The following is a 56,433-nucleotide window of genomic DNA, read 5'->3' on the forward strand; positions in this document are numbered from 1 at the left end:
TGGTTTCCGCGATCAGTTTCGGTACCGCGGCCGTGGTCTGGGGGTGGTTGGGCTGCTGGAGCATCTTCACGGCCGCGATCCTGGTGCCTGTGAAGGTCACCTGTATCTGCACAGGCCCCTTGTCGGTCTGCACGGTCGAGCCCTTGACCACGGTGCTGCCGGATGCCCCCGCGGAGGCCGACGCCGAGGGCGTCGAGGCCGGCGACGCGGTCTCCGTGGTCGTTGTCCCGAGGGACGGCTCGTAGCGCCACACCGGGATCAGGCCCGCGATGCTGAGGACCAGGACAGGTATTGCTCGCTTCACGATGTCTTCCCCGTCCCTCTCAGCCGGCCAGGCTGAAACGCTCGAAGTGGACCTGCTCCTTGGGCACGCCCACCTCGCGCAGGCTGCCGATCACCGCGTTCATCATCGGCGGCGGGCCGCACAGGAAGACGTCCCGGTCGGTGATGTCCGGCACCAGCCGGGTCAGCTCGGCCGGGGCCAGCTTGTCCGGCGTGGCCGGGCCGGTCACCAGGTGCAGCTCGGAGCCCTTGGCGTGGGCGAGCTCGACCAGTTCGCCGTACAGGACCGCGTCCTGGTCCGAGGCGACCCGGTAGATGACGACGGCGTGGCCGTGCAGCTCCTCCAGCAGCGCCCGGATGGGGGTGACACCGACGCCGCCGGCGATGAGCACCGCCTCCGGCCGGGTGCGGTGCAGCGCGGTGAAGGCGCCGTAGGGGCCCTCGGCGAAGACGCGCGTGCCGGCCTTGAGATGCCTGAGCGCCGCCGAGCCGTCGCCGGCCGCCTTCGCGGTCAGCCGCAGCCGGCTGCCGTCGGGCGCGGCCGACAGGGAGAACGGGTTGGCCTGCCACCAGCGGTCCTTCGTCAGGAACCGCCACAGGAAGAACTGGCCGGCCCGCGCGGGCAGCTTGTCCAGGTCGCGGCCGGTGATGTAGATCGAGACCACGTTGTGGGACTCGGGGACGACGGCCTCGACCCGGAACTGGTGGCGCCAGTTCCGCCACAGCGGCAGGACGAGACGGCCGACGAACACCGAGGCGAGGGCGGCGCCCCACACGCCGTACCAGTACGCCGTGGCGGCGGAGGAGGAGGTGAAGGACGTACCGACCGCGACCTGGTGGGTGAACGCCAGGACCACCGCGACGTAGGTGTACAGGTGGATGAAGTGCCACGTCTCGTACGCCAGCTTGCGCCGCGCGAACCGGGCCGACACCGCGCCGATCACGATGATGATCCCCAGCGCGACGACGGCGCGCAGCACGCCCTCGACCGTCTCGGCGAGGTCGACGAGCTGGTTCACCGGGTCCAGCGACGACGACTCGGCGTAGCCGAGGGTGATGAACACGGCGTGCGCGAGGAGGGCCCACAGGACGCTGAAGCCGGTCCAGCGGTGCCAGGACGTCAGCCGGTCCATGCCGATACGGCGGTCCAGCCACGGCAGCCGGGCCACCAGCAGCAACTGGAAGGCCATGAGCAGCGCGCCGGTCAGGCCGGTGAGGCGGCCGATCACGATGAGGGCGTTCGTGGCGAAACCGGCGGCGAAGAAGAAGTAGAGCACCACGGCCACGTTCGCGGCCAGCACGGCGTACAGACCCGTGCGGGCGACGACCCTGGGGCGTATCGCCGTGGGCGGCGCAGGGGGCGATTGGACGGTCGTCACGTGCGACAGCTCCTTGATCTCGTCTGTGGATACCGAGCTTGTCCGGCGGGAGCTGTCGAAAGGCTGTCGTACGTCTGTCAGCTCATTATCGATGTCGTCGCCATCGCATACCCGCCCCCGAGGACCGGCGCCGGGTACCGCACTATGAACGGGTGGAGAAAGTACGCCTGCTGGTCGTGGACGACGACCCGCCCATCGCCGACCTCGTCGCGACCGTCGCCCGCTACGAGGGCTGGGAGGCGGTCACCGCGAACTCCGGCGAGGAGGCGCTGCGGCTGGCCGCCGAGTTCCACCCGGACATCGTGGTGCTGGACCTGATGCTGCCCGACCTGGACGGCTTCGGCGTCCTGGACAGACTGCGCGCCGCCGGGACGATGGTGCCCGTGGTGTTCCTCACCGCCCGGGACGGGGTCGCCGACCGGGTGGCCGGGCTGACCCGCGGCGGGGACGACTACCTGGTCAAACCGTTCGCGGTGGAGGAGCTGATGGCCCGGCTGCGCACCGTGCTGCGGCGCAGCGCAGGACCCGGCTTCCAGCGTTCCGTCCTTCGGGTGGCCGACCTGACGATGGACGAGGACACCCGCGAGGTCCGCCGCGGCGAGAAGCTGCTCACGCTGACCCCGACCGAGTACGAGGTGCTGCGGTATCTGATGCGCAAGTCGCCGACCGTGCTCACCAAGGCGCAGATCCTCGACCATGTGTGGGAGTACGGCTTCGGCGGCCGCTCCAACGTCGTCGAGCTGGTCGTCAGCAGGCTGCGCCGCAAGCTCGACGACACCGGCACACCGCTGATCCACACCGTACGCGGCTTCGGGTACGTGATCCGGCAGGCGGCCGAGTGAGCGGGCGGCTGCGGCGGGCGTATCGCGGGATGCGGCTCGGTACCCGGCTGGCGCTGGGTCTGGGCGTGCTGTCCCTGGTGGTGTTCGCGGTCGTCGGCACGGCCCTGACGACGTACATGCGCGACTATCTGTCGGCCCAGCTCGACACCACGCTCGCGCAGGGCCAGGTCGCCCAGTCCAAGTCCATCGCGGACTACGGCACGCTCTCCGGCAAGAAGTACTACCGCTGGTACTACGCCGTGTACGACGTCTCGGGCGGCGAGCCCGTGCTGCGCAGGCCGGAGGACCCCGCCGACGTCCCGGCGGACGTCGACGACTTCACCTCCGTGGCCCGTGCGCAGACCACCGCGGACACCGAGGTCCTGCGCACCGAGCACCTGAAGGGCGAGGGCGAGTACCGGCTGCGCGCCTGCGAGGTCGAGCCCGGTGTGGTGCTGGTCAGCGCGGCGCCCATGGAGGACATCGAGGACACCGTCGGCCAGCTCGTCACCATCCAGGCCGTCACCTTCGGGCTCGCGCTGGCGGCCCTAGTGGTGCTCGGGCGGGGGATGCTGCGCCGCGGCCTGAAGCCGCTGAGCGACATGGCACACACCGCGCGCGGCATCACCTCGCACGACCTGACCGACTCGGGGCGACTGTCGGTGCGGCACGACGGACGCGGCGGCGGGCCCGAGGTGGAGGAGCTGCGCACCGCGTTCAACACGATGCTGGAGCACATCGACGACTCGCTGGCGGTGCGTGCGGAGGCCGAACAGCGCCTGCGCCGCTTCGTGGCGGACGCCTCGCACGAGCTGCGCACCCCGCTGATGTCGGTGCGCGGCTACGCCGACCTGTTCCAGTACGCGGCGGCCAACGCCCCCGAGGAGCGGGACCGGCACCTCGCGCGACTGCGGGCGGAGGCCGCCCGGATGGGCTTCCTCCTCGACGACCTGCTGCTGCTCGCCCGCCTCGACGCCGCGGAGGTCGAAACGCCGCTGCGGCCGCAGGAGGCCGACCTGGTGGACCTGGTCGAGCAGGCGGCGGACGCCTTCCGGGTCACCCACGCCGACCATCCGCTGACCATGGCTCCGGGGCCGGGCACCCTCACGCTGCGCCTCGACCCCCAGCGCATCCGCCAGGTCCTGGACAACCTGCTCACCAACGCGGCGGTGCACACACCGGCCGGCACCGAGGTGTCCGTGGCGGTCTCGCTGATCGACCGCGCCGCACAGGTCCGTATCGCCGACGCCGGCCCCGGCATCCCGCCCGCCGACCGGCAGCGGGTCTTCGACCGCTTCTACCGTGTCGACAAGGCCCGCAGCCGCGACCGCGGCGGCAGCGGACTGGGACTCGCGGTCGCCCAGTCACTGGTACGGGCCCACGGCGGCCGCATCGACCTGACGAGCGAGCCGGGGGCGACGGTGTTCACGGTGACGATCCCGCTGACGGTCGGAGCCCTTACGAAGTCGTGACGTGGCGGGCGCGCGGGACCCGCCGGCACGGTTCCCGGTCCTAGCGTGGCCGTATGCGCGTACTTGTCACCGGCGGTGCCGGGTTCATCGGGTCCCATGTCGTCGAGGCGCTCGCGGCGCGCGGGCACGAGCCCGTCGTGTACGACGTCCGTTGCGACCCCGCGTCGGACGTACGGGACGCCGAAGCCGTCCGCCGCGCTCTGACCGGCGTCGACGCCGTGTGCCACCAGGCCGCGATGGTCGGCCTCGGGACAGGGTTCGCCGACGCCACGGAGTACGTCTCCCGCAACGACCTCGGCACGGCCGCACTGCTCACCGCCATGGCCGACGCGGGCGTACGGCGGCTGGTGCTGGCCGGTTCGATGGTGGTGTACGGGGAGGGGCGCTACGCGTGCGAGCGGCACGGCGTCGTACGGCCCGGCCCGCGTGCCGTCGCCGATCTGGAGGCGGGCCGGTTCGAGCCGCCGTGCCCGGTGTGCGGCGCCGACCTCGTGCCCGGCCTGGTCGGCGAGGATGCCCCTGCCGATCCGCGCAACGTGTACGCGACGACCAAGCTCGCCCAGGAACACCTGGCGGCGGCGTGGGCGCGCGCGACGGGCGGCACGGCGGTGTCCCTGCGCTACCACAACGTCTACGGCCCCGGAATGCCCCGCGACACCCCCTACGCCGGAGTCGCCTCCTTCTTCCGCTCCTCCCTCGCGCGCGGCGAGGCACCGCGGGTCTTCGAGGACGGTCGCCAGCGGCGTGACTTCGTCCACGTACGGGACGTCGCCGCCGCCAACACGGCCGCGCTGGAGGCGAGTTCGGCGGAGGGCGCGCTCACGGCGTACAACACCGGCAGCGGGGACCCGCACACCGTCGGCGAGATGGCCCAGGCGCTCGCGGCGGCGTACGGCGGGCCCGAACCGGTCGTGACGGGGGAGTACCGGCTCGGCGACGTACGGCACATCACCGCGGACTCCGCGCGCCTGCGGGCCGAGTCGGGGTGGAAGGCGGAGGTGGCCTTCGAGGACGGAATGAGGGAGTTCGCCGAAGCGGGGATGCGAACGGCGTAGCCTGCCCAGGACCGGTGGTGCTGCCCGCGTTCAGGAAGCGGCGGCGGGCAGCACCACCTCGAAACGGCAGCCACCGGGGACGTTGCGTACGGTGGCCCGCCCCTGATGCGCCTCCACGATGCCCCGCACGATGGCGAGGCCGAGTCCGGCGCCCGCCGGGGGCGTACGGGCGTGCGTACCGCGCCAGCCCGTGTCGAAGACCCGCGGCAGGTCCTCCTCGGGGATGCCGCCGCAGCCGTCGGTCACGGACAGCACCACACCGTCGGGGGAGCGTTCGGCGGCGACGGCGACCGTGCCGTCGGCCGGAGTGCGCCGGATGGCGTTGACCAGCAGATTGCCCAGGACGCGACTCATCTCCTTGCCGTCCACCTCCACCGGCACGCCCTCGACCCCTTCGCCGACCAGCCGGACACCGCGCTCGCGGGCCAGCGCGTCCGCACCCGAGATGGCGTCGCCGACCAGGTCGTACAGGGACATCCGGGCGAGCGAGAGAGTCAGGGTGCCGGCGTGTATGCGGGAGAGCTCGAACAGGTCGCCGACCATGCCGTTGAGGCGCTCGACCTCCATACGGATCTGCTTGAGATAGCGGTCGGGGTCGGCGGCCACCCCGTCCTCCAGTGCCTCCGCCATCGCGCGCAGACCGGCCAGTGGAGTGCGCAGATCGTGGGAGATCCAGGCGACGAGCTCGCGCCGGGAGGTCTCCAGGGCGCGTTCGCGTTCGCGGGACTCGGCGAGCTTCGCGCTGGTGGCCTCCAACTCCCGGCTCACCGCGGCGAGTTCGGCGGTGGCGGGGCCGTCGGGGGAGGTGAAGTCGCCGCCCTCGCCGAAGGAGCGGGCGGCGAGCGCGAGGGCGTGACTGCGGGCGGCGACCCAGCGGCCGAGCAGCAGGGCGGTGGCCAGGGAGACCACGGCGGCCATGGCGACGACGGTGGTGACGACGCTCAGGTCGTGCCCGGACAGGAACATCGCCTGGGCCACCGCGAGGGTGCCCGCGAGCATCGCGGTGACGCCGACGCCCGCGACCACGGTCAGATGGGCGATCAGTGAGCGGCGCCGGATCAGCAGCAGCAAACACGCGCCGAGCACGCCGGCCGCGGCGGCGCCGAGGAAGGCGAAGAGGGCGATGAGGAGGGTGTCGCGCACGGTCAGGCCTCCGGGGCTTCGGGGCCGGGAGTGCTGGTGGTGTCGGACGCGTCGGTGACGCCGTCGGTGTCGCTCGCGTCGAATCGGTAGCCCACGCCCCACACGGTCTGGATCAGCCGTGGCCTGGCCGGGTCGTCCTCGACCTTGCTGCGCAGCCGCCGTACATGGACCGTGACGGTCGACAGGTCGCCGAAGTCCCAGCCCCACACCTCGCGCATCAGGTCCTCCCGGCTGTAGACCCGGCCGGGGTGCCGCAGGAAGAAGACGAGGAGGTCGAACTCACGGGTGGTGAGGGCGAGTTCGGTGCCTTCCTTGGCAGCGCGGCGGGCCGCCGGGTCGGCCGAGAGCCCGCCCGCGCGCAGCACGCCCGACGGCTGCGCCGGTCCCGTGCGGCGCAGCACCGACTGGACACGCAGAACGAGTTCACGGGGGCTGAAGGGCTTGGTGACATAGTCGTCGGCGCCGACCTCCAGGCCGAGGATGCGGTCGTCCTCGTCGCCGCGCGCGGTGAGCATGATGACCGGCACGGGGCCGCGACCGCGTATCCGGCGGCACACCTCCAGGCCGTCCATGCCGGGCAGCATCAGGTCCAGGACGACGAGGTCCGGCCGGTGCGCGGCGGCCCGGGCGAGGGCCTCGGGGCCGTCACCGGCGCGGTCCACGACGTAGCCGGCGCGGTCGAGGTACCCGGTGACGATCTCGGCGACGGTGGGATCGTCGTCGACGACCAGGACGCGGGTTCCCGCCCTGCTCTCTTCCCCTGCCCCGGCCTGCGGGTACGGCGGTTGCTGCTCCATGCCGCCAAGCCTCGCACCCCACGTGCGCGAGCGCGGCCGCCGGCGCCCGACGTCCTTGTTTCGTAAGGAGCCATGGCCCGAAATGCCCGTTTCCCGCTCGTAGGGTGAAAGCCGTGACGACTCCTTCCTCTGCACCGAACCCGCCCCGCGCGGCGTCCGTCGACGTCGTGCTTCCCTGTCTCGACGAGGCCGAGGCGCTGCCCTGGGTCCTGAAGCGCATCCCGCCCGGATGGCGGGCGCTGGTCGTGGACAACGGCTCCACCGACGGCTCGGCCGATGTCGCGAGGGCACTCGGGGCGAGGGTCGTAACGGAAGGGCGGCGCGGGTTCGGCGCCGCCTGCCACGCGGGGCTGACCGCGGCCACGGCCGACATCGTCTGCTTCTGCGACTGCGACGCCACGCTCGACCCGGGCGACCTGGTTCCCTTCGTCCGGCGGATCGCGGCGGGCGAGGCCGACCTGGTCATGGGCCGGCGCCGCCCCGAGACGCGCGGTGCCTGGCCGCTGCGGGCGCGGACCGGCAACCTCGCCGTCACCCGCCTCCTGCACCGCCGCACCGGCCTGCGCCTGCACGACCTGGGCCCGCTGCGTGCGGCCCGGCGCGAGTCCCTGCTCGCCCTCGCCCTGACGGACCGGCGCAGCGGCTACCCGCTCCAGATGGTCGTCCGCGCCGCCGACGCGGGCTGGCGGATCGCCGAGTACGACGTGCCGTACCGCCCGCGAACGGGCGCGTCGAAGGTGACCGGCACCTGGCGCGGGACGTGGCAGGCGGTGCGGGACATGAGCCGGGTGCTGGCCGACGGGAGTGGAGGCGAGGGGGAGTCACTCGCACACGAGGAGCGCGAGCCGGCATCCGCCGACGGTCTCGGCCGCAGCGCCGGAGCCGACGCCCCCGTACGGAAGGGAACCCGCCCGTGACCACGCTCCTCGTCATCGCCAAGGAGCCCCGCCCGGGGCGGGTGAAGACCAGGCTGACGCCGCCCTTCACGCCCGAGGAGGCCGCCGCGCTCGCCGAGGCGTCCCTCGCGGACACGCTCCACGCCGTCGCGCGCACGCCCGCACGGCGCCGGGTGCTGGTACTGGAGGGAACGCCGGGCCCCTGGCTGCCGGACGGCTTCGAGGTCGTACCGCAGTGCGCGGGCGGCCTCGACGAACGGCTGGCCGCCGCCTTCGCGGGCTGCGACGGTCCGGCGCTGCTCATCGGCATGGACACCCCGCAGGTGACGCCGGAGTTGCTGACGGTGGACTGGTCGGGCTGCGACGCGTACTTCGGCCCCGCCGCCGACGGCGGCTTCTGGGCGCTGGGCCTCGCCGAACCGGACCCGGCACGCCTGCGCGGTGTCCCGATGTCGACGCCGCACACGGGCGCCGCACAGCGGGCCCGCCTCGCGGACCTGCGGGTGCGTGATCTGCCGCGGCTGCGGGACGTCGACACGGCGTACGACGCCGAGGTGGTCGCCAAGAGGGCGCCGGGCGGGCTGTTCGCCACCGCGCTCGCACGTCTCGCCCCGGCTGCCGGCCGATGACCGGCCTGCGCCAACTGGCGACGGCGTGGATCGCCCGCCGGGCGGACCCGCCCACGATCCCCCGCCCGGCCGCCATCACCGGCACGAGCGCCATCACGGACAGCGCGCCACGACGGCCCCGGGCCGAGCCCGGCACGGCCACGACCGGGGCCGGTTCGTCACCGGCCGTGGCCATGCCGGACCCGGCCGGTGACGAACCGGCCCCGGCGCAGGCCGGCGACCGTGCTGCGCGGGCTGCGGCCCCGATCTGCACCATCGGCGCCGAGGCCCACGCCCCGGACAGGCACGCCCCCGCACATCCGGACGCCGACGGTGCCTGGTCCGCCGACCCTTACTCGCTGGCCCTCCGCAGCGGCCGCGGCCCCCTCTTCCTGCGCCGCACCGACGGCTGGCTGCTGCCGTTGGACGTGGAGCGCTGGTGTGCGGATGCCGACGCGGCGGACCTGGAGGTGCTGCGACGCTGCGAGGGCGCGGTGCTCGACGTCGGATGCGGACCCGGGAGGCTGGTCGCGGCGCTGAGCCGGCAGGGGCGGCGTGTGCTCGGCGTCGACGTCAGCGAGGCGGCCGTTGCGCGCACGCAGCGGCTCGGCGCTCCGGCGTTGCACCGCTCGGTGTTCGAACCGCTGCCGGGCGAGGGCCGCTGGGGCACGGCCCTGCTCATCGACGGCAACATCGGCATCGGCGGCGACCCGGCGGCCCTGCTCGACCGGGCCGGCCGACTCCTTGCCCCCGGCGGCCTGTTGATCGCCGAGACCGTGCCGGACCTGGACCTCGACGAGCGCGTCCAGGTCCATGTCACCGACGCCCGGGGCGCCACCGGCACCGCCTTCCCCTGGGCCCGCCTCGGCACGCCCGCCCTGCTGCGGTACGCGGAGCGTGCAAGCTGGCGTGCCGTCGCCCAGTGGACGGCGAGCGGCCGTTCCTTCGTCGCCCTGCGCAGCGAGCGGCCGGCTTCGAGCCGGACCCGCACTCAATCCGACAGTGCCGGTCCGGCCGTTCGAATTTCTGCAACGCAAGCGGTCTAGACTCGACCAGCGACGGCCGCGTGCATGGCCGGAACGAAACGGTCAGCTTCCGCCAATCCCGAAGGATATTCGGCGTTTTGATACGGATAGATTCAGTCACCAAGCGCTACCCGGACGGCACGGTGGCGGTCGACCGGCTCTCGTTGGAGATACCCGACCGCTCGATCACCGTTCTCGTGGGGCCGTCGGGCTGTGGCAAGACGACCACCCTGCGGATGATCAACCGGATGGTCGAGCCCAGCGAGGGCACCATCTTCCTCGACGGCGTGGACAGTCGGCAGCAACCGGTCAACACCCTGCGCCGGTCCATGGGATACGTCATCCAGAACGCCGGTCTCTTCCAGCACCGCACGATCCTCGACAACATCGCCACCGTGCCGCGCACGCTGGGCTGGGGCAAGGAGAAGTCCCGGGCGCGGGCACGCGAGCTGATGGAGCGGGTGGGCCTGGACGGCGCCCTCGCCAAGCGGTACCCGTACCAGCTCTCCGGCGGCCAGCAGCAGCGCGTCGGCGTGGCACGGGCGCTCGCGGCGGATCCGCCGGTGCTGCTCATGGACGAGCCGTTCTCGGCCGTCGACCCCGTGGTGCGCAAGGGACTCCAGGACGAACTCCTGCGTATCCAGGAGGAGTTGGGCAAGACCATCGTCTTCGTCACCCACGACATCGACGAGGCCGTCAAGCTCGGCACGATGGTCGCCGTGATGCGCGTCGGCGGCAAGCTCGCCCAGTTCGCCCCGCCCGCCGAACTGCTCTCCCACCCCGCCGACGCGTTCGTCGAGGACTTCCTCGGCGCCGACCGCGGCATCCGGCGGCTGTCCTTCTTCCCCGCCGCCGGGCTGGAGCTGCTGACCGGGCCCGTCGTGGCCGTCGACGCCACGGCCGAGCGGATCGCCGCGCACGACACGACCGACGTTCCCTATCTCCTGGTCACGGATCCCGACGGCAAGCCGCTCGGCTGGAGCGAGCCGCGGGAGCTGACCGCCGGGGACATCAAGGCGGAGGAACTCCTGCCGTACGGGCGGCCGTTCGTGCCCGGCACGGACTCGCTGCGCGCCGCTCTGGACTGCGCCGTGCTCTCGCCCACCGGCTGGGCCGTCGCCGTGGACGCCGACGGCCGGGTCACCGGGGTCGTCTCGCAGCAGACCATCGCCGAGGCCATCCGAGGCGCCCATGCGGAGGGACGCGACGAGGGCGGCCGTACGAACGCGAAGGTCGCCGGATGAACTGGGACCGCTTCTTCGACATCCCCAGCGACCTCCAGCACAGTTGGCTCGGACTGGTCGGGCTGCATCTGCGCGAGGCCCTGCTGCCGGTGCTGGCCGGACTGGTGGTCTCGCTGCCGCTCGCCCAGTTGTGCGTGCGGTTCCGCTGGCTGTACCCGCCGGTGCTGTGGGTGACGACCGTGCTGTACGCCATCCCGTCGCTGGCCTTCTTCGTCCTTCTCATCGACTACACCGGCCAGACCGAGCTCACGGTGATGATCCCGCTCACCGTCTACAGCCTCGTCGTCCTGGTCCCGGCGATCGTCGACGGCGTCCGCTCCGTCCCCCAGGAGACCCTCGCCGCGGCCACGGCCATGGGCTTCGGTCCGGTACGCCGGTACGTCCAGGTGCAGTTGCCGATCGCGGTGCCGGCGATCATCGCCGGGCTGCGCGTGGCGACGGTGTCCAGCATCAGCCTCGTCAGCGTCGGCGCCCTCATCGGCAACCAGGGCGCGCTCGGCAACATGATCAACGACGCGAACATCTACAACCGGCCCGAACTCGCGCTGAACGCCGTGCTCAGCATGGCGGCCCTGGCGATCCTCGCCGACGCTCTGCTGGTCGTCGTACGCACGCTGCTGACGCCGTGGATGCCGCGCCGCTCGCGCACGACACCGAAGGCCGACCGGCCCGAACCGGCCGCCGCAGCCCTGGAGGACGCAGCCCGGTGAACCTGTTCCACTTCATCAGCGACTTCTTCAACGACAGCGCCCACTGGCAGGGCTACGACGGCATCCCCACGCGCGTGGGCGAGCACATCCAGTACACCCTCCAGGCGCTCGGCATCGCCGCCCTGATCGCGCTGCCCGTCGGCCTGGTCACCGGTCACTACGGACGCGGCGGCAACGCCCTCGCGCTGATCGCCGTCGCCGGCCGGGCCCTGCCCACCTTCGGCCTGCTGGTGCTGATGACCCTCCTGGTGGGCTTCGGCATGGTCAACGTGATGACCCCGCTGGTCATCCTCGCCGTCCCGCCGATCCTCGTCACCACCTACGAGGCGATGCGCTCCGTCGACCCGTCGCCGGTGGACGCCGCGCGCGGCATGGGCATGGGCGAGTTCGGGGTCCTCTTCCAGGTCGAGGTCCCGGCCGCGCTTCCGCTGATCCTCAGCGGCCTGCGCTCCGCGGCCATCCAGATCGTCTCGACGGCCACCATCGCCGCGTACGTCGCCCTGGGCGGCCTCGGCCGCTACATCGTCGACGGCCTCTACCAGCGCGACTACGAGAAGGTCGTGGGCGGCGCCACCCTGGTGGCGGGGCTGGCACTGGTGACGCTGGCGGTCTTCTGGGCGGCGGGCCGCTTCGCGGTGTCTCCGGGGGTGCGCAGGCGGGGGTGAGGGTCCCTGCCGTCAGGCCCCCGTGCGGGCCAGCGCCAACTCCAGTACGACCAGCAGGGCGTCGCGGACCGAGCCGCGCTCGCGGGCGTCGAAGACGACGACCGGAACGCCCTCGGTGACATCCAGGGCCCAGCGGATCTCCTCCAGTGTGTGCTCGACCGTGCCGTCGAAGGCGTTGGCGGCCACCGCGAAAGGGATGCCCTTGTGCTCGAAGTAGTCGACGGCGGCGTAGCAGTCGTCCAGGCGCCGGGTGTCGACGATGACCAGCCCGCCCACCGCGCCCTCGACGATGTCGTCCCACATGAACCCGAACCGCTCCTGGCCGGGCGTGCCGAACAGGTACAGCTTCAGGGTCGGGTCGATGGTGAGGCAGCCGAAGTCCATGGCCACGGTGGTCGTGGTCTTGTGCGGAGTGTGCGTGAGGTCGTCCACGCCCGCCGCGACCTCCGTGATGGCGGCCTCGGTGGTCAGCGGCTCGATCTCGGAGATCGAGCCGACGGCGGTGGTCTTGCCCACGCCGAAACCGCCCGAGATCACCATCTTGACCGGCAACGGCGGTCGTACGGTCGCCGGTTCAGTCGCTGTCACGGAGTGCACCTCGTGCGTCGGGGATGGCGCGCAGGCCGTCGATGACCCTGCGCAGTACGGATGCGTCGTGGACGACGCCGGAGTCGGGCACGTGCACCGTCAACTGACCCGCCGCCCGCAGGTCCTCGGCGAGGACGCGCACCACGTTCAGGTGCAGCCGCAGCCGGGCCGCGATCTCCGCGAGGGACTGCGGCAGCCGGCACACGGCGACGATGTCGTGCTGCTCGAAGGAGAGCCGGTCGAGCGCGTCGAGCCCCTCGGCGGTGGCCACCACCTGGGTCTCCACGGGCAGCGACGGTCCGTCGTCGCCGTCCGCCACCCGGCCGGCGGTGAGCAGGAACGGCCGTACGGCGGAGGCGTAGCCGACCGGGTCCGGGCCGCTCGGGTCCGCTGGTGGAGTGCCGTCCGCCATGGCGTTGTCCGTTCCCGGGTCAGCGACCCGACGCGGCGCCGACGCTGTTCTTCAGCTCCAGCACGAGCTGCGGGCTGAGAGCGGCACCGGCGCGGTTGGCGAACACGGTCATCTCGTAGGCGATGTTGCCCAGCTTGGCCTCCTTGTCGGCGACCACGCCGAGCACGGCGCCGCTGCCGATCGCGGAGACCAGGACGTGGCCGCCCTCAAGGTCGATGATGACCTTGTTCAGGCCGCCGAGGCCGTAGTTGCCGGAGGCTCCGGCGGCGAGGCTCGTGATGCCGGAGACGATCGCGGCGAGCCGCTCGGAGTCGGCCTGCTCACGCAGTTCGGACACGGCGATGAGCAGCCCGTCGGACGACACGGCGATGGCGTCCACGACGCCGGCCGTCTCCTTCGCGAAGCGGTTCAGCAGCCAGGTGAAGTCGGCTGCGGCGGCCTTGAGTTCGGCCGTCGTGGCGCCTTCCGCCGGGGTGCCACCTGTCGACGTGCTCACTGCTGCGCTCCTTCCGGGAGGCCGTTCTGGTTGTGCGTGTGGGGGGTTGTGCGTGGGGCGGCCTGTTCTCCAGGCCCGCCGTTGTCGCTGCTGTGGTCCCTGCCGTCGGTGTCGGCGTCACCGCGGCTGTCGCGGTGCGCTCGCTCCACGGCCGCCTCGAACTCCTCCATGGCGGCCCGCACCTCTTCCGCGTCCACGGTCCGCGCGGCCTGCCGCGACACCGCGGGCCGCTCGGCGGTGTCGACGCCCGTCGTGCGCAGGGTCGCACCTCGCACGCGGCGCCGCAGGGGGCGGGCCTCGCCGTTCACCGGCGTCCCGTTCGGCGCGGGCTCGCTCTCGCGCTGGGAGACCCGGCGAGGCAGAGGCCGCGGCCCGTCGGAATCCCCGTCGTCGTCGTCCCGTACGGCGTCCTCCCGCGCGGCGGGCGAGGGCACCGGCCCGGTGGCCGCGGTGGCAGGGGCGGCAGCGGCGTCGTCCGCCTCCGGCGCCTTCGCGGCCGCGGCGACCGCCGTCAGCGCCGCCGTGGCCGTCGCCCCCGTCGTACTGCCCGTCACCAGCAGCGACGACGGCACCGTCACCTCGGCCGTCACACCACCGCCCGGTGTGCGTGACAGGGCGACCGTGATCTCCCAGCGGCGCGCCAGGGTACCGACCACGAACAGGCCGAGGACCTTCGTCGGTACGACGTCCAGCCGCTCGCGGCGGATCAGGCGCTGGTTCTCCTCGTCGAGGCGCTCGGGGCTCATGCCCAGGCCGTGGTCGGCGACGACGACGACCGCGTCGTCGCCCGCGGCCGACACCGCCACCTCGACCGGGCTGCCCTCCGGCGAGAACGACACCGCGTTCTCCAGGAGTTCGGCCATCATCAGCGTCAGGTCGCCGATGACCTCCGGCTCCACCCTGACCTCGGTCCGCGCGCGCAGCTCCACACGCTGGTAGCCCTCGATCTGGCCGAGCGAGGCGCGTACGACGTTGGTGAGGGAGGTGGGTCCCGAGTCGAGGACGGCCTCGTGGATGCCGGCGAGCAGCATCAGGCTGTCGGCGTTGCGGCGCAACCGGACCGCGATGTGGTCGATGGAGTAAAGCCGCTCCAGCAGCGCGGGGTCCGTCTCGCCCCGTTCCACCGCGTCGATCAGGGTGAGCTGCCGGGTCGTGAGGTTGCTGACCCGGCGGCCCACGTTGCCGAACATCTCGGCGACGTTGCGCCGGCTGAGCACCTGCCGCTCCAGCAGCGCGGCCGCCGTGGTCTGCACCTGGTTGAACGCCTCGGCGAGTTCGCCGATCTCGTCGCGGGCCGTCACCGGCATCTCGCGCAGCCGCGGCGGGCCGTCGTCCTCGGCGTCGTCGTCGGCCACCCGGGCGAGCTCCCGCTCGGCGACATCGGCGACCTGCCGCGCCGCGCCCGTGAGGGCCTGCACCGGGCGGACCACCGAGCGGTGCACCAGCGTCGCGAGGACCAGCCAGACGGCGAAGCCGAACACGGCGAACCCGAGCAGCAGCACCGCGCGCCAGGCGGCCGATTCGGAGGCGCTGTCCGCCTCGTCGGCGATCTGGTGGATGAGCGAGGTGGTGATGCCGAGGCGGGTCCTGGCCTGGTCGCGGTAGGCGCCGTAGGAGTCCAGCGCCGTCGCGAGCGAGCTGCGGATCTCGGCGGCCGAATCGCCCTGCAGGGAGCCGGGGTCGATCTGGAGGTCGGTGTACTGCCGGCTGATGATGCTCTGTGCCGCCGTGTACCTGATCCCGTCGAGCTGCGCGGCCTGCGAATCGGTCGCGAACCTGGCGAACCGTTCGGCCTGATGCGTGTACTCGTCGTAGGAGCCGATCGCGCCGATGAACTCGATCAGCGCGTTGGAGTCACCGGTCGACGCGGAGAACACGCCGGTCTCGAAGGCACCGTGGGCCGCACCGGCGCGCAGCAGCGAGTCGAGGACGTTGCCGGTGAACCCGGTGGCGAGATCGGGGTTGCGGTCCAGGCCCAGACCGTCGATGAGGCCGTCCGCGGCGTGCGTGTAGGCGGGGTCGATGTTGCTGGCGGGCAGATATCCCTGCTCGACGGTCTCACGCAGACTGCTCAGGCCCTGGACGCTCTTGAGAGCCTGCGCCTCGGTCTCGGGCAACCGGTCCCCGAAGGCGTCGCGCACCCGCTGGACCTGGGCGTCCACCATGGTCTGGGCGGTGTGGTAGGCGGCACTCGACGGCTGGTCGCCCTCGGTGGCCTCGTGCCGCACGGACAGCACGATCGCCTGCTGGTGCTCCGCGGCCAGCCGGTCCACGAGTGTGGCGACCTCGGCGCTCTCCCGCACCAGTTGGGCGGCGCCCGCCGCGTTCCGCGACTGCGCGGTCTGGTCCGCGATGAGGTAGGCCAGCAGGACGGCGACCACGGCCAGCGGCACCCGGACGAGGAGGTTCAGCTTACGTCTGAAGGGCCAGCGGTCGGCGAAGCCGCGTATACGACGCGGGCGGGATGCGCCCTCCTCGTTCGTGGACACCGAGTTGCCTCCTTCGTGGGCGTCGCACTGGGCGCGAGGTCTCACGTGACCGCTGTTGATCGAAGTGAACCGGCATTGTCCGGGGGACAGTACCGCCCTTTGAATGCCGTGACCGGAACTGTACGTCAAGAATCCGTTACAGCCCCCTGCACCCAAAGGGTCCCGCCTTCACATCACGGCACAACTGCCCGTTACCTTCCGTTTTTTGAGGCCAATCGGTGACCTGACCGGTCTTGACTGACCGAGAACAGGCTGGATTGGATCAGTGGAAGAGCTTTCCCAACGCCTGAATCCGGAACGGGAACCGTGACTTTCACCGCTTCACGCAGCAGGTCCCTCAGGAGCCATCCCGGCGCGGCCGCGGTCGCGCTCGCCGCCACGGCGGCGCTGCTGGCGGGATGCTCCTCCTCGGACGACAAGTCCGACCCTCTGGCCGGGGACGGGGCGGCGAGCGGCGACACCGTCGTCGTCGGCTCCAACAACTTCGCCGAGTCCATCCTGCTCGCCGACATCTACGGCGAGGCCCTCAAGGCCAAGGGCATCAAGGTCACCTACAAGCCCAACATCGGCAGCCGCGAGACGACGTACGGCCTGCTCAAGAACGGCTCCATCACCGTTCTGCCCGAGTACAACGGCTCGCTGCTCGCCTACCTCGACCCGAAGGCGCAGCAGGACTCGGCCGACGCCGTGAACGAGGCGGTGAAGGGCAAGCTGGACGCGAAGCTGACGCTGCTGGAGTCCTCGCCGGCCGAGGACAAGGACTCCGTCAGCATCAACGCGGAGACGGCGAAGGAGCACAAGCTCACCGCCGACTCCAGCCTCGAGGACCTCAAGGACATCGCCCCGGACCTGGTGATCGGCGGCTCGCCGGAGTTCCAGACCCGCCAGCAGGGCCTGAAGGGCCTGGAGTCCGAGTACGGCCTGAAGTTCAAGTCGTTCAAGGCGCTGGACGCGGGCGGCCCGCTGACCCAGGCGGCGCTGACGAAGAACACCGTGCAGGCCGCGGACATCTTCACGACCGACCCGACCATCACCAAGGAGGGCTTCGTCGTCCTGAAGGACCCGAAGAACCTCTTCGGCTTCGCGAACGTGACCCCGCTCGTCTACAAGAGCGGTCTGTCGAAGGAGGGCGTCGACGCCCTCAACGCGGTGTCGGCCAAGCTGGACACCAAGACGCTCCTGGACCTGGACTCCCAGGTCCAGCTCGAGAACAAGGACCCGCTCGACGTGGCCAAGGACTGGCTGAAGTCGGCCGGCCTCGGCTGACGCACGGCAGGCTCCCGCGGGGTTGTGACGGTCGCCCGTCACAACCCCGCTTTGCTGCCCGGTGGCCGACGTGGAAGGTGGCGTCCCGTCGGGTGGCTGTCGGTCACGCTTGGCGGACTCCCGCCACCCGGTCCGTCAAGGGCCCGAGTTCCGCACGCGCGCGTGCCGCCGCCCCGACCGCGACCGCGTCGGCGCCGAGCCCGGCCGGCAGCACGCGGACCAGATGGCCGCTGACGGGCGGCTCGGCGGTCAGCGCGCCATGGATCGAGCGCTCCAGCAGGGCCCAGGAGCGGCTCACGCCACCGCCGACGACCACCGTGGTGACGTCCAGCAACCCGGCCGTGACGAGCAGGGCACGGGCCACGGCGGCACCCGCCTCCTCAAATACGGCGACCGCGTCCCCGTCGCCCGAGGCCGCCGCCTTCGCGACCTCCCGGGCCGTGCGCGGGAGACCGGCGCGCTCGGCGTACCGGGCGGCGATCGCACGGCCGGAGGCCAGCGTCTCCAGGTGCCCGCGCCCGCCGCAGGTGCACGGCAGAGCGCCGAAGCCGGGCACGTGCCCGATCTCGCCCGCCGCACCGTGCGGGCCGTCGTACAGCCCGCCGTCCAGCCACAGTGCTCCGCCGACACCGGTGCCCAGCGTCATCCCGAGCACATGCGGCGCGCCCGCCACCGAACCGGCCGTCGCCTCGCCGCGCAGGAACGCGTTGACGTCGTTGTCCAGGAACGCCGGCACGCCCAGCGCCTTCTCGACCGCCGCCGTCACCGCGAACCCCGCCCAGCCCCGGAACGAGTCGCTCGCCACCAGCACCCGCCCGGCCCGCGCGTCCACCACGCCCGCCGCGCCCACCCCTACGCCGAGCAGCCGCCCGGGCGTACGGCCGAGCAGCAGTCGTACGGCATCCAGCGCGGCGCCGACCATCGCCGCGCCGCCGTCCGCCGCCGGGGTGGACACGCCGACGCGGTCCAGGACGCCGAGATCCGGGTCGCACAGCACCACCTGCGTCGTCGTACCGCCGATGTCGACACCGGCCAGCACCGCACGCGTCACGCGCCGGCCCCCGTCCCGAGAGTCGCCCGGCTTTCCCGGCGCCGCCGTTGCAGCACCGGATCCGGCACGGGTACGGCCGCGATGAGCCGGCGCGTGTACTCCTTCCCGGGGTTCAGCAGGGTCGCCATGGTCGGCCCCTGTTCCTCGATCCGCCCGTCCCGCAGGACGACGACCCGGCGCGCGAACTCCTGGACGACGGCCAGGTCGTGGGAGACGAGCAGACACGCGAACCCCAGCTCGCGCTGCAACTCGGCGATCACCTCCAGCACCGTCCGCTGCACACTCACATCCAGGGCGCTCGTCGGCTCGTCCGCGACCAGCAGCCGGGGCCGCAGCACCAGCGCCCGCGCGAGGCTCACCCGCTGCCGCTGACCGCCGGACAGCTCGCGCGGCCCACGGTTCGCCAACTCCGTCGGCAGGCGCACGAGTTCCAGCACCTCGGCGACCCTGGCCCGCCGCTCGGCGGCCGTCATGCCCCGCCGGTGCACCCTGAGCGGCTCGGCCACGCACTCCGCCACGCTCATCCGCGCATCCAGCGAGGCCACCGGATCCTGGAGCACCACACCGACGCCGGACAGCAGGGCACGACGCTTGCGCCCCCGGGCCCGCCCCAGATCCGTGCCGAACAGCGACACCGAGCCGGAGACGGGCGCGACGAGCCCGAGCGCGACCCTGGCCGCCGTCGACTTGCCCGACCCGGACTCGCCCACCAGGCCGACGGTTTCACCGGGACGGACATCGAGGGAGACACCGTCGAGGGCCTGGACCCGCCCGAACCGCACGGACACGTCCCGCAGTCGCACCACCGGTGCTTCGACCGTCGCGGGAGCGTCCTCGCCGCTGAGCCGCAGCCGGGGCACCGCGGCCAGCAGGCCACGCGTGTACTCGTGCCGCGGCCGCAGCAGTACGTCCTCCACGGTCCCCGTCTCCACGACCTCGCCCCGCAGCATCACGGCCACCCGGTCCGCGAAGTCGGCGACCACGCCCATGTTGTGCGTGACCAGCAGCACGCCGGTGCCCGAGTCGGCCGCCAACCGCCGTAGCAGATCAAGGATCTCGGCCTGCACGGTCACGTCGAGCGCGGTGGTCGGCTCGTCGGCGACGAGCAGGGCCGGAGAGTTGGCGATCGCCATGGCGATGACGACCCGCTGACGCTGCCCGCCCGACAACTGGAAGGGAAAGGCCGAAGCCCGCTTCCCGGGCTCGGGAATGCCGACGCGGCGCAGGAGCTCGACCGCCTCGCCGGCGGCCTGCGACCGTGAGACCTTCCGGTGGTTCCGTATGACCTCCGCGATCTGGGAGCCGACCCGGGTCAGCGGATCGAGGGCGGTCGCCGGCTCCTGGAAGACCATGGAGGCGGTACGGCCCCGCAGCCTGGCCAGCGCGGCCTCCGGCGCGCCCACCACGTCGGTGCCGTCGACCACCACCCGCCCCGAGGCCCGTGCGGTGCCCGGCAGCAGCCCCATCGCGGCGAGCGCCACGGTCGACTTGCCGGACCCCGACTCCCCGACCAGGGCCAGCGTCTCGCCCGGCCGCACGTGCAGCGACACCTGACGCACGGCCGGCACGTCACCCGTGCCGGTGGAGAAGGTCACGCCCAGATCGGCGATCTCCAGGATGTTCATCCGCGTCCCTTCACGTCGAAGGTGTCCCGCAGCCCGTCGCCGATCGCGTTGAACGCGCAGACGACGAGGATGATCGCAAGGCCCGGCGGAACGATCAGCCACCAGCGCCCGGAGTACGCCGCCGTCAGACCCGCCGACAGCATGCCGCCCCAGTCGGTCTTCGGCGGCTGGACACCCAGCCCGAGATACGACACATACGCGACCAGCAGGATCGCGTCCGCGACCTGGAAGGTGGCGGCGACGACGATCGTCGACACCGAGTTCGGCAGGATGTGCCGGCGGATGGCCCGCCCGTGCGTGCCGCCGGTCGCGCGCAGGGTCAGCACATAGTCCCGGTTCTTGAGCGTGAGCGTCTCCGCCCGCACCAGCCGGGACGGCACCAGCCAGGACACCAGACCGAGGATCACGATCAGCCCGAGCGTGCCCGGTGAGGTGATCGCGGAGACGACCAGCAGGATGAACAGCGCGGGGATCGCGATCCCGGCGTCCACGACCCGCATCATCACCGCGTCCACCCAGCCGCCCGCATACCCCGCCACCGCACCCCACAGCGTCCCGATGACGGTAGCGAGCACCCCGGCCGCGAGCCCGACCAGCAGCGAGACCTGGCCGCCGTACATGAGCCGCCCGAGCTGGTCGTGCCCGACGGCGTCGGTACCGAGCCAGTGCGCTCCGCTGGGCGGGAGGTTGACCTGGGTGAGGTCGGTGTGGGTCTGGTCGGTGGAGTGGAGGAGGGGACCGATGAAGCAGAAGAGGAGGAAGAGGCCCACGACCGATACGCCGGCCACCGCGAGTTTGTTGCGCGCGAAGCGCGCTCTTAGGGGCGCGGGGCTGTTTCGATTTACGGCTCCGCCGCGGGGCGCGCCCAGCCCCCACCGGCGCGCGGCTTCAACACGACCACTCACGCGCGCCCCTCCTTAACCCGAGGATCGACAACCCGCTGCACCACATCCGCAAGCAAGGTCCCCACAACCGTCGCGACGGAAATCACCAGGACACACCCCAAAAGCACCGGATAGTCGGACGACTGGGCCGCACTCCAGAACAACAGCCCCATCCCCGGATAGTTGAAGAGCTGCTCGACCACCAACGCCCCACCGAACAGCACCGGCACGTAGTACCCGAGCATCGCCACCACCGGCGTCAGGGAGTTGCGGAACACATGCCGGAACAGCACCGCGTACTGCCCGGCACCCCCGGCGCGAGCCGTCCGCACATAGTCCTCGGACAGGTTCTCCAGCGTCGCCGCCCTCATGTACCGACTGAACACGGCCACCATGGACGCGGCCCCAGTCACGACCGGCAGCACCAGCGCCGCCGGATCCGCGAGCACCTGTACCAGGGTGTCCCCTTGGGGCGCCAGCGAGGGGAACCAGCGCAGGGTCTGCGTGAACACCAGCACCAGGATCAGGCCCAGGAAGTACACCGGCGTCGAGTACGCCACGAAGCTCAGCGTGGTGATGACGTAGTCGGCCGGCTTGTTGCGCCGCACGGCCTGCCACATGCCGAGCGGAACGGCCAGCAGCAGCCCGACCAGCGCCGACAGCACGGTCAACACCAGTGTCTTCGGCAGCCGTTGCTCGATCAGCCGCGAAACCGCCTCGTTGAGCGTGTACGACGTCCCGAGGTCACCCTGCGCCAACTCACGCAAGTAGTAGACGTACTGGACGGGCATCGAACGATCGAGCCCCTGCTCGTGGTTGAACGCGGCGATCTGCTGGGCCGTCGCCTGCGGGCCGAGGATCCCGCGTGCGGGGCCGCCGGGCAGCGCGTGCAGCAGGCAGAACACCACGATCGTCACGATCAGGATCACGGCGAGGGCCTGGAGGAACCGGCGGGTGAGATACAACAGCGTGCCCATGCGTCAGCCGGTCCACTTCCACTGCGCCGGGTGGAAGTTGGCGAGTGAGTCCTGGGAGAAGCCGCCGAGTCCGCTCCTGACGACGGAGATCTGGTAGACGGGCTCCGGCAGCCAGATCACCGGCAGGTCCTTGGCGAGCGCGGCACTGTAGTCCTGTACGGCACTGGTCGAACTCGACGTGGTGGAGGCGGAGATGAGCTTGTCGACCGCCGGGTTGGTGTAGTTGCCGAAATTCGAGCCGCCGCCGGTCTGGAACAGCGAGTCACCGGTCGGGAAGGCGGGGAAGTACCAGCTTCCCGCCGTGCCGAAGAAGGACAACTGCCACTTGCAGATCGACTGGTCCGCCTCGCACTGCGGGGTCTGCGCCAGCACCGAGTTGACCGGCGCGGTCTTGATGGAGAACTTGATGCCGCTCTTCGCCAGCGAGGACTGGATCGCGCTCATCATGTTGTCGGTGACGGTCGAGCCGGACTGCGACAGCACCTGCATCTCGAACTCGGTGCCCTTGGCCACGCCATCACCGCACTGGGTGGCGCCGCTCCCGGGGTCCGTGCAGGTCATGACCCCGCCCTGCTCGGTCCAGCCGTGGCCGGTCAGCAGCTTTCGGGCGGCCGTCGTCGAGAACGGGTACGGGTTGTCCTTCTGCGCCTGGGAGACGAAGTCGGACGCCTGCCCCTGCGGGACCGGGCCGTAGCCGGCGACTGCCGTGCCGTTGAAGACGACCTTGGCGAGACTGGCCTGGTCGATGGAGCGCTGGACGGCCTGGCGGGCGTAGAGCTGCTTGAACACGGCGCCCATCGCAGGGTTGTTGAAGTTGTACGGCATGTAGGTGATCGCCCAGCCGGACCACGGCTTCACCTCGTACCCCTGCGCGGTGAAGCTGTCCTTCTGGTCCAGGTCGGTCGCCTCGATGTAGCCGTAGTCGACGCTGCCGGAGCGCAGGGCGTTCTTCTCGGCCTCCGCCGTGGTGAAGGGGAGCAGGTTCACCGTGGGGATGGCCGGCTTCTCACCGCCGTCGTACTTCTTGTTGGCGGTGAGGACCACCTTGCCGGCCGTCGAGTACGACTTGACCGCGTACGGGCCGCTGATGGTCTTCCACAGCGCGTTCTTGTCGTAACCGCCGATGTTCTTCGCGGCGTTGTTGAGGACGGTCCACACCTGCTTGGCGTCGCCGCCCTTGTCCCACACGTGCTGCGGGAGCGGGGTGATGGAGCTCAGCTCGTTCGCCAGCATCCACTGCGGGTTGTAGGCCTTGTCGAAGGCGATCGTGAAGTGGCGGTCGTCCTCGGCCTTGAAGGACGTCCAGTTGTCCGGCGCCTGGCCGGGGTTGTAGCCCGCCCACTCCTTCTTGTTCGCCTTGATCAGGTCGAACCAGAACCGCACGTCACGGGAGGTGATCGGCTTGCCGTCGCTCCAGTGCCGGTCGCCCAGCGTGATCCGCACGCTCTTGCCGTCCGGCGCGAAGTCGGCGGCGGTGGCGACCGAACCGGCTTTGTTCCAGGCGATCTCGCCGGTGGAGCCGTCGTAGGCGATGAGCGGCTCCCACAGCGTGTTCGCGATGGAGATGTTGTTGGTGTTCAGGTGCGCCGCGGTGCCGATCGGCAGGATCCAGTTCGGCGTGAAGTTCGCGGGCAGCGCGTAGTTGATGGAGTCGCGTGATCCGGACGAGGTGCCGCTGCTCCCGGAGCAGCTTGCGAGCAGCAGGGTGCCGGCGGACAGGGCGGCGGAACCGGCGAGGAGTCTCGTGCGAGCAGGGGACATGGCTCTCCTCAGGGGACAGAAGCGAGGTGCAGTCAGTGAACGCCGCGTCTGTTCGAAGAAACAGGAGTGCCGTTGTAAAAAGTCTGTTTCTGCTGTTCTGGAAATAGCCGGGAGTGGCTTCCGCGGGCCTACTCTCGCTGTCCCGGCCGCAGATGACGGAAGTAACTTCGTCCATGACTGAAAAAAGTGGGTCGTTGACCCGGCGCATCCTCGAACTCCTCGCCTCCGGGCAGGCGTCCACCCGCACGGAGTTGTCCGAACTGCTCGGCGCGGCGCCGTCGACGGTCTCGTTCGCGGTGGGCAAGCTGCTCGACTACGGCCTGGTCACCGAGGAGGGCACCCTGTCGTCCAACGGCGGACGGCCGCGCAAGGTCCTCCGGCTCGGCGGCGGCGACGGATACGCCGTGGCGGCCGAACTCGGCGGCAGACACGCCCACGTCGGCGTCGTCCACCCCGGCGGCGGCCTCACCGACGTCTCCACCGTGCCGTTCGCGACGGCCGACGGCCCCGAGGCATCCCTGCCCGCACTCGTGGAGACCCTTCAGGGCCTCGCCGACCGGCACGGGTCAGAACTCCTCAGGGGCGTCGGGCTCTGCCTGCCCGGACCGGTCGACGTCGAGCCGGGCCTGGTGACGCTGCCCGCGCGCATGCCCGGCTGGAACCGCTTCCCGGTACGGGACTGGCTCCAGGAGCGGTTCGGGGTCCCCGTGGCCATCGAGAACGACGCCAACTGCATGGCCGTCGGCGAGCACAGCGTCCGGCCCGCCGGCCAACGCCAGGCCATCATGGTGAAGGCGGGCACCGGCATCGGCGCCGGCGTCATCGCCGACGGCCGCCTCTACCGGGGCGGTTCGGGCGCCGCCGGCGAGATCACCCACGTCCGCGTCGAAGCAGCCCACGACATCCCCTGCTCCTGCGGCAACACCGGGTGCCTGGAGACGGTCGCCTCGGGCGCGGCGCTGGTCCGCATCCTGCGCGAGCGCGGTCTGGAGGTGACGTCCACCGAGGACGTCGTACGGCTCGCGGGCGACGCCGACCCCGAGGCCACACGCGCGGTCCGGCAGGCCGGCCGCTATCTGGGCATGGTGCTCGCCGCCAACGTCAACTTCTTCAACCCCGACGCGGTGTACCTCGGCGGCATCCTCTCCACGCTGGAGCCCTTCGTCGCCGCCGTCCGCAGCCAGTTGTACGAAGGCTGCCACCCTCTGGTCACCGAGCACCTGGTCATCGAGCGGGCCGGCCTCGGCGCCGACGCCGGCCTGGTCGGCGCGGGCCAGTTCGCGCTCCAGCGGGCCCTCGCCCACGCACTGCACTCCGTCACCGGCACCCACCCCTGAAACCCACGCCCCCACCCTGCCGGCCGCCCCCACCCTGACCCACGCCCCACCCCGCCCGCCGCCCCGCCAGACTCCGGAGGAGCCATGCCCCAGCCCCGTCCCGTTCTCGCGATCGCCGGCCTCGGCATCGAGTCGTCGACCTTCTCCCCGGCCCGCACCGAGGCCGCCGCCTTCCACCCGCTGCGCGGGCAGGACGTCCTCACCCGCTACCCGTTCCTGGCCCCGGGCGAGCCGCTCGGGGAAGCCGCCGACTGGCGCGGTGCGCTGGTCGGCAAGGCGCTGCCCGGGGGCACGGTCACGGCCGCCGCGTACGCCGAGCTGTCCACGGAACTCATCGACCGGCTCAGGGACTTGGGGACGGTCGACGGTCTCTGGTTCGACATCCACGGCGCGATGACCGTCGAGGGGCTCGACGACGCGGAGGCCGACCTGCTCACCCGTGTCCGCGAGGTGATCGGCCCGGACGTCCTCGTGTCGACGTCCATGGACCTGCACGGCAACGTCTCCCGCCCGCTCGTCCACCTCAGCGACCTGATCACCTGCTACCGCATGGCCCCGCACGAGGACGCCATGGAGACCAAGGAACGGGCGGCCCGCAACCTCGTGGACCTCCTGGCGAGCGGTGCGCCCCGCCCGGTCAAGGCGTGGGTCCCGGTGCCGGTGCTGCTGGCCGGGGAGCAGACCTCCACCCGTATCGAACCGGCGAGGAGCGTGTACGCGGCCGTGGCCGAGGTGGCGGCGGCCGACGGTGTGACCGACGCCGCGATCTGGGTCGGGTACGCCTGGGCGGACGAGCCCCGCAACCACGCCGCGGCCGTGGTCACCGGGCCCGAAGAGGCAGCCGTCGCCGCCGGTGCCGAGCGGCTCGCCCGCGGATTCTGGGACGCCCGGCACGACTTCGCCTTCGTCGCCCCCACCGGCGCCCTCGACGACTGTCTCGACGAGGCCCTCGCAGACGGCGCCCTCCGCCCCTTCTTCATCAGCGACACCGGCGACAATCCGACGGCGGGCGGCGCGGGAGACGTCACCTGGGGACTCCAACACGTGCTGAACCGGCCGGAGTTCAAGGACCCGTCCGGCCCGGCCGTCATCTACGCCTCCCTGCCGGGACCGTCCGCGGTCGACACGGCGGTGCGGGCGGGCGTCGGTGCGACGGTCACCGTCACCGCGGGCGCCGAGGTCGACGACCGGCACTCCGGGCCGCTCACGATGACCGGCGTGGTGCACTCGGTCCGGCACGGCGACCGGGACGCCGGGACGGAGGCCGTGCTGCGGGTCGGGAGCGTGCACGTGATCCTGACCCGGCTGCGCAAGCCGTATCACCTCGAACGCGACTTCACCGAGCTGGAGTTGGACCCGCGGACGGCCGACGTCGTGATCGTGAAGATCGGTTATCTGGAGCCCGAGCTCTTCGCCATGGCCGCCGACTGGAAGATGGCTCTGACCCCGGGCGGTGTGGACCAGGAGCTGGTGCGGCTCGGCCACCGTCGTATCCGCAGGCCCATGTTCCCCTTCGACCCGGCGATGCCCGACCCGGACCTCACGGCCCGGATCGTCGAGCCCGCGAACCGGCCGCCGGCTCAGTCCGCCTGACGGGCGTCCGCGATGAGCTGGTCGATCAGGGCGATCAGCACGTCCCGGCAGGACTCGCGCTCCCGCGCGTCGCACAGCAGCACCCGTACGTCCTCCGGCAGCGCGAGGGACTCCCGGACGTCCTCGGCCGGGTAGGGGTGTTCGCCGTGGAAGCCGTTGACGCCGACGACGAAGGGGATCTCGCGCCGCTCGAAGAAGTCGATCGCGGCGAAGCTGGACTCCGGCCGGCGCACGTCGACCAGCACGACGGCCCCGAGCGCGCCGATCGCCAGGTCGTTCCACATGAACCAGAACCGCTGCTGGCCGGGCGTACCGAACAGATACAGCACCAGCTCGCTGCTGATGGTGATCCGGCCGAAGTCCAGGGCCACGGTCGTGGCGCGCTTGTGCTCGATGCCGTCGAGGTCGTCGATGCCCAGGCCCGCGGTGGTCAGGGACTCCTCGGTGCGCAGCGGGGCGATCTCGCTGACCGACCCGACCATGGTGGTCTTCCCGACGCCGAAGCCGCCGGCTATGAGGATCTTGACCGTTTCGGGCGGAGCGACCGCCCCCACGGTGGTGTCAGAGCCGGCCAAGGCCGTCCCTCACTTTCTGCAAGAGGTCCAGGTCCGGGGTACGGGGGGTGACGGGGTGCGGCGGGTGAACGGTGATCAGGCCCGCCTCCAGCAGATCGCAGAGCATGATGGCGACCACGCTCACCGGCAGGTCCAGATGGGCCGCGAGCTCCGCCACGGCGAGCGGCCGGGCGCAGCGCCGCAGGATCCGCAGTTGCTCGGGCTGTGGACGAGGTGCCCGCTCCGGCGGTGGATCCACCGCCGTCACGGTTGTGATCAGGGTGAAGTCGGTACGGCTGGGCCGGGTGCGTCCTCCGGTCAGTGTGAAGGGACGTACGAGCCGGCCCGCCGAATCGTCTCCGCCCACCTCACGCGCCAGGGCCGACATGGGCCCGCGGTGCCGCCGAGAGGTGCTCGCCGATCTTCTTCACCAGCATGTTCATCTGGTACGCCACGACCCCCACATCCGCGCCCTGGTTGGTGAGGACGACGAGGTGGGCGCCGGGGCCGGCGGAGGTGAGGATCAGATAGCTGTTGGCCATCTCGATCAGCGCCTGGCGCACCGGTCCGCCTCTGAAGTCCATGCTGACGCCCTTGCTGAGGCTCATCAGGCCGGACGCGGTCGCCGCCAGCCGCTCGGCGTCGTCGCGCAGGAACCCGATGGACTTGCTCACCACCAGGCCGTCCTCGGAGAGCACGACGGCGTGGTTGACGTCGGCGACCCGCTCCACGAGTCCGGTGAGCAACTGGTCGAGCTGGGTGTCCGTGGCTGGGGTGGGGCGTGTCATGGCGGTGTCCTTCATGAGCGGTCGGCGGGCGGGGTGGAGGACGTGGGAGCGGCGGCCTGCGAGGCGGCGGCGGAATCGGCCCTGGGCGGCGTGTCGGAGGCGACGTCGTCACGCGCCCGCCGCACGGCCGGAACCCGCTGGTCCACGGCCTCGGCCGCGTCCGATGCCAGGTCGCCGTCGTCGCCGCGGGCCTGGAGAGTGCCGCGCTGGAAGCCGGCCAGGGCGGCCGCGCCCGGGTGGTTTGCGGGGTCGAGCGAGTCCGGCGTCTGGTCGTCGTCGCGGGCCTGGAGCGTGCCGTGCTGGGATCGGGCGGGGGTGTCCGGGCCTTGGCGGTTTGCGGGGTCGAGCGGGTCCGGCGTCTGGTCGTCGTCGCGGGCCTGGAGCGTGCCGTGCTGGGATCGGGCGGGGGTGTCCGGGCCTTGGCGGTTTGCGGGGTCGAGCGGGTCCGGCGTCTGGTCGCTGTCGTCGTCGCGGGCGCGGAGAGTGCCGCGTTGGAAGCCGGCCAGGGAGGAGGCGGCCTGCTCCGCGGTGAAGTCCTCGTCGTGGCCGTTCTGTTCGGCCGGGGCCGACTCCTCGCGCAGCTCTGCCGCAAGGCTCGTCTGCGGCACCCGGCGCGGCAGCGGCGAGAGGCCGTCCGGGCGGGCGCCGGGCTCCGGGGCCGGGGCGGTCGCGGTACGGGCCTGCGCGACGGGGCGGGCCTCCCGTACGGGCTCCTCCGGCTCGGCGGCCCCGGCGTGCCCCACCTGTTCCCGGTCGGCCCCGGGCAGGTCCCGCACCACGACTTCGTGCGGGATCAGCACGATCGCCGTCGTGCCGCCGTACGGCGAGGAGCGCAGCGTGACCGTGATGCCGTGCCGCCTGGCGAGCCGGCCGATCACGAACATGCCGAGCCGGAGGTCGTCGGCGAGCGCCACCACGTCGAACTGCGGAGGCTCGGCCAACTGGGCGTTGAACGCCGCGTACTCCTCTTCGGACATGCCCAGACCGCGGTCCTCGACCTCCGCGGCCAGCCCCTTGGCCACCATCGCGGCCCGCACCCCGACCGGCGCCGGCGCGGGAGAGTACAGCGTGGCGTTCTCGATGAGCTCGGCCAGCAGATGGATGACGTCGGCCACCGCGGGCGGCGCGAGATGCACCTCCTCCTCGGTGTGCACCTCCACCCGCCGGTACTCGGCGACCTCGCCGACCGCGCTGCGCAGGATGTCGATCAGCGCGACCGGCTCGCTCCAGCTCCGGCCCGGCCGCTCACCGCTGATGATGACGAGGTTCTCCTCGTAGCGGCGCAACTGGCTGGCCGTGGAGTCCAGTTCGTACAGGCCCTTGAGCACCTCGGGATCCTGGTGCGCGCGCTCCAGCGCGTCCAGCTTGGTGAGCTGGAGGTTGACCAGGTTCTGGCTCTGCCTGGCGATGCCCAGGATGATCTTCTGGAAGCCGCGCCGGGTGTCGGCGAGTTCGACGGCGGTGTGCACGGCGGTGCGCTGCGCGGTGTTGAACGCCATGGCCACTTGCCCGAGTTCGTCGCGGCCGTAGTCCAGTGGCGGCGTCGCCAGCTCCACGTCGACCTTCTCGCCCCGCTCCAGCTTGGCCACCACATCGGGCAGCCGCTCCTGTGCGAGACCCAGGGTGGCCTCCCGCAGACCGCGCAGCCGCCGGGACAGCGAGCGGGTGATCCGCCACGACATCCCCACGCACAGCAGCAGGGCGATCAGCCCGCCCGCGCTCAGCGACGCGGCCTTGATCAGCAGGCCGCGCGCCTCGTCGCCGCTGCGCTGGAGCAGTCCGGACGTCTGCTGCCGGATCAGCACCGAGTACTGGTCGGAGACCTCGACCAGCGCCGCCCGCCACTCCTTCTGGGCGTCCGGAACGGCGATGGACCCGTCCTCACCTGCCGTCGCCCGCGCCGCGAGCACCCGGTCCTCGACCCGCTCCAGGGTCCGCCACTGCGGGCCGGCCAGGATCCGCTCCGTCTCCGCCTTCGCGTCCCCGGTGAGCGAGGGCAGGATCTGGTCCTTGACGAGCCAGCGGCGGGTGTTCACCAGCTCCGTGAACTGGGTCCACCTCTTCTCGTCCATCCTCCGCGACGGTGACGCCAGCGTCAGCAGCGCGTCCTCCCGGGAGACCAGTTCCGCCGCGTGCTCCAGCGAGACGAGCGGCCCGGCCTGCGAGGTGAGGTCGCCGTCGTCGACCTGGGAGAGCTCCTGGAAGGCGTGGATCTGGTCGTCGATGATCGACGTGTACTGACCGAGCGCCTGTACGGCGGAGATGTCGGAGGGGTTGTCCACCTGGCCCCGGTAGTACTCCAGGCTGCCCACGGACGCGACGACCGAGTACAGCCGGTCCTTGATGCGGGCCGGCGCCATCTGGATCGCGTCCGACTGCGCGAGCAGTTTGGCGACCGCCTTGTCGGTCTTGCCGCGCTGCGCGTCCAGCGCCGTGCGCGCCGAGTCCTGCCGTGTGGCGAGCCATACGGCCGAGAAGCTGCGCTCCCGCTGGAGCGCGAGCGTGGCCTCGGTGCCCATGGCCCCCGTCGATTTGCTCAGCCCGGTCTGCGACCGCAGCCCCAGGCCCTCCGAGAACATCTGGATCGTCGTCACGCTCCAGACGGCGGCGAGCGTGACGCCGGGTACCAGCGCCAGCAGGATCAGGGAGAGACGGATGGAGCCGAGGCGGCGCCGGGGACCTGTCCGTGGAGACATTGTCGTCCTAGGGCGATCAGCGGAGGGCGGGCGGGGTCAGCGCGAAGGAGCTGGGGGACGTCAGGACGAGCGCCAGGGGTGACTGCGTGTCCGGCACGTCACAAGGGGTGCGCAGGATGCTATCCGTACACGTGAGCGTACGCGTCATGCGTGACCGATTCTTTGGTGACACCGTCGGGGGAACTGTCCGCTCAGCGGGTTCCGTTGGCGGCGAACTCCGCGACGGAGGCGACGTTCGCCTTCGTGACGAAGGCGGGCCCGGTGAGCACGGGCGCCTCGCCGCCGCCGAGGGTGTTGCCGTTGGTGCGGTAGAGCCAGAGCGAGTCCACCGCGAGATAGCCCTGGAGATAGGGCTGTTGATCCACCGCGAACTGCACGTCCCCGTCCTGGACCGCCTTGACCAGGTCCTTGTTCAGGTCGAAGGTCGCGACGTGGGCCTTGGCGCGGGACTGGTCGACCGACTTCACCGCCGCCAGCGCGAACTGAGCGCCGTTCGTGACCACTTCGTCGATGTCCGAGTTCTGTTTCAGCCGGGCCCCGATGGTCGCCGTCACCGCGTCCATGTCGGTGCCGTCCACGTAGAGGTTCTCCGTCTCGCCGCCGAACGCCTTCTTCACGCCCGCACAGCGTGCCTCCAGGGCGACGTTGCCCCGCTCGTGGATCACGCACAGCGCGTGCTTGGCCTTGAGGTCGTCCAGCTTGTCGCCGACGGCACGACCCGCGACGCTCTCGTCCTGGCCGAAGTACTGGAGGAGCCCGGCGGACTTCCAGTCGTCTATACCTGAGTTGAGGCCGATCACGGGTATCCCGGCCGACCGGGCCTCGGCGACCGGACCCGCCATCGCCGCCGGCTTGGCGAGGGTCACCGCGATGCCGTCGACCTTCTGCCGGATCGCGTCCCGCATCAGCTCGCCCTGGCCGGCCGGGTCGTCGTCGGCGGCGTAGGTCAGCTCGACGTTGTCCTTGGAGGCCGCCACCTGCGCACCTTTCTGTACCAGCTCCCAGAAGGCGTCGCCCTCACCGCCGTGCGTGATCAGGGCGATCTTCAGCCGTGCGCCGCCTGTCGTCTTCGCGCCGGACGCGTCGTCGGTCCCGCCGACGGCGGAGCACCCGGCCAGCAGCAGACAGGCGGCGGCCGGGAGGGCTGCGAGGCGAACGCGGGCGGGGGAGGGGGGTGGAGTCTTCATGAGGGTGCGGCACCTCGCTGTGCGGCCGAGCCGGAGGAACGAACGAGAGAATGGCCGGCTCCGAACGGGAGGTTCGCCGACCAGGTGAACTCTCGCTGTGGCGGAGCCAATCGCGTGTGACCATCGGTAGTCAAGTGTGCAACAACACCGTGTAAGTCGTTGCTGCCACATCGTGATGAACGCTGGCGGGAGGGCGAACCGGAACCTGGGCCGCCGCTGTCGATTGCGTCCGCAAAGCCGTCAATCCGGCTTGCGCGCCACCGCTCCGTACATCGCGATGTCCTCGTCCCGCGTCACCTCGGTACCCCTGCCGTCCGGGCGCCACTTGTGGACCTGGGCGATGCCCGGCTCGACGAGGTCCAGACCGGTGAAGAACTCCGCCGCCTCACTCTGGGTGCGCAGCTTCATCGGCATGCCCCGCGCCGCGTACTCCCGGGCCACCCGGCCGACCTCGTCCGGCGCGAACTCGGCGGTGCCGATGGACATCGCGAGGTAACTGCCCGCCGGAAGCGGTTCGAGCAGCCGGCGCACGATGCCGGTCGCGTCGTGCTCGTCCAGCATGAAGTGCACGATCGCGATGACGGCGAGTGCGACCGGCTTACCGAGATCGAGGGTCTCGCGGAACGCCGGGGCGGCGAGAATGCCCGCCGGGTCGCGCATGTCGGCCTCGATGTACGCGGTTCTGCCCTCGGCCGTCCCGGACAACAGCCCCTCGGACAGCTTCAGTACGAGGGGATCGTTGTCGACGTACACGACCCGTGCCCCGGGCGCGACCGACTGCGCGATCTCATGGATGTTGGGCGAGGTGGGTATCCCGGAGCCGACGTCCAGGAACTGCCGCACCCCCGCCTCCGCGGCGAGGTAGCGCACGGCACGGTTCATGAAGTCCCGGTTGGCCCGCATGTGGACGGGCAGCGCGGGCCACTCCCGCACCATCGCGTCGCCGGCCTCCCGATCGGCCGGGTAGTGGTCCTTGCCGCCGATGATGTAGTCGTAGATCCGGGCGGAGTGGGGGTGTCCGGTGTCGATGTCGTCGGCGGCCATGAGTGCCTCCTGGGGGCTTCGGCATCATCAATTACGCATGCATGCCTAGAAGTTGGCGTTCACCCTGCCAACCTAGTAGGGGCGCGGGGCTGTATCCACATGCGGCTCCGCCGCGTGGTCGCGACCAGCCCCCACACACCCGCACTCGCCCAACACGGCCGAGCCCTACGGCGCTGTCGCCGCTTCCTTCCTCCGCCGGCGCCGGCTGCGCCGAGGCTCCTGGTCCGGCAGCCACCCGAACGCGAGACAACTGCCCACCGCACCCAGCAGGAGCCCCACGAAGAACCCGCCCAGGTTCGACGTGAGCCAGGTGCCCAGGGTCACCAGGATCCCGGTGATCGAATAGAAGAGCCGCTGCGCCGGATTGAACAGGGTCAGCAGTCCCAGCAGCACCATCAGGGCCGGCAGCAGATACCCCGCCAGGCCCTGCATGCCGACATGGAGAACGACCTTCAGCGAGGCCTTCATCGTGAGCAGGATCCACGCGCCGCCCAGGGCGAGCAGCAGCCCGCCCCAGAACGGCCGGTCGGCCCGCCAGCGACGGAAGGCCGACCGGAATCCATCCGGGCCGCTCATCAGCACCCCTTGCTGCTGAAGCCCAGCTTCAGACCGGGGAGCTTGAACACCCCGGCGGTGGTCGCGTAGTTGGTCTGGCGCAGATTGGCGATGCGCACGGTGTCCGCCTGCTGGCTGAAGACACCGATCGGCCCCTTCACCCCGGCCTTGGTGAGGGTGCTCGCGTCGTTGCCGATCTCGATGTTGTTGAATGCCGCGTCACCCGACAGCTCGGTCGAGTCGGTGGTGAGATCGCTCGCGCTCACCTTCTCGGCGCCGCCACCGGCGGTGATGAGCAGATTCGTGCCGCCGAGATCGACGCTCTGGCACAGCTTGGTGAGCGTCGCGTTCTTGATCGCGGACGTGACGACCAGGACCTGACCGCCGGTGTCCCCCTCGTTGGGGCTGCCCGGCGCCATCTGGTCGAGGCCGCCGAACTGCTCGAAGCCGGTGCCGTTGAGCTCGGTCGCGGTGACCGTGAAGGGCATGCCGGAGATGGCGAACTGAACGCCCAGCGCGCCCTCGGCGGTGAGGACGGCGAGCGCACCGGCGACCAGGGCGGCCGGCACGGCCATCACGGCGGCGCGGCGCGCCCGGACCCGCCCGCGTCTCGCGGGGCCGTCGGGGGTTTCGGACGCTTCGGGCACGGAACCGCTTTCCGGGTTCTCAGGGGTGTTTCCGGCGGACGAGGTGACGTCCGGGGACGAGGCCATAACTGCTCCCAGGTGCAGAAAAAGTGCGGGTAGGGCATCAGCGGCACGTTGTCCTGGCGCGGACAGCGCCCACGGCGCACGTCCCCTCACAACTCCCGGCGGGTGCAAGGGCTTTCTCGTACTCCGCAGTAGCCAAGCCCGGAAGTTACCGGTGGTTACACCCGAGGGTCAAGGTAGTTGTGTAAAAAGGGTGTTGGATGTGTCCCACCTGTGGGTCATGCGATCCCGTGGACCTCGAAAGGTCTCCAAGGTAACCGCAACTCCCTTGCGAACCCTTGACGTTGACTGACCCTCAGGTCTACAACTCTCCCTGACTCCCCCTGGATCCGTGGCGCCGGATCTGCCGCCGCGTGGCCTCTGCCCGCGTTCCCGGACCTGATGTCCTTCACATTTCCTTTTCGTGAGATCACTCCACGGCGCCGTCACGGTCACTTCCCCTCGGTCCGTGCCGGTCGCACCCCCCGCCCGGATCCGGCCGGAGCCCTCCCCAGGGTCTCCGGCCGGCCACCGGCGGGCGGCCGTTGCCGGTCCGTGTCGTACGGAGAAGGCGTCACGGACCGGCAACGGCGGACACGCGGCCCCCGGCATCCCCCTGCCGCCCATGTGTCCCCCCTCGAACCCCCTGAGCCCTCAGACCCTCAGGGCACATCCCCGCAACGAAAGACGAGGTACACCCGCATGCGCACGCGCACCCTCCTCACCCTCGCCGGCACCGTCGCCGCCCTCACCCTCCCCTTCGCCGGCCCCGCGTCCGCGGCCGACGGCGCCGTCCTGACCACCGGCTCCGTCGGCGGTACGGCGGTCGCCGCCGGCGAGGTCCTCACCGCCCCGCTGGCGAGCGGCACCGCCGCCACGTTCTACTCCAGCGCGACCGGCACGAGCGGCATCTCCTGCACGTCGTCGCAGTTCACGGCCACCGTGACGGACAACCCGAGCGCGCCCGGCACGGCGACGGAGTCGGTCTCCGCGCACACCTTCAACGCCGCGAGCTGCACCACCAACGTGGTCGGCGTGCTCGGCGTCACCAGCATCACGGTGAACAACCTGCCGTACAGCGCCGCCGTGGGCTCCGACGGCACCGTCTCCGTGACCCCGGCCGCGGGCTCCACCGTCCAGACCACGGTCGTCCTGCGGACCCTGCTCGGCAGCATCAACTGCGTCTACCAGGCGCCCAGCCTGGCCGGCACGGCGAGCAACGACGACAACAGCATCAACTTCACCAGGGCGCAGTTCGCCAAGGTCTCCGGCTCGTCCCTCTGCTTCGCCAACGGCTACTTCACCGCCAAGTACGCCCCGGTGACCAGCAGCGGCGAGGCGGTCTACGTCAACTGACGCCTCCCGCAACCGGCCGTCACCGCACCGGAGTTCACCTCCGGCGCAACCGCAGCGCCAGGGCGGCGCCCCCGGTGAGCACCAGCACCGCGGCGGCGCCGCCCGCCAGCAACGGCGTCGACGGCCCCGAGCCGGCGGCCCCGGTGGACGCCACCGGTGTGCTGTCGCCCTGGGTGCGCGGAGTCTCGGCGCCGGTGGCCGAGGCAGCAGGGGCGGTCGTACGCCCCTCGCTCGCGCGTGGCTTCGCGGTCGCCGAAGGAGTCGCAGCCGTAGGGCCGTCGTCGCCCTGAGCGCTCGCCGTGGCCGACGCCTCGCCCCCACCGCCTCCGGTCCCGGCGCTCCCGCCGGCCGGGAACACCACGTCCGAGCACGAGTAGTACGTGTCGGGCGTGCTGCTGTTCTGCCAGATCGTGAACAGCACATGCCGTCCGGAGCGGTCGGACGGCAGCTTCGCCGTGAGCCGGTACGCGCCGTCCGTCAGCGCCGGGTCCCGCACCTGCGCGAACGGCCGGTCCGGCAGGTCGGACCAGGTCAGCGGCTTCGTCGGGTCGTAGCCCGGCTTGGTGAGGTAGAGCTTGAAGGTCCCGGTGTGCGGGATCGTGGAGACGTACCGCATGGTCAGTGCGGAGCCCGGTGCGAGCCGGGTCGACGGCCAGTCGGCGCGGGCCAGGTCCAGACCCCGGTAGGCGGGCAGCCCGCCGCTGCACAGCTTCCCGTCGGGGACGACCTGGCGGTCACGGCCGTTCACGCCGGCGATCCGCAGATTGTCCCAGGCCGTGAAGGGCCCGCCGTTCGACGCGACCGCGGCCCGGCAGGCCGCCGTCCGGGACGCGCTGCCGCCGTCCGGCGAGCAGGCGTACACCCGGCTGACCGGATCGGTCGGTGCGCCGTGCGCACGGGCCGGGCCCGCGGCCCACACCGTGAGCAGCAACGGCGTGACGGCGGCGGCCGCCAGGGCGGAGCGGTGCGATCTCATCCAGGGCATCCGGAACATCCGGAACGTCTCCTCGGCCGGCATGGGCAGGGTCCTCGTGGAGTACGGGAAACGGGCCCGGCGCGTTCAGTGCGCGACGAACCGGGCGGAGAGCGTCAATACCGGTCAACCGGCCGACGTAGAGGGTGGGTTTCCAGCCGGATCGAGGGTTTCCCCTGTATCCCGATGACCTTTTCTTTGCCTATCGTTCGACCACAGCCGACCCACAGGTAACCCCGAACGGGTCGCAGCTCATGCCAGGCCGGCCGCAACGCCCCGCACTTTCGAAACACCCCCCGCCGCTTCGAGGACGAAGCGAAGACGTCCGCCGCTCCGCGCTGCCCGGAGTACGGCCGGCCACGAAAGGCACTCCCCTTGCGTACCTCCACCTCCCTCAGACGGAAGCTGATATCCGTCGCCGCGGTCTCCGCCGCGCTCTTCACGGCCGCCACCACCTCGGTCGCCGTGGCCCAGGATTCCCCCACCCCGGAAGCCGCCGTCCCGGCCGCCCGGACCGAGGCCGCTCCCGGCACCCCGGCCGAGCGCCTCATCGTCGGCTACAAGTCCGGCGCCGCCGAGGCCAAGTCGAACAAGGCCGCCGAGGCCGACGCCGCCGCCAAGGGCGAGGAGGCCGGCGAGGACGTCGACTTCCAGCGCCGCCTCGGCTCCGGCGCCGCCCTCGTCGACCTGGGCGAGAACCTCACCAGGACGGACGTCGCCGACGTCGTCGCCGAGTACCAGGCGGACCCGCAGGTCGCCTATGTCGTGCCGGACCGGCTGAACAAGCCGCTGGCCACCCCCAACGACACCGAGTACTCCAAGCAGTGGGACCTGTTCGAGACCACCGCCGGCATGAACGTGCCGGGTGCCTGGGACGTCGCCACCGGCAGCGGGGTGACCGTCGCCGTCATCGACACCGGCTATGTCTCCCACTCCGACGTCGGCGCCAACATCGTCGCGGGCTACGACTTCATCTCCGATGCCACGGTCGGCAACGACGGCAACGGCCGCGACAGCAACCCGGCCGACCCGGGCGACTGGACCGCCGCCAATGAGTGCCAGTCCGGCGACCCCGCCTCCACCTCCTCCTGGCACGGCACCCACGTCGCGGGCACCATCGCCGCCGTCACCAACAACGGCAAGGGCGTCGCGGGCATCGCGTACGGCGCGAAGGTCTCCCCGCTGCGTGTGCTCGGCAAGTGCGGCGGCTTCGACTCCGACATCATCGACGCCATCACCTGGGCCTCCGGCGGCACCGTCTCCGGTGTCCCGGCGAACGCCAACGTCGCCAAGGTCATCAACATGAGCCTGGGCGGCGGCGGTGCCTGCTCCACCGCGACCCAGAGCGCCATCAACGCCGCCGTGAACCGCGGCACCACGGTCGTCGTCGCGGCGGGCAACAGCAACGCCAACGCCTCGGGGTACTCGCCGGCAAGCTGCAACAACGTCATCAGCGTGGCGGCCACCGACCGCCAGGGGAACCGCTCCTACTACTCCAACTACGGCTCGGTCGTCGACATCGCCGCGCCCGGCGGCGAGACCAACTCCGTCACGGCCAACGGCATCCTGTCCACGCTGAACTCCGGCGCGCAGGGCCCGTCCTCCGAGAGCTACGAGTACTACCAGGGCACCAGCATGGCCTCCCCGCACGTGGCGGGTCTGGCCGCGCTGATGAAGTCGGCCAACCCGGCGCTGACCCCGGCCCAGATCGAGTCCGCGATCAAGACCAACTCGCGTGCTCTTCCCGGTACTTGCTCGGGCGGCTGCGGTGCGGGCCTCGCGGACGCGGCCAAGACGGTGCAGGCGGTGAGCGGCAGCTCCGGCGGCTCCACGGGGGGCACCACCTTCACCAGCACCACCGCGGTCTCCATCCCGGACAACGGCTCCGCGATCGAGTCCCCGATCACTGTCAGCGGCCGCACCGGCAACGCCCCCTCGGCCCTCCAGGTCGGCGTGGACATCACCCACACCTACCGCGGTGACCTGGTCGTCGACCTGGTCGCCCCGGACGGCTCGACGTACCGCCTGAAGGCCGCCAGCTCCTCGGACTCCGCGGACGACGTCAACACCACCTACACGGTGAACGCCTCCAGCGAGAGTGCCAACGGCACCTGGAAGCTGCGCGTCCAGGACACCGCGGCCCAGGACACGGGCCGGGTCAACGGCTGGAAGCTGACCTTCTGAGCGGCAACTGAACGCGGGCCCCGAGCGGGCGCGCAACGAGCGGGCGGGCCGGCCGATGCGGATGGGGCATCGGCCGGCCCGCCACATGTCATGGGGGCCGGCAGGTGTGACGGAAACCGTCACTCCGGTCGGTCCCGCGCACGTTCAGTGACGGGACAGGTCCAGCTCCGCCTCGTCGGCGTCGGTCTCCTCGATGCCGGCCAGCACACGCACTCCGCGATCGGGACTCCGGTCGATGCCGGTCAGCACCCCCGGCACCGCGATGCTCGGCAGGATGTGACCCCACAGCACCGAGATCCGCTCCGCCAGATCCACCCGGTCGGTCAGCGCCCGGGACATCAACTGGATGCCCGCGAAGGCCCCGACCAGCAGTTCCACCGTCTGCCTCGGCTCCACAGTGGGCAGCAACTCGCCCTGGTCACGGGCCTTTTCGAGAACCACGACGAGATGGTCCGCCCATTGCCGGAACGGGCCGGAGTGGTCGACGCCGGGCGGTGTGCACTGGTCCACCGCCAGCCGCACACTGCCCTTGAGCAGGGAGTTGTTCAGCAGCCGCTGGCCGAACACGTAGGTGATGTCGACGAGTTCCTGGAGCTTGCAGGGCTGCGGCGGCACCGCGCCGCGCGGGATCTGCTCGTCCAGCACGGCCTGGGCGAGGGATTCCTTCGAGGGGAAGTGGAAATACAGGGCGCCCTTGGTCACTTCGGCCCGCTCCAGGACCATCGCGATGGTCGTCGCGGTGTAACCGTGCTCGTCGAAGACGGCCCCCGCGGCCTCCAGGATCACCTTCCGCGTTTTGATGGCGCGCTCCTGCCTCGCCATATCAGCCCCTCTGTGATGTCCGGCTGCGCCCGAGTCGGTCGGCGTGCCCGGCGTGCGCCGGAGCGGTTCGGGCCCGGCCGGGCGACCCCAGGCCGCATTGAAAACAAACCGGTCGGCTCGTACTCTAACGCTCGCGGCACGGGCACCTCGCCGTTTGCCATGGCACATACGGGGGACCCAAGGAGGACGCATGTCTGATCCGCGCCGGTTCGCCGCGACCCCGTTCGCCGCAGCCCACAAGGCGCCGGAAGGCCTGACCGCCACCGTACTCCGCGAGCCGGTGCACCGAGCGTCGCCGGCGGAAACGTTTCTCACTGGTATGGCCGACGAAGAGCCCGGCCGTTTCACGGTCTTCGCCGAGCGGCCCCGAGCTCATCAGTTACACGTGTCGCCCGACCGGTCGGCGTACGAACCCCTACTCGTCGCCGAAACCGCCCGCCAGGCCGGCAACCTCCTCGCGCACACGGCCTACGACGTCCCGCTGGACCATCAGTTCGTGCTCAAGGAGGTGCGGAACAGCGCGCTCACCGAGCGGTCGGCCGTCGGCGCGACACCCGCTGAACCGGTTCCTGACCTCACCGTCACCGATGCTCGTCGCCCAGCGCGGCGCCCGCCCGGCCGGTCTGCCGCCCGGCGTCGTGGACCGTGCCCTGCCGGCGGACGTCGTCCTCGCGCCGTGCGGCCGTTCCGGCCGCCGGCGGCTGCGAGTCGATACCGCACATGCTGTTTTCTTCGATCATCCGCTCGATCATGTTCCCGGCATGCTGCTGCTGAAAGCCGCCCGCCAGGCCGTGCGCGCCCGGTCTTCGGACGGCCGTCGGACGCCGGTCTCGTTCCACGCCGTCTTCCACCGTTACACCGAACTCGACCTGCCCGCATGGATAGAGGCATTCGACGGGACAGGGGTGCTCGGCGCCGATATGCAAGTGCTGGGGCGGCAGGGGGAAATGACGGTCTTCGAGTGCGAGGTGGGCACTGTGGACGGGTGAGTTATCTTGTACAGGGAGTAAGAAACAAACGGCATGACCCGTTCTTTTCCCGTTTCTCAGGAGAGCCAGCCGATGGCGAGGCAGTTACGCGCCGAACAGACCCGCACCACGATCCTCACAGCCGCCGCCGAGCTGTTCGACCGTCACGGCTATGAGTCGACCAGCCTGAGCGACATCGTCGAGCACGCCCAAGTCACCAAGGGGGCGCTGTACTTCCACTTCGCGGCCAAGGAGGACCTGGCCCAGGCGATCATGGAACTCCAGTCCAGGGCGTCCCGTCAGGTGGCGAGCGAGATGGACGCCCGGGGCCACACCTCGCTGGAGGCGCTGATGCGCACGACGTTCGGCATCACGCGCCTGGCCGTCGAAGGCCCGATCACCCGGGCCGGACTGCGCCTGGCCACCGGGGGAGTGGTCATACACCCGCCGTTGCGGCACCCGTTCGCCGAGCTGCTGGACATCACGACCCGCCGACTCCTCGGCGCCGCCAAGGAGTCCGACATCCACCCGGACGTCGACGCGGAGGCCGCGGCACACGCCCTGGTCTGCTTCTTCGTCGGCACCCGCGTGGTCGGCCGCTCCCTGGAGCCGGTGGCACGCCAGCCCCGCAGGGTGGCCGAGATGTGGCACATCATGATCCGCGGCCTGGTCCCGGTGCCCCGCCGGGCCCGCTATCTCGCGCTCGCGACACAGCTCGAGCGGGAGATCAAAGCCGTATGACGCGGGCGATACGGTGAGCGCATGCCCGAGAGGTCCGACACCCCGCCCGTGCTCCTCGGGAACGAACCCGGCTCGTTCCCGTACAGCGTGCTCGCCGAACGCCACCCGGCGATCATCCGACAGGTGCGGGAGTCCTTCCCGTACGACCCCGGGCGGCACCGGGCCCTGGACGCGCTCCTGGCCGCCTGCACCAAGGGTGTGATCGAGCCGCTCCCCGCCGACGCGCACGACCGGGACCGCTGGACGGCCTGGGGCGCGGACGCGTACACCGGCCGGTCCTGGTTCGATGTGCCGTGGCTGTGGTCGGAGAGCTACTTCTATCGACGACTCCTCGAAGCCGTCGGCTACTTCGCCCCCGGGCCCTGGCAGGGCATCGACCCCTTCCGGCCCTCCAAGCTGGCCGAACTCGACGCCCCGGAGACCGACGAGGAACTGGCCGCCCTGGACGCCCTCGCGGACCTGCCCGCCGACGAGCGGGACCGGGCGCTGCTGCACGGGTCGCTGTGGGGCAACCGCGCCGACCTCGGCTTCCGGCTGTCGGCCGCGCACGACGAGACCTCCTCGGACACCCCGCCCCTGGTGGCCGACGACAGCGAGGCCCTCTGGTCCCTGCTCCCGCCCTCCGGCGCGGCCACCCTGTGCCTGATCGCCGACAACGCGGGCCGTGAACTCGTCCCCGACCTGCTCCTCATCGCCCACCTCCTCGACCGGGGCCGCATCGCACGTGCCGTCCTGCACATCAAGCCGTACCCCTACTACGTCTCCGACGCCACGCACGCCGATGTGCTCGACGCCCTGCGCCGGCTGGTTTCGTCACCGGGCGCTGCGGCGGCGTACGGACGCACGCTCTGGTCGGCGCTGACCGACGGCCGTCTCACCGTGCGTGCCCACCCCTTCTCCGGTGGCCCGCTGCCGTACGCGCAGATGCCCGGTGACCTGCGTGAGGAGCTCGGCGCCGCCACCCTCACGATCCTCAAGGGCGACCTCAACTACCGTCGCCTGGTCGGTGACCGGCTCTGGCCGCCGACCACGCCGTTCGCCGACGTCACCGCATACTTCCCCGGGCCCGTCGCCGCCCTGCGCACCCTGAAGTCCGACGTGATCACCGGCCTGTCCGCCCGCACGGAGGCGGCGCTGGTGGCGGCGGAGGGCCAGAAGTGGCGGACCGGCGGGACCCATGCGCTGATCCAGGTGCGGACCTGACGGCTGCCGCCGCTCCGCTCAAGTGACGTGCACCGGCAGCGACTTGATGCCGTTGATGAAGTTCGACACCAGTCGCTCGGGCGGTCCCGCCGGCCGCAGCACCGGCAGCGCCCGCAGGGTCTCCCGGTAGAGCACCCGCAACTGGAGCCGGGCGAAGTGTGCGCCCAGGCAGACGTGCGGGCCGTCGCCGAAGGACACATGCGGGTTGGGCGCGCGGGACAGGTCCAGTTGGTCCGGGTCGGTGAAGACCCGTTCGTCGCGGTTGGCGGAGGCGTGGAGGACGACCACCTTGTCGCCCGCGCGGATACGCCGGCCGGCGAGCTCGGTGTCCTCGGCGGCCGTGCGGCGGAAGGTGAGCACCGGAGGGTGCCAGCGCAGCAACTCGTCCACGGCGGTGGTGAGTTCGACGTCGCCGGTCCTCAGTCGTTCGTACCACTCCGGGTGCTCGGCCAGGGCCAGCAGCCCGCCCGGCGCCGCGCTGCGGACGGTGTCGTTGCCCGCGACGGTGAGCAGGAAGAAGAACATGTCCAGCTCGGGACCGGAGAGTTCGGCGTCGTGGGCGAGCGTGGTCATGACGTCGTCGTCGGGAAAGCGGCGCTTGTGTTCGGCCAGTCGGCGGGCGTAGGCGAACATGTCCCTCAGCATCGCGGGGGAGCGCGGATTGACCGGCCTGCCCCGGCCGTCCAGCATCCGCGGGCCCGCCTCGTCCGGGTCCTGGTAGCCGATGACCCGCTGCGTCCAGTGCAACAGCAGCTTGCGGTCGGCCTCCGGTACGCCGAGCAGGTCGGCGAGGTTGAGCAGGGCGTAGTCGTCGGTCACGGCACCGACGAGGTCCACGGCGCCGTCCGCCGCGCGGGCCGTGTCCAGGGCGTGCGACAGGAGTGTGCGGGCCCGCTCCTGCGCCACCCGGACGAAGCGGTCGACGCGGCGCGGGGTGAAGGCACGGCTCACGAGCCGTCTCAACCGGCCGTGCCCCGGCGGATCCTGATTGAGCATCATGCGCCGGATGAACGGCAGATCGTCCGGGTCGGGATCGCGGATCTGGGTCGCGCCGACGGACGACGAGTACGTTTCCGAGTCCTTCAGCACCCGGACGACATCCGCGTGCCGGGTCACCGCCCAGAACCCGGGCCCGGCCGGCCAGCCCAGCACCTCGTGCTCGTCCTGCCGGGCCACGGGGTGGTGGTCGCGCAGGACGCGGTAGGCGTCGTAGGGGACGCCGGTGGCGTACTGCCGGGGGTCGAAGACGTCGGGGACGGAGGTCATGTGACCAAGGTGACGCATACCGGTGAAGACCGACAGACGGACCCGTCCGGGTCGGTGTGCCGACTCTGCGCGTTACCCGCCATATGTGGTGATCATGACAAATCCTTGCTAGTCATGACGGCATGCCGTTACGTCAATTGCGCTCGGGAACGAGGACTGCGGCGGCCGCCGCGGCCGGCCTCATGCTGATGGCGGCCACGGCCTGCGGCGACGACGGGGACGCCTCGTCCGGGACCGGCGGGCGGGAGACCGTCAGGGTGGCGGCCCTGCCCCTCATCGACTGTGCCGCCCTCTACATCGCGCGGGACCGCGGCCTCTTCGAGGAGGAGGGGCTGGACGTCCGGATCCAGCAGATCCAGCAGAGTCTCCAGGCGCTGCCCGCCCTGGCCAAGGGGCAGATCGACATGGTCGCCAGCGCGAACTACGTGACCTATCTCCAGGCCCAAGACAAGGGCACCCTCGACATCCGGATCGTCGCCGAGGCGATCAGGGCCGCGCCGCGCATGATGGAGGTCCTCGTGCCCGAGGACTCGGACATCAAGAGTGTCGCCGACCTCGCGGGCAAGAAGCTCGCGGTCAACGTCCTGAACAACGTCCAGTCACTCACCTTCGACGAGATCCTGGAGAAACAGGGTGTCGGCAAGCCCGTCTACCGGGCGATTCCCTTCCCGCAGATGGGTGCCGCCCTGGACAAGGGGCAGGTCGACGCCGTGCACGCGGTCGAGCCCTACGACAGCGCCATTCAGGACGAGCTGAAGGCCAGGGCCCTCGTCGACGGCGCGTCGGCGCCCGTGGAAGCCATCCCGCTGAGCGGCTACATCAGCACGGGGGACTACACCGACGGACACGGCAGGACACTGGCCGCGTTCCAGCGCGCCATCAAGGCGGCCGTGGAGATCGCCGAGAAGGATCCGTCCGTCGTACGGGACGCCCTGCCGACGTACACCAAGGTGAGCGAGGAGCAGGCCGAGTCCATCGACCTGCCCGTCTTCCCGCCCGTCATGGAAGCCGCGCAGCTCACCCGGCTCACGGACCTCATGACGAAACAGGGGATGCTGAAGAAGCCGATCGATCCGGCGACGTTGCTGGTCAAGTGACGTGAGGGCGCGTCAGGAACAAGTCGCCCTCGGTGCTTTGGGGGTGTTACTCGCCCTCGCTGCCTGCGATGTCGTGTCCCGCGCCGGACTCGTGCGGCACAGCTACCTCCCGCCCGCCTCGGAAGTCCTCGCCCGGGCCGTGGAGCTGGCGGGCGACTCCTCCTTCCTGGACGGCATCGCCGCCACGCTGCGGGCCTGGGCGCTCGGTCTCGCGCTGGCCATCGCCATCGCCGTCCCGGTCGGTCTGGTCCTCGGGAGCGTGCCGGTCGTCGACGCCGCCGCACGCGCGATCGTCGAGTTCCTGCGGCCGCTGCCGTCCGTCGCGCTGATCCCCCTGGTCTCCCTGCTGCTCGGATCTGGCACGGAGACCAAGGTCGCGCTGGTGACGTACGCGTCGCTCTGGCCGATCCTCTTCAACACCGTCTACGGCCTCGGCGAGACCGACCTCCTGGCCAAGGACACGCTCCGCGCTTTCGGCTTCGGCCGCCTCGCCGTCCTGCTCCGCGTCGAACTGCCGGGCACGGCTCCTTTCATCGCCGCCGGCATCCGTATCTCGGCCGCGGTCGCCCTCATCCTGGCCGTCGCCACGGAAATCCTCTCCGGCTTCGGAGAGGGACTCGGCATCTTCATCGCCCAGGCGGGCCTGGCCACGGACGGCACGCGGGATGTGCTGGCGGGGGTGGTGTGGGCGGGGGTGCTCGGGCTGGTCATCAACGGGGCGCTGGTGTGGGGCGAGCGGAGGCTGTTTCCGTGGACGCCGGGACGGCGGGAGGTCGGGTGACGGGGGCGAAGGCGGGAGTGCCGCCGCGGGGTTCGGGGCGCGAGGGCCACGCCCCCGCCTCCGCCGCCGTACGCAACGCCCTCCTGCGCTGGCTCGTGCTCGCGTTGGCCGTGGCCGTCTGGCAGTTGGTCGCCGCAGGGCGGGGCAGCGTGTACTTCCCGCCGCCCGCGCAGGTCGCAGGGCACGCTGTCGATCTCTGGTTCTCGGGGCCCGCCCGGCATATGTTCCTCACCGAGGAGGCCGTCGGGAACATCCTGCCCAGCCTCGGGCGGATGGCGGCCGGGTTCGGGATCGCCGCCGTCGCCGGGATCGCGCTCGGCGTGGCGATCGGCCGTTCGCGGCGCGTGTACGCCCTGTGCGACCCCGTTCTGCAGTTCGCCCGAGCCGTCCCGCCGCCCGCCCTCGTCCCCGTCTTCGTCGTGCTCCTCGACTTCGGTACGCCCATGCAGATCGCGTCGATCGTCTTCAGCGCCGTCTGGCCGGTGCTGATCAACACGGCCGAAGGGGCCCGCGACACCGACCCGTTGCGCATCGACGTCGCCGCGGTCCTGCACCTCACGCCGGTCGAACGGCTCCGCTTCGTGATCCTGCCCTCCGCGCTGCCCCGCATCTTCGCCGGACTGCGCCTGAGCCTCTCCCTCTCCCTCATCCTCATGGTCTTCTCGGAACTCCTCCCGGGCACCGCCAACGGCATCGGCTTCACACTCACCGACGCCCAGTCCCGCTCCGACCTGCTCACCGTCTGGTCGGCGCTGGTCCTGCTCGGCGCCCTCGGCCATCTCCTCAACACCGGCCTGCTGGCGGTCGAGAAGCGACTCGTCGGCAGGGGGAGAACGACGACCGTATGACCGTTACGCCCCCAACCACCTCCGCCCAGGGACAGCCATGCTCCGCCTAGACGCGGTCGGCCGGCGCTACGGCGACCACCAGGTCCTGCACGACATCTCCCTCACCGTGCCGGACGGACAACTGCTGTGTGTCGTGGGCCCGTCCGGCTGCGGCAAGTCCACCCTGCTGCGGACCATCGCGGGCCTGCTGCCCGTGTACGAGGGCACGATCACCCTGGACGGCACGCCCGTGCGGGGCGTCCCGGACAACCTGGCCGTGGTCTTCCAGGACTACGCCCGCTCCCTCTATCCCTGGCTCACGGTCCGCGAGAACGTGGCGCTTCCGCTGCGCCGCCGGGACCTGCCGCGAGCGCGACGCCGGGCCGAGGCCGACCGCATCCTGGCCCGGGTCGGCCTGACGGACGCCGCCCGCCGTCACCCCTGGCAGCTCTCGGGCGGCATGCAGCAGCGTGTGGCCATCGCCCGCGCCCTGGTCTGCCGCCCCTCCCTGCTCCTGATGGACGAGCCCTTCGGCTCGCTCGACGCCCAGACCCGCGAGGACCTGGAGGACCTCCTCCTGGAGGTCCACCGCACGGACGGCGCGACGATCGTCTTCGTCACCCACGACATCGACGAGAGCGTGTACCTGGGCGACCGCGTCGTCGTGCTCTCCCCGGGCCCCGGCGCCGAGGTCGTCCTGGACCTGCCGGTCGAACTCCCCGGCCCCCGGGACCAGATCACGACCCGCGGTCTGCCGGAGTTCGTCGCACTGAGGTCGGAGGTGGGGCGGGCGGTGCGCAACAGATAGCTCCGACCCGCACTTCCCAGGGCGGGCCGGGCGGGATACGGCCCACCCGATGCGACCCCCGTCCGCTCAGCCCATCCGCACGTCCTGCCACACCATCCGGTGGTCGGAGGTCGGCACCGTCGTTCCGTTGCCCACCAGCCGGTACAGCGGGTCGTCGGAGGTGGGCCAGAAGACGCCGTTCGAACCCGGAGTCAGGCCCTTGGACGGCAGGACGTAGTCGACCCGCAGGTTGCCGGGAGCCGTGTCGCCGAAGTCGGAGGTGTCGTACGCGGGGTTGCCGAGGTGCGAGGTGTTGGCGCCGCCCTGGAGCCTCGCCGCCTCCACGCCGCCCGCGCTGGCCGGCGGTGTGGCCGGGAGGTTCACCGCGGGGTGGTCGAGCAACTGCCTGATCGCGTGGTCGTAGCTGTCGCCGTCGTACGGATCGGCGTTGTTGTCACCCGCGATCACGAACCGTGCGCCAGGCCGCAGCCCGCCCCGCCGGCCCCTGTCGTCGTACAGGTAGGAGCTTCGCCGGCGCCCGCCGATGTAGTCGGCCCACAGCCGGATCTCGTCGTGATTGCGCCGTCCGTTGCGGTCCTCGGGGCCGTCGAAGGTGGGCGGCGTCGGGTGCGAGACCAGAAAGTGCACGGTGTCGAGCCCGATGCACACCGGTACGTCCCAGTGGCTCTTCGACGACAGCCGCAGGATCGCGCGGGCCTCGTCGCTGTAGTAGCCGGGCGGCATGAGGTGCCCCGGCATGTCCTTCCACAGGAAGCGCTGGAAAGTGCGCACCGCGCGCGTGTCGATCGGGAACTTCGACAGCACGACCATGCCGTACTGCCCCGGGAACCAGCCGTACCCGTACGCGTCCTGGCCGTACGCGTCCGAGCCGGGCGTCGTGACGGCGCCGTTCTTGCCGTCGAGGTCCACGCCGGTGGCGACGCCCGTGTTCACGGGGCTGGTGAAGTGGTACGGGAAGCGGACCGGACTCGCCCCGTTGTGCCCCACGGCCAGGTAGTTGCGCAGGAACAGCCGGACCGCTCTGCCTTGGTCGTCGTGGTCGAACTCGTTGATCAGCAGGACGTCCGGGTCGACCCGCTGAATGGTCTCGGCGGCATTGCGCGCCTGGGCGTTGTCCGGCGTGGACAGGTCGGTGATCAGCGCGCCCTGGGTGGAGCGGTTCAGGGAGGCGTTGAAGGTGGCGAACCGGACGGACCGGCGGCCGTGCCGCTCGGCCGCCGAGGCCGGGAGCGCCGCGGTCGTGGCCAGCGCCGCCCCGGCGAGGGACGCCAGCGCCGTACGGCGGGAGAGGGATCCGGTGGGGTTCATCGCGACTCCGGTGCGGGAGGGGACACAGGGGGACATACGAAGCTGGAAAAGTCTGCGCGCGTAGAGGTGAACGCCACAAGGCCCGGCGAGAACTCCCGGATTCATCCCTCATTCACGCGATGGTGTGATCATGTCCCGCGCCGCGGATGCCCGTTCAAGGCCGGGGGTAGGGCCCGGCCATGACGCAGCAGCCCTTCGAACTCCCGCACTTCTACATGCCGTATCCCGCGCGGCTGAACCCGCATGTCGACGAGGCGCGCGCCCACTCGACCGAATGGGCGCGCAAGATGGGCATGCTGGAGGGGTCCGGGATCTGGGAGCAGGCCGACCTGGACGCGCACGACTACGGCCTGCTCTGCGCCTACACCCACCCCGAGTGCGACGGCCCCGCGCTCTCCCTCATCACCGACTGGTACGTGTGGGTCTTCTTCTTCGACGACCACTTCCTGGAGACCTTCAAGCGCACCCAGGACCGCGTCGGCGGCAAGGCATATCTCGACCGGCTGCCCCTTTTCATGCCGATGGACCCGTCGACACCGATGCCGGAGCCGCAGAACCCCGTCGAGGCCGGTCTCGCCGACCTGTGGGCGCGCACGGTGCCCAGGATGTCCGCCGACTGGCGCCGCCGCTTCTCCGTCGCGACCGAGCACCTGCTCAACGAGTCCCTGTGGGAGCTGTCCAACATCAACGAGGGGCGTATCGCCAACCCCGTCGAGTACATCGAGATGCGCCGCAAGGTCGGCGGCGCCCCCTGGTCCTCGGGCCTGGTGGAGTACGCCACCGCCGAAGTCCCCGCGTCCGTCGCCGAGTCCAGGCCGCTCAGGGTGCTGATGGAGACGTTCTCCGACGCCGTCCACCTGCGCAACGACCTCTTCTCCTACCAGCGCGAGGTCGAGGACGAGGGCGAACTCAGCAACGGCGTCCTGGTGCTGGAGACCTTCTTCGGCTGCACCACCCAGCAGGCCGCCGACATCGTCAACGACGTCCTCACCTCCCGACTGCACCAGTTCGAGCACACCGCCCTCACCGAGGTCCCCGCCGTCGCGCTGGAGAACGGGCTCACGCCTCAGGAGGTCGCCGCGGTCGCCGCCTACACCCAGGGACTGCAGGACTGGCAGTCCGGCGGCCACGAGTGGCACATGCGCTCCAGCCGGTACATGAACGCGCGTGCCCGGCCGACCGCGGCGTGGCACGGCCTGACCGGCCCCGGCACCTCCGCCGCCGACGTCGGCGCGCTGCTCGCCTCGGCCGGCGCCGAACGCCTGCGCGCGTACACGCACGTGCCGTTCCAGAAGGTCGGCCCGTCCCGGCTCCCCGACTTCCACATGCCCTTCGCGGTGGAGATCAGCCCGCACCTCGCCGCGACCCGCGGCCGGCTGACCGAGTGGATGCACCGCATGGGCATGCTCCAGGAGGGCGTCTGGGACGAGGACAAACTCGCCGCCTACGACCTCGCGCTGTGCTCGGCGGGCCTCGACCCCGACGGAACCCCCGAGGCCCTCGACCTCAGCGCCCACTGGCTCGCCTGGGGCACCTACGGCGACGACTACTACCCCCTCGTCTTCGGCAACCGCCGCGACCTGGCCGCCGCCCGGCTCACCACCCGGCGCCTGTCGGACTGCATGCCCGTCGCCGGCGAGCCGGCACTCGTCCCGGTCAACGGCATGGAACGCGGCCTGATCGACCTGTGGGCGCGCACGACCGCCGAGATGACACCCGACGAGCGGCGCACCATGAAGGACTCGGTGGACGTCATGACCGAGAGCTGGGTGTGGGAGCTGTCCAACCAGCTCCAGCACCGCATCCCCGACCCGGTCGACTACCTGGAGATGCGGCGCGCCACCTTCGGCTCCGACCTCACCCTCAGCCTGTGCCGGATGGGCCACGGCCCCGCCGTACCCCCGGAGGTGTACCGCAGCGGACCCGTCCGCTCGCTGGAGAACGCCGCCATCGACTACGCGTGCCTTCTCAACGACGTCTTCTCGTACCAGAAGGAGATCGAGTACGAGGGCGAGATCCACAACGCGATCCTGGTCGTGCAGAACTTCTTCGGCATCGACTACCCGACCGCGCTCGACGTCGTCCACGACCTGATGACCCAGCGCATGCAGCAGTTCGAGCACGTGGCCGCTCACGAACTACCGGTCGTGTACGACGACTTCGGGCTCTCCGAGGAGGCCAGGGAAGTCATGCGGAACTATGTGACCGACCTCCAGAACTGGCTGGCGGGCATCCTGAACTGGCACCAGAAGGTCGACCGCTACAAGGCCGAGTACCTGGCCCGGCGCGCCCACGGCTTCCTGCCGGACCGCGGACCCGCCGTGCCCGTCCTCAGTTGACCTCCCTCACCCGCGCCGCGGTCTCCTCGGCGAGCTCCCGTACGCCCTTCGCGGCGTTCTCGTGGAGCTCGCCGAGTATCGCGTCGGCGGCCGCGAGAAGCGCGCGGGCCTCCTGCGCGCGGTCCGCGTCGGCCAGGGCCCGGGTGAGCCGGTAGTGCTCCTCGGCGATGAAGCGGCCGAGGTTCACGCCCTGCCAGTGCCGCAGGGAGTCGTCCCCGGGCGCGGCCAGGGTGTCCCGCAGGGCCGCCGACGTGGCTACGGCCTGCGGCAGTTGACCGGCCGCACGCTCCAAACGGGTCTGGTCCACGCGGGCGGAAACCCGGTCCCACGCCGTCTCCTGCAGCGCGGTGTACAGCCGCTGGGCGCGCAGTGCCTGGGTGTGGTCGCCGAGTTCCTCGAAGTCCCGGGCCAGCGCACGCAGCGGGGCCGTGGTCAGGCCGCGCGGCGCGTCGGGACGGCGCAGTCTGCTCTGGTCCATGACGATCTCGTCGAGGCCGCGGATCAGGGCGACCCGGGCGAGCTCGGTCATGCCCTGGTCGCGGGCCAGGTCGGTCCAGGTGGACACCGGCTCGTCCGCGGGGTCCGTACCGAACATGGTCTCGTCGAGTTCCTGCGCCCACTGCCGCAACTCGTCCGCGCCCGCGCCGGGTTCCGGTATCCCGCCGAGCCCGCACGCGGTGTCGAAGTCCGTCTCCCGCACCTCGTGCAGCAGCGGCAGGTCCCCGGTGTCTGCGCGCAGCCCCACCAGCACGGCGGCCAGCCGCAGTTCGTCGGTCATCGAGGACCGCGCCTCGTGCCGCAGCAGGTGCCGCAACAGCCCCGAGTCGTCGTCCGCGCGGTCGAACTGCGCCGCCCGCAGGGCGAGTCGGCGCCGTACGGGGTCCCCGGCCACCACCTCCCACGCCGTACGGTCGCCCGCCCGCAGGAGCGCGAGATCGGCGCGGCCGGACGCGAGCACCGGCTCCCACAGCGCGGGAGCGGGCGGGCCGATCAGCTCGTAGGCGCCCCCCTCCTCGGCGTTGAGCAGCACGAAGTCCGGCTCGGTGCGTGACAGCGCGGCATGCAGCATGCCGACGAGCTCGACCGCCGAACGCTCCGGGAAGCCCAGCGCGGCACGGAGCTCGGCCCGCTCCTCGTCGATGCCGTAGTACTCGCGGATCTCCTCCTCGGTCTCCGCGACGCATGCCAGGATCTTCTCCTCGCCGTCCTGCGGCGACAGACCCAAGTAGTCGTGCCAGCCCGGCAGGCCGGTCATGATGTCGAGTGCCTCGTCGACACCGGAGCCCAGGACCCCGGCGCCGCCCTCCGAGTCGGCGTAGAGCACCGACCCGTCCGCGCACACGAAGTACGTACCGCCCGTGTCGTCCCCGGCCAGCACCTCCAGCGGTCCGCCCGATGCGAGGCGGACCTCCTCGACGTGGCCGTGGGCCGCCCGGGACAGGTCGAAGTTGAAGGGGAAGGCGGCCAGTTCGGCCAGACGAGGGTTCTGCCGGAGCAGCCGCAGCGCGCGATCGGTCATGTCACAGAACGTAACAGCCGCCACTGACAGCGGACTTCCCGCCTCCGGATGAGGCTTCCGAAACTTTTCGTCCGGAACGGGATATTCAGGGAACTTCGTCGGTGCGCCGGGAGTCCTCTGGGGTGAGTGGAACAGACAACGAGAACACACGGGGGTGTTCGACCTTGACCGACATCATCGAGAGGCTCACGGACAGCGACGGCAAGACGGAGAAGGAGCAGCCGCTCGACACCGGCGAACTCACGCCGTACGTGGCCCCGCTGCCCGTCCCGCCCGTCCTGCGCCCGGCCTCCGAAGACGTCCTGCACGAGACCGAGATCGCCTTACGCCCGACCTGGGTGCGCCTGCACCCGCAGCTACCGCCGACCCTGATGTGGGGATACGACGGCCAGGTACCGGGCCCGACCATCGAGGTGCGGCGCGGACAGCGCGTGCGCATCGCCTGGACCAACCGCATCCCCAAGGAGAGCGAGTACCCGGTCACCTCGGTGGAGGTGCCGCTGCGCACGGACGGCCGCCCGCAGTCCACCACCGAGCCCGGCCGCGAGGGCGTCGAGCCCGACAAGGACGTCGCCGCCCTGCCCGCCTGGTCGGTCACCCATCTGCACGGCGCCCAGACGGGCGGCGGCAACGACGGCTGGGCGGACAACGCGGTCGGCTTCGGCGACGCCCAGCTCGCCGAGTATCCGAACGACCATCAGGCAGTTCAGTGGTGGTACCACGACCACGCCATGAACATCACACGGTGGAACGTGATGACGGGCCTGTACGGCACCTACCTCGTCCGTGACGACGAGGAGGACGCCCTCCATCTGCCCTGCGGGGAGCGGGAGATCCCGCTGCTGCTCGCCGACCGCAACCTCGACACCGACGAGGACGGCCGGCTCAACGGCCGGCTGCTGCACAAGACGGTGATCGTCCAGCAGCAGAACCCGGAGACGGGCAAGCCGGTCTCCATCCCGTTCAGCGGCCCGTACACCACGGTCAACGGCCGCATCTGGCCGTACGCCGACGTGGACGACGCCTGGTACCGCTTCCGGCTGGTCAACGCGTCCAACGCGCGTATCTACGACCTCGTCCTGGTCGACGAGGACGACAATCCGGCACCCGGCATCATGCACCAGATCGGCAGCGACGGCGGACTGCTGCCGCGTCCGGTGCCCGTCGACTTCGACGGCGCGCTGCCCACGCTGACCGCGGCGCCGGCCGAGCGCTTCGATCTGCTCGTCGACTTCCGCGGCCTCGCGGGCCGGCGGCTCCGCCTGGTCAACAAGGGCCGCAACCAGCCGCCGGGTGTGCCCGACCCGGCCGGTGACGTGCGCTATCCGGCGGTCATGGAGTTCCGGGTCCGCGAGAGCTGCGAGACGGACACCTTCGAACTGCCCGACGTGCTCTCCGGCTCCTTCCGCCGGCTGACGCACGACATCGAGCACGGCCACCGGCTGATCGTCCTCACCCCGCCCGCCACCAAGGGAGGCGGCGGCCACCCGGAGATCTGGGAGATGACGGAGGTCGCCGAGCCGGGCGACATCCAGGTCCCCACCGAGGGCGTCATCCAGGTCACCGGACCGGACGGGAAGACGAAGACCTACCGGCGCACGGCCCGGACGTTCAACGACGGCCTGGGCTTCACCATCGCCGAGGGCAGCCACGAGCAGTGGAGCTTCCTCAACCTCGCGCCGATCGTCCACCCCATGCACATCCACCTGGCCGACTTCCAGTTGCTCGGCCGGGACGCCTACGACGTCTCCGGCTTCGACCCGGCGATCGGCGGCACCCGCAGCCCGATCCGCCACGACGCCGGCACCACGATCCCGCTGGCGCCCAACGAGCTCGGCCACAAGGACGTCTTCCGGGTGCCGGGCAACCAGATGCTGCGCGTCATGGGCAAGTTCGACGGGGCGTACGGCCGGTTCATGTACCACTGCCACCTCCTCGAACACGAGGACATGGGCATGATGCGCCCCTTCGTCGTCATGCCCCCGGAGGCGCTCAAGTTCGACCACGGCGCCGGTCACGGCGGTCACGAGGGCCACGGGGAGGGACACACGGGCTGACGGCCGACGCACTCGCGCGCGTGGCGTGGTCCGCACGTCACGCGCGCACGCCGGCCCGGACGCCTCCAGCGACCCGCTGCGCACACTGACCACCGGTCAGTCTCACTCGATCGTGGCTCGTTGTGCGCCGGTGCGAAGGGTAGTCACCTGCTGGAGGCGATCCGATGGAACAGACTGCGTTGCGACCCAAGCCCATGCCTGGTCAGGGGCCCGGTGACGGCGAGACGCCCGCACCCGGCGTGCGGCGTCCGCATGCCGCGCCCCGGCGCCGGGGCCGACGGTTCACGACCCTGTTGTGCGCCCTGCTGGCCGGGGCGGTCCTGATCCTGACCGGGATCGGACTCGGCACCTTGGGGGCCACGGTGATCGGGATGACCAGACTCGCCGAGCTCCAGAAGCAGGCCGGGCCGGGAGTGCCCGGGAGCCCGGCCGTCTCCGCGCACCCCGGTTCCCCGACCGCGCCGTCCGCGGCGGCGACCTCCGCGCCGTCGCCGGCCGTCGCAGCGACCCTGGGCGTGGAGGCCGTGGACGACGACAGGCCGGGCGCCCTGGTCGTCGGCGTGCATGTCCCGGGGCCGGGGTACACGGCCGGCCTTGTCCGGGGCGATGTGCTCCTGGCATTCGGAAAGACGGACGTGGACTCGGCCGCCGACCTCGCGCGAGCGGTCGCCGGGTCCCGTCCGGGCGACGAGGTCACCCTGACGGTGCGCCACCGCGGCGGAGGCCACCAGCAGCTCAAGGTGGTCCCGGGCGTCGTCACCTGAGCGCCCGCGCCCGTCCGGCAGTCCGTGAAAACCACTGGTCACGTTCCGCCGGCAGGGCCACGATGACCCCATGCCGACCACTCTCCTCGCCTTCCTGGGGGCGTGCACCCTCATCGCGGCTTCGCCCGGCCCGAGCACGGTGCTGATCATCAAGCAGTCGCTGCACAGCAGGCGCTCCGGCTTCCTGACCGTGCTGGGCAACGAGACCGGCGTCTTCATCTGGGGCGTGGTCGCCGCCTTCGGCCTGACCGCGCTGCTGACGGCCTCCGAGGTGGCGTACGACGTGATGCGGGTCGTCGGCGCGATCGTCCTCGTCGGCTTCGGCATCCAGGCGCTGCGGCAGGCGCGCCGTGCCAAGGGCGCGCAGGACGCCGCCTGGGAGGGCGCGCCGAAGAGCGGCTGGGCCTCCTACCGCGGCGGACTGCTGCTCAACCTCGCCAACCCCAAGGCGGCCGTCTTCGCGATGTCCTTCCTGCCGCAGTTCGTACCTCAGGGCGCCCCGCACCTGCTGGCCATGGTCGGCCTCGCCGCGCTGTGGGCGGTCTACGAGGTCGGCTACTACGGCCTGTACGTGTGGTTCGTGGGCAGGCTGAAGTCCGTACTGTCCCGCGCCGGCGTGCGCCGGCGCCTGGAGCAGGTCTCCGGAGGCGTGCTACTGCTTCTCGGGGTCCGCATGGCGCTGGAGGGCTGAGCCGTGCCGGAGCAGCCGTCCGCGAGTCCCGCCGACCGGCTCGCGCCGCCCCTCGCGTCCGGGCAGGATGCTGCCCGTAGTCCTTATCAGCGCCCAGGGAGGCCCGGATGACCGGCACCGCACCCGCGCCCTTCACCGCGGACGATTACCGCGACCGTATGGAGCGCGCCGCACACGCGGCCGCCGACGCGGGCCTTGCCGGGCTCCTCGTGGCACCCGGCCCTGACCTGGTGTGGCTCACCGGCTACGCGCCCACCGCCGAGACCGAGCGGCTCACCCTGCTGGTCCTGGTCCCCGGCCGGGACCCCGTGCTCGTCGTCCCCGCCCTGGAGGCCCCGGACGCGGCGAAGGCCTCCGGCGCTCCCGGCCTCACCCTGCGCGACTGGACCGACGGCAAGGACCCCTACGCCGCCACCGCCGCCCTCCTCCACGCGAGCGGCCGGTTCGGCATCAGCGACAACGCCTGGGCGATGCACCTGCTGGCACTCCAGCAGGCGCTGCCCGGCACCTCGTACGCCTCCCTCACCGACGCGCTGCCGATGCTGCGCGCCGTCAAGGACGCCGCCGAGCTGGAGCTGCTGGCCGCCGCGGGTGCCGCCGCCGACGCCGCGTTCGAGGAGATCCGGGGGGTGCGCTTCGG

52 protein-coding genes and 1 pseudogene (1 of these 53 running past the window's edge) are annotated in these 56,433 nt (G+C 71.3%); 27 read left to right on the forward strand and 26 right to left on the reverse strand.

The window, feature by feature from the left end:
* Nucleotides 1-304, reverse strand: a 304-nt coding sequence (locus tag ACZ69Q_RS01475) for an FMN-binding protein (RefSeq protein WP_471034352.1), incomplete at its 3' end; no start/stop codon positions are given.
* 19 nt (nt 305-323) lie between these two features.
* The gene (locus ACZ69Q_RS01480; RefSeq protein ID WP_471034357.1) at nt 324-1,661 is read right to left on the reverse strand and encodes a ferredoxin reductase family protein; all 1,338 of its coding nucleotides are present in this window, start codon (nt 1,659-1,661) and stop codon (nt 324-326) included.
* A gap of 152 nt (nt 1,662-1,813) precedes the next feature.
* On the opposite strand from ACZ69Q_RS01480, the gene ACZ69Q_RS01485 reads away from it, so the two are divergent.
* From ACZ69Q_RS01485 to ACZ69Q_RS01495, 3 genes are read left to right on the forward strand one after another with little or no spacing between them, the layout of a single operon-like run.
* A complete protein-coding gene (locus ACZ69Q_RS01485) occupies nt 1,814-2,503 on the forward strand; it encodes a response regulator transcription factor (RefSeq protein ID WP_471034362.1) in 690 nt (229 codons plus the stop codon).
* Nucleotides 2,500-3,954, forward strand: coding sequence for a sensor histidine kinase (locus ACZ69Q_RS01490; protein ID WP_471034366.1), 1,455 nt, complete (start codon nt 2,500-2,502; stop codon nt 3,952-3,954). The genes ACZ69Q_RS01485 and ACZ69Q_RS01490 overlap by 4 nt, the downstream gene beginning before the upstream one ends.
* A 53-nt stretch (nt 3,955-4,007) precedes the next feature.
* On the forward strand, nt 4,008-5,009 hold the full coding sequence (locus ACZ69Q_RS01495) for an NAD-dependent epimerase/dehydratase family protein (RefSeq protein WP_471034370.1): 1,002 nt from the start codon (nt 4,008-4,010) through the stop codon (nt 5,007-5,009).
* A gap of 30 nt (nt 5,010-5,039) precedes the next feature.
* Here the strand turns inward: ACZ69Q_RS01495 and ACZ69Q_RS01500 are convergent, their stop codons facing one another.
* A complete protein-coding gene (locus ACZ69Q_RS01500) occupies nt 5,040-6,152 on the reverse strand; it encodes a sensor histidine kinase (protein ID WP_471034375.1) in 1,113 nt (370 codons plus the stop codon).
* Nucleotides 6,153-6,154: 2 nt separating this feature from the next.
* Complete coding sequence (locus ACZ69Q_RS01505; protein ID WP_471034380.1) at nt 6,155-6,949, reverse strand: response regulator transcription factor; 795 nt, start codon at nt 6,947-6,949, stop codon at nt 6,155-6,157.
* A 104-nt stretch (nt 6,950-7,053) separates the two neighbouring features.
* On the opposite strand from ACZ69Q_RS01505, the gene ACZ69Q_RS01510 reads away from it, so the two are divergent.
* From ACZ69Q_RS01510 to ACZ69Q_RS01535, 6 genes are all read left to right on the forward strand, one after another.
* The gene (locus ACZ69Q_RS01510; RefSeq protein ID WP_471034383.1) at nt 7,054-7,866 is read left to right on the forward strand and encodes a glycosyltransferase family 2 protein; all 813 of its coding nucleotides are present in this window, start codon (nt 7,054-7,056) and stop codon (nt 7,864-7,866) included.
* Nucleotides 7,863-8,474 carry a TIGR04282 family arsenosugar biosynthesis glycosyltransferase gene (locus tag ACZ69Q_RS01515; protein WP_471034387.1) on the forward strand — a complete coding sequence of 204 codons (612 nt, stop codon included), beginning with the start codon at nt 7,863-7,865 and terminating at the stop codon, nt 8,472-8,474. Before ACZ69Q_RS01510 ends, ACZ69Q_RS01515 begins: the two co-directional genes overlap by 4 nt.
* A 173-nt stretch (nt 8,475-8,647) precedes the next feature.
* On the forward strand, nt 8,648-9,499 hold the full coding sequence (locus ACZ69Q_RS01520; protein WP_471039983.1) for a class I SAM-dependent methyltransferase: 852 nt from the start codon (nt 8,648-8,650) through the stop codon (nt 9,497-9,499).
* A 77-nt stretch (nt 9,500-9,576) separates the two neighbouring features.
* Nucleotides 9,577-10,722 carry an ABC transporter ATP-binding protein gene (locus ACZ69Q_RS01525; protein ID WP_471034392.1) on the forward strand — a complete coding sequence of 382 codons (1,146 nt, stop codon included), beginning with the start codon at nt 9,577-9,579 and terminating at the stop codon, nt 10,720-10,722.
* On the forward strand, nt 10,719-11,432 hold the full coding sequence (locus ACZ69Q_RS01530) for an ABC transporter permease (protein ID WP_471034395.1): 714 nt from the start codon (nt 10,719-10,721) through the stop codon (nt 11,430-11,432). The genes ACZ69Q_RS01525 and ACZ69Q_RS01530 overlap by 4 nt, the downstream gene beginning before the upstream one ends.
* On the forward strand, nt 11,429-12,097 hold the full coding sequence (locus tag ACZ69Q_RS01535; protein ID WP_471034397.1) for an ABC transporter permease: 669 nt from the start codon (nt 11,429-11,431) through the stop codon (nt 12,095-12,097). Before ACZ69Q_RS01530 ends, ACZ69Q_RS01535 begins: the two co-directional genes overlap by 4 nt.
* A 12-nt stretch (nt 12,098-12,109) precedes the next feature.
* Here the strand turns inward: ACZ69Q_RS01535 and ACZ69Q_RS01540 are convergent, their stop codons facing one another.
* The 4 genes from ACZ69Q_RS01540 to ACZ69Q_RS01555 are packed head-to-tail and all read right to left on the reverse strand — an operon-like array spanning nt 12,110 to nt 16,082.
* The gene (locus tag ACZ69Q_RS01540; protein ID WP_471039985.1) at nt 12,110-12,637 is read right to left on the reverse strand and encodes a GTP-binding protein; all 528 of its coding nucleotides are present in this window, start codon (nt 12,635-12,637) and stop codon (nt 12,110-12,112) included.
* 34 nt (nt 12,638-12,671) lie between these two features.
* Entirely contained in the window at nt 12,672-13,097 is a 426-nt protein-coding gene (locus tag ACZ69Q_RS01545) for a DUF742 domain-containing protein (protein WP_471034402.1), read from the reverse strand.
* 19 nt (nt 13,098-13,116) lie between these two features.
* Nucleotides 13,117-13,593, reverse strand: a complete 477-nt coding sequence (locus tag ACZ69Q_RS01550; protein WP_471034406.1) for a roadblock/LC7 domain-containing protein — start codon at nt 13,591-13,593, stop codon at nt 13,117-13,119.
* Nucleotides 13,590-16,082 (reverse strand): ATP-binding protein, encoded by a 2,493-nt coding sequence (locus ACZ69Q_RS01555; protein ID WP_471034409.1) that lies wholly within the window; start codon nt 16,080-16,082, stop codon nt 13,590-13,592. Before ACZ69Q_RS01555 ends, ACZ69Q_RS01550 begins: the two co-directional genes overlap by 4 nt.
* A 306-nt stretch (nt 16,083-16,388) precedes the next feature.
* On the opposite strand from ACZ69Q_RS01555, the gene ACZ69Q_RS01560 reads away from it, so the two are divergent.
* Nucleotides 16,389-17,348, forward strand: a complete 960-nt coding sequence (locus tag ACZ69Q_RS01560) for an ABC transporter substrate-binding protein (RefSeq protein WP_471034415.1) — start codon at nt 16,389-16,391, stop codon at nt 17,346-17,348.
* A 103-nt stretch (nt 17,349-17,451) separates the two neighbouring features.
* Here the strand turns inward: ACZ69Q_RS01560 and ACZ69Q_RS01565 are convergent, their stop codons facing one another.
* The 5 genes from ACZ69Q_RS01565 to ACZ69Q_RS01585 are packed head-to-tail and all read right to left on the reverse strand — an operon-like array spanning nt 17,452 to nt 23,646.
* Entirely contained in the window at nt 17,452-18,399 is a 948-nt protein-coding gene (locus ACZ69Q_RS01565; RefSeq protein WP_471034418.1) for an ROK family protein, read from the reverse strand.
* Nucleotides 18,396-20,024, reverse strand: a complete 1,629-nt coding sequence (locus ACZ69Q_RS01570) for a dipeptide ABC transporter ATP-binding protein (RefSeq protein WP_471034422.1) — start codon at nt 20,022-20,024, stop codon at nt 18,396-18,398. The genes ACZ69Q_RS01565 and ACZ69Q_RS01570 overlap by 4 nt, the downstream gene beginning before the upstream one ends.
* Nucleotides 20,021-20,893 carry an ABC transporter permease gene (locus ACZ69Q_RS01575; protein WP_471039987.1) on the reverse strand — a complete coding sequence of 291 codons (873 nt, stop codon included), beginning with the start codon at nt 20,891-20,893 and terminating at the stop codon, nt 20,021-20,023. Before ACZ69Q_RS01575 ends, ACZ69Q_RS01570 begins: the two co-directional genes overlap by 4 nt.
* 32 nt (nt 20,894-20,925) lie before the next feature.
* The gene (locus ACZ69Q_RS01580; protein ID WP_471034426.1) at nt 20,926-21,885 is read right to left on the reverse strand and encodes an ABC transporter permease; all 960 of its coding nucleotides are present in this window, start codon (nt 21,883-21,885) and stop codon (nt 20,926-20,928) included.
* Between the two features lie 3 nt (nt 21,886-21,888).
* A complete protein-coding gene (locus ACZ69Q_RS01585) occupies nt 21,889-23,646 on the reverse strand; it encodes a peptide ABC transporter substrate-binding protein (protein ID WP_471034431.1) in 1,758 nt (585 codons plus the stop codon).
* Nucleotides 23,647-23,798: 152 nt separating this feature from the next.
* Here ACZ69Q_RS01585 and ACZ69Q_RS01590 point away from each other — a divergent pair, with 152 nt between their 5' ends.
* Entirely contained in the window at nt 23,799-24,983 is a 1,185-nt protein-coding gene (locus ACZ69Q_RS01590) for an ROK family protein (protein WP_471034435.1), read from the forward strand.
* A gap of 84 nt (nt 24,984-25,067) precedes the next feature.
* Nucleotides 25,068-26,576: a M81 family metallopeptidase gene (locus tag ACZ69Q_RS01595; RefSeq protein WP_471034441.1), complete on the forward strand. Its 1,509-nt coding sequence runs from the start codon at nt 25,068-25,070 to the stop codon at nt 26,574-26,576.
* On the opposite strand, the gene ACZ69Q_RS01600 is transcribed toward ACZ69Q_RS01595, so the two are convergent.
* From ACZ69Q_RS01600 to ACZ69Q_RS01635, 8 genes are all read right to left on the reverse strand, one after another.
* Nucleotides 26,564-27,151: a GTP-binding protein gene (locus ACZ69Q_RS01600; protein ID WP_471034447.1), complete on the reverse strand. Its 588-nt coding sequence runs from the start codon at nt 27,149-27,151 to the stop codon at nt 26,564-26,566. The two genes, ACZ69Q_RS01595 and ACZ69Q_RS01600, sit on opposite strands and share 13 nt — an antisense overlap.
* Nucleotides 27,138-27,518 carry a DUF742 domain-containing protein gene (locus ACZ69Q_RS01605; protein WP_471034452.1) on the reverse strand — a complete coding sequence of 127 codons (381 nt, stop codon included), beginning with the start codon at nt 27,516-27,518 and terminating at the stop codon, nt 27,138-27,140. Before ACZ69Q_RS01605 ends, ACZ69Q_RS01600 begins: the two co-directional genes overlap by 14 nt.
* Nucleotides 27,499-27,918 (reverse strand): roadblock/LC7 domain-containing protein, encoded by a 420-nt coding sequence (locus ACZ69Q_RS01610; protein ID WP_030961072.1) that lies wholly within the window; start codon nt 27,916-27,918, stop codon nt 27,499-27,501. Before ACZ69Q_RS01610 ends, ACZ69Q_RS01605 begins: the two co-directional genes overlap by 20 nt.
* Nucleotides 27,919-27,929: 11 nt before the next feature.
* The gene (locus tag ACZ69Q_RS01615; RefSeq protein WP_471034457.1) at nt 27,930-30,614 is read right to left on the reverse strand and encodes a sensor histidine kinase; all 2,685 of its coding nucleotides are present in this window, start codon (nt 30,612-30,614) and stop codon (nt 27,930-27,932) included.
* A gap of 191 nt (nt 30,615-30,805) precedes the next feature.
* Entirely contained in the window at nt 30,806-31,801 is a 996-nt protein-coding gene (locus ACZ69Q_RS01620; RefSeq protein WP_471034460.1) for a substrate-binding domain-containing protein, read from the reverse strand.
* Between the two features lie 240 nt (nt 31,802-32,041).
* Nucleotides 32,042-32,845: an SAM-dependent methyltransferase gene (locus ACZ69Q_RS01625; protein ID WP_471034463.1), complete on the reverse strand. Its 804-nt coding sequence runs from the start codon at nt 32,843-32,845 to the stop codon at nt 32,042-32,044.
* 165 nt (nt 32,846-33,010) lie between these two features.
* A complete protein-coding gene (locus ACZ69Q_RS01630) occupies nt 33,011-33,421 on the reverse strand; it encodes a DUF6114 domain-containing protein (protein WP_471034466.1) in 411 nt (136 codons plus the stop codon).
* On the reverse strand, nt 33,421-34,113 hold the full coding sequence (locus ACZ69Q_RS01635) for a DUF6230 family protein (protein WP_471034470.1): 693 nt from the start codon (nt 34,111-34,113) through the stop codon (nt 33,421-33,423). Before ACZ69Q_RS01635 ends, ACZ69Q_RS01630 begins: the two co-directional genes overlap by 1 nt.
* A 678-nt stretch (nt 34,114-34,791) precedes the next feature.
* On the opposite strand from ACZ69Q_RS01635, the gene ACZ69Q_RS01640 reads away from it, so the two are divergent.
* Nucleotides 34,792-35,445 carry a Tat pathway signal sequence domain protein gene (locus tag ACZ69Q_RS01640; protein WP_471034472.1) on the forward strand — a complete coding sequence of 218 codons (654 nt, stop codon included), beginning with the start codon at nt 34,792-34,794 and terminating at the stop codon, nt 35,443-35,445.
* A gap of 34 nt (nt 35,446-35,479) precedes the next feature.
* Here the strand turns inward: ACZ69Q_RS01640 and ACZ69Q_RS01645 are convergent, their stop codons facing one another.
* Nucleotides 35,480-36,430, reverse strand: coding sequence for a lytic polysaccharide monooxygenase auxiliary activity family 9 protein (locus ACZ69Q_RS01645; protein WP_471039989.1), 951 nt, complete (start codon nt 36,428-36,430; stop codon nt 35,480-35,482).
* Nucleotides 36,431-36,793: 363 nt separating this feature from the next.
* Here ACZ69Q_RS01645 and ACZ69Q_RS01650 point away from each other — a divergent pair, with 363 nt between their 5' ends.
* Nucleotides 36,794-38,602: a S8 family peptidase gene (locus ACZ69Q_RS01650; RefSeq protein ID WP_471034474.1), complete on the forward strand. Its 1,809-nt coding sequence runs from the start codon at nt 36,794-36,796 to the stop codon at nt 38,600-38,602.
* A 144-nt stretch (nt 38,603-38,746) separates the two neighbouring features.
* Here ACZ69Q_RS01650 and ACZ69Q_RS01655 read toward each other — a convergent pair whose 3' ends face one another.
* Nucleotides 38,747-39,424: a ScbR family autoregulator-binding transcription factor gene (locus ACZ69Q_RS01655; protein WP_471034477.1), complete on the reverse strand. Its 678-nt coding sequence runs from the start codon at nt 39,422-39,424 to the stop codon at nt 38,747-38,749.
* A 319-nt stretch (nt 39,425-39,743) separates the two neighbouring features.
* On the opposite strand from ACZ69Q_RS01655, the pseudogene ACZ69Q_RS01660 reads away from it, so the two are divergent.
* The 4 genes and pseudogenes from ACZ69Q_RS01660 to ACZ69Q_RS01675 all read left to right on the forward strand — a co-directional run.
* A pseudogene (locus tag ACZ69Q_RS01660) lies at nt 39,744-39,884 on the forward strand (ScbA/BarX family gamma-butyrolactone biosynthesis protein); the annotation flags it as partial.
* A gap of 127 nt (nt 39,885-40,011) precedes the next feature.
* Complete coding sequence (locus ACZ69Q_RS01665) at nt 40,012-40,413, forward strand: AfsA-related hotdog domain-containing protein (RefSeq protein WP_471034479.1); 402 nt, start codon at nt 40,012-40,014, stop codon at nt 40,411-40,413.
* Nucleotides 40,414-40,485: 72 nt separating this feature from the next.
* The gene (locus ACZ69Q_RS01670) at nt 40,486-41,133 is read left to right on the forward strand and encodes a ScbR family autoregulator-binding transcription factor (protein ID WP_471034482.1); all 648 of its coding nucleotides are present in this window, start codon (nt 40,486-40,488) and stop codon (nt 41,131-41,133) included.
* Between the two features lie 21 nt (nt 41,134-41,154).
* Nucleotides 41,155-42,336 carry a damage-control phosphatase ARMT1 family protein gene (locus ACZ69Q_RS01675; RefSeq protein WP_471034487.1) on the forward strand — a complete coding sequence of 394 codons (1,182 nt, stop codon included), beginning with the start codon at nt 41,155-41,157 and terminating at the stop codon, nt 42,334-42,336.
* Nucleotides 42,337-42,354: 18 nt separating this feature from the next.
* Here ACZ69Q_RS01675 and ACZ69Q_RS01680 read toward each other — a convergent pair whose 3' ends face one another.
* Entirely contained in the window at nt 42,355-43,602 is a 1,248-nt protein-coding gene (locus ACZ69Q_RS01680; RefSeq protein WP_471034492.1) for a cytochrome P450, read from the reverse strand.
* Nucleotides 43,603-43,724: 122 nt separating this feature from the next.
* On the opposite strand from ACZ69Q_RS01680, the gene ACZ69Q_RS01685 reads away from it, so the two are divergent.
* The 4 genes from ACZ69Q_RS01685 to ACZ69Q_RS01700 are packed head-to-tail and all read left to right on the forward strand — an operon-like array spanning nt 43,725 to nt 47,115.
* Nucleotides 43,725-44,699 (forward strand): ABC transporter substrate-binding protein, encoded by a 975-nt coding sequence (locus tag ACZ69Q_RS01685; protein WP_471034496.1) that lies wholly within the window; start codon nt 43,725-43,727, stop codon nt 44,697-44,699.
* A 43-nt stretch (nt 44,700-44,742) separates the two neighbouring features.
* Entirely contained in the window at nt 44,743-45,480 is a 738-nt protein-coding gene (locus ACZ69Q_RS01690) for an ABC transporter permease (protein ID WP_471039992.1), read from the forward strand.
* Nucleotides 45,477-46,328 (forward strand): ABC transporter permease, encoded by an 852-nt coding sequence (locus tag ACZ69Q_RS01695; RefSeq protein WP_471034499.1) that lies wholly within the window; start codon nt 45,477-45,479, stop codon nt 46,326-46,328. The genes ACZ69Q_RS01690 and ACZ69Q_RS01695 overlap by 4 nt, the downstream gene beginning before the upstream one ends.
* A gap of 37 nt (nt 46,329-46,365) precedes the next feature.
* Nucleotides 46,366-47,115, forward strand: coding sequence for an ABC transporter ATP-binding protein (locus ACZ69Q_RS01700; RefSeq protein ID WP_471034502.1), 750 nt, complete (start codon nt 46,366-46,368; stop codon nt 47,113-47,115).
* 66 nt (nt 47,116-47,181) lie between these two features.
* Here ACZ69Q_RS01700 and ACZ69Q_RS01705 read toward each other — a convergent pair whose 3' ends face one another.
* Nucleotides 47,182-48,423, reverse strand: coding sequence for an endonuclease/exonuclease/phosphatase family protein (locus ACZ69Q_RS01705; protein WP_471034507.1), 1,242 nt, complete (start codon nt 48,421-48,423; stop codon nt 47,182-47,184).
* Nucleotides 48,424-48,602: 179 nt separating this feature from the next.
* Here ACZ69Q_RS01705 and cyc2 point away from each other — a divergent pair, with 179 nt between their 5' ends.
* A complete protein-coding gene (gene cyc2, locus ACZ69Q_RS01710) occupies nt 48,603-50,762 on the forward strand; it encodes a germacradienol/geosmin synthase Cyc2 (RefSeq protein WP_471034510.1) in 2,160 nt (719 codons plus the stop codon).
* Here the strand turns inward: cyc2 and ACZ69Q_RS01715 are convergent.
* Complete coding sequence (locus ACZ69Q_RS01715) at nt 50,755-52,281, reverse strand: hypothetical protein (RefSeq protein WP_471034515.1); 1,527 nt, start codon at nt 52,279-52,281, stop codon at nt 50,755-50,757. The two genes, cyc2 and ACZ69Q_RS01715, sit on opposite strands and share 8 nt — an antisense overlap.
* 164 nt (nt 52,282-52,445) lie before the next feature.
* Here ACZ69Q_RS01715 and phsA point away from each other — a divergent pair, with 164 nt between their 5' ends.
* The 4 genes from phsA to ACZ69Q_RS01735 all read left to right on the forward strand — a co-directional run.
* On the forward strand, nt 52,446-54,338 hold the full coding sequence (phsA, locus tag ACZ69Q_RS01720) for an O-aminophenol oxidase PhsA (protein ID WP_471034519.1): 1,893 nt from the start codon (nt 52,446-52,448) through the stop codon (nt 54,336-54,338).
* 164 nt (nt 54,339-54,502) lie between these two features.
* Nucleotides 54,503-55,102, forward strand: coding sequence for a PDZ domain-containing protein (locus tag ACZ69Q_RS01725; RefSeq protein ID WP_471034523.1), 600 nt, complete (start codon nt 54,503-54,505; stop codon nt 55,100-55,102).
* A gap of 70 nt (nt 55,103-55,172) precedes the next feature.
* Nucleotides 55,173-55,793 (forward strand): LysE family translocator, encoded by a 621-nt coding sequence (locus ACZ69Q_RS01730; RefSeq protein ID WP_471034527.1) that lies wholly within the window; start codon nt 55,173-55,175, stop codon nt 55,791-55,793.
* 107 nt (nt 55,794-55,900) lie between these two features.
* Nucleotides 55,901-56,433, forward strand: the 5' portion of a protein-coding gene (locus ACZ69Q_RS01735; protein WP_471034529.1) for an aminopeptidase P family protein. The gene runs 595 nt beyond the window's last position; 533 of the gene's 1,128 nt are visible here — the first part of the coding sequence; its start codon is at nt 55,901-55,903; its stop codon lies beyond the right edge, outside the window.

The sequence above is a fragment of the Streptomyces sp. NPDC036764 genome (assembly GCF_055609385.1).

What these genes read in the sequence shown, in the direction of transcription:
- ACZ69Q_RS01620 (WP_471034460.1), bottom strand. Translation starts at nt 31,801, where the DNA reads ATGAAGACTCCACCCCCCTCCCCCGCCCGCGTTCGCCTCGCAGCCCTC.
- ACZ69Q_RS01630 (WP_471034466.1), bottom strand. Translation starts at nt 33,421, where the DNA reads ATGAGCGGCCCGGATGGATTCCGGTCGGCCTTCCGTCGCTGGCGGGCC.
- ACZ69Q_RS01675 (WP_471034487.1), top strand. Translation starts at nt 41,155, where the DNA reads ATGCCCGAGAGGTCCGACACCCCGCCCGTGCTCCTCGGGAACGAACCC.
- ACZ69Q_RS01655 (WP_471034477.1), bottom strand. Translation starts at nt 39,424, where the DNA reads ATGGCGAGGCAGGAGCGCGCCATCAAAACGCGGAAGGTGATCCTGGAG.
- ACZ69Q_RS01635 (WP_471034470.1), bottom strand. Translation starts at nt 34,113, where the DNA reads ATGGCCTCGTCCCCGGACGTCACCTCGTCCGCCGGAAACACCCCTGAG.
- ACZ69Q_RS01580 (WP_471034426.1), bottom strand. Translation starts at nt 21,885, where the DNA reads ATGGGCACGCTGTTGTATCTCACCCGCCGGTTCCTCCAGGCCCTCGCC.
- ACZ69Q_RS01590 (WP_471034435.1), top strand. Translation starts at nt 23,799, where the DNA reads ATGACGGAAGTAACTTCGTCCATGACTGAAAAAAGTGGGTCGTTGACC.
- ACZ69Q_RS01610 (WP_030961072.1), bottom strand. Translation starts at nt 27,918, where the DNA reads ATGACACGCCCCACCCCAGCCACGGACACCCAGCTCGACCAGTTGCTC.
- ACZ69Q_RS01545 (WP_471034402.1), bottom strand. Translation starts at nt 13,097, where the DNA reads ATGGCGGACGGCACTCCACCAGCGGACCCGAGCGGCCCGGACCCGGTC.
- ACZ69Q_RS01665 (WP_471034479.1), top strand. Translation starts at nt 40,012, where the DNA reads ATGCTCGTCGCCCAGCGCGGCGCCCGCCCGGCCGGTCTGCCGCCCGGC.
- ACZ69Q_RS01680 (WP_471034492.1), bottom strand. Translation starts at nt 43,602, where the DNA reads ATGACCTCCGTCCCCGACGTCTTCGACCCCCGGCAGTACGCCACCGGC.
- ACZ69Q_RS01625 (WP_471034463.1), bottom strand. Translation starts at nt 32,845, where the DNA reads ATGGCCGCCGACGACATCGACACCGGACACCCCCACTCCGCCCGGATC.
- ACZ69Q_RS01495 (WP_471034370.1), top strand. Translation starts at nt 4,008, where the DNA reads ATGCGCGTACTTGTCACCGGCGGTGCCGGGTTCATCGGGTCCCATGTC.
- ACZ69Q_RS01705 (WP_471034507.1), bottom strand. Translation starts at nt 48,423, where the DNA reads ATGAACCCCACCGGATCCCTCTCCCGCCGTACGGCGCTGGCGTCCCTC.
- ACZ69Q_RS01715 (WP_471034515.1), bottom strand. Translation starts at nt 52,281, where the DNA reads ATGACCGATCGCGCGCTGCGGCTGCTCCGGCAGAACCCTCGTCTGGCC.
- cyc2 (WP_471034510.1), top strand. Translation starts at nt 48,603, where the DNA reads ATGACGCAGCAGCCCTTCGAACTCCCGCACTTCTACATGCCGTATCCC.
- ACZ69Q_RS01730 (WP_471034527.1), top strand. Translation starts at nt 55,173, where the DNA reads ATGCCGACCACTCTCCTCGCCTTCCTGGGGGCGTGCACCCTCATCGCG.
- ACZ69Q_RS01670 (WP_471034482.1), top strand. Translation starts at nt 40,486, where the DNA reads ATGGCGAGGCAGTTACGCGCCGAACAGACCCGCACCACGATCCTCACA.
- ACZ69Q_RS01640 (WP_471034472.1), top strand. Translation starts at nt 34,792, where the DNA reads ATGCGCACGCGCACCCTCCTCACCCTCGCCGGCACCGTCGCCGCCCTC.
- ACZ69Q_RS01615 (WP_471034457.1), bottom strand. Translation starts at nt 30,614, where the DNA reads ATGTCTCCACGGACAGGTCCCCGGCGCCGCCTCGGCTCCATCCGTCTC.
- ACZ69Q_RS01570 (WP_471034422.1), bottom strand. Translation starts at nt 20,024, where the DNA reads ATGAACATCCTGGAGATCGCCGATCTGGGCGTGACCTTCTCCACCGGC.
- ACZ69Q_RS01595 (WP_471034441.1), top strand. Translation starts at nt 25,068, where the DNA reads ATGCCCCAGCCCCGTCCCGTTCTCGCGATCGCCGGCCTCGGCATCGAG.
- ACZ69Q_RS01505 (WP_471034380.1), bottom strand. Translation starts at nt 6,949, where the DNA reads ATGGAGCAGCAACCGCCGTACCCGCAGGCCGGGGCAGGGGAAGAGAGC.
- ACZ69Q_RS01520 (WP_471039983.1), top strand. Translation starts at nt 8,648, where the DNA reads ATGCCGGACCCGGCCGGTGACGAACCGGCCCCGGCGCAGGCCGGCGAC.
- ACZ69Q_RS01605 (WP_471034452.1), bottom strand. Translation starts at nt 27,518, where the DNA reads ATGTCGGCCCTGGCGCGTGAGGTGGGCGGAGACGATTCGGCGGGCCGG.
- ACZ69Q_RS01685 (WP_471034496.1), top strand. Translation starts at nt 43,725, where the DNA reads ATGCCGTTACGTCAATTGCGCTCGGGAACGAGGACTGCGGCGGCCGCC.
- ACZ69Q_RS01530 (WP_471034395.1), top strand. Translation starts at nt 10,719, where the DNA reads ATGAACTGGGACCGCTTCTTCGACATCCCCAGCGACCTCCAGCACAGT.
- ACZ69Q_RS01645 (WP_471039989.1), bottom strand. Translation starts at nt 36,430, where the DNA reads ATGCCCTGGATGAGATCGCACCGCTCCGCCCTGGCGGCCGCCGCCGTC.
- ACZ69Q_RS01725 (WP_471034523.1), top strand. Translation starts at nt 54,503, where the DNA reads ATGGAACAGACTGCGTTGCGACCCAAGCCCATGCCTGGTCAGGGGCCC.
- ACZ69Q_RS01700 (WP_471034502.1), top strand. Translation starts at nt 46,366, where the DNA reads ATGCTCCGCCTAGACGCGGTCGGCCGGCGCTACGGCGACCACCAGGTC.
- ACZ69Q_RS01540 (WP_471039985.1), bottom strand. Translation starts at nt 12,637, where the DNA reads ATGGTGATCTCGGGCGGTTTCGGCGTGGGCAAGACCACCGCCGTCGGC.
- ACZ69Q_RS01585 (WP_471034431.1), bottom strand. Translation starts at nt 23,646, where the DNA reads ATGTCCCCTGCTCGCACGAGACTCCTCGCCGGTTCCGCCGCCCTGTCC.